The following is a 57,671-nucleotide window of genomic DNA, read 5'->3' as shown; positions in this document are numbered from 1 at the left end:
GATGATCTGTCGGGATGGCTTCTAGGAGGAGTATTATTCATTCGGTTCATGGCTCATCACCTATTGAATCAAAACATGCGGAAAATCTTTATGAATATTAAACAAGAGAAAAGACCTCTTGCTTTTACGATTTCATCTTTCATATGGTTCTTTGTCCCGCTCTCGATGGGAACCTTGGCGTTTGTCGCCAAAGCATCCGCCATATGGCCGGCTTCCAATGATGAAGTAGGTCTTCAAGTCGTCCAGCAGTTTGGCGGACAGCTTGGAATTGTTCTGTTAGTCGTAACCTTGCTGGTCATTTTGTTCTCTTCCTCGGCTGGTGATTTTGTTGATAAAACCTTTGTCCGAAAAGATATCTTCGTGAAGGCAGCGGTATTAGGAATGGCTGCGTTGATAGTAACTACGCTTCCAAAGCTTACGATCCTTGATGTCATGGTCTTTGCCTCTCTTGTTTGGGCTCCGGTGGTTCCAGCTATGTATTTAATGGAAACAAGCCTATTGGCCAGGTGGCCCGTAGCTTTCGTTTTTCTAGCCGGTGTAGGAGCAGAAACATACGGAATGTTTCATTTTAGCTTAGAATGGGGAATTTTGCTGTCTGCCATGGTATCTGTTTGTCTGTCTTTCTTATTCAGAGGATACCGCAGTAAAGAAAAAAAGCAATCAGCATAAAAGTCTTCCGCTTTTCTATTAAAGGGGGAATGTGTAAATGAGTGATTTACTTACAGTAAAAAATTTATCCACTCAATTTCAAACAGAACGGGGAATTGCTCATGCGGTTCGCTTTGTGAATTTCTCCATCAAATCAGGAGAGACAATGGGAATTGTAGGCGAAAGCGGCAGTGGCAAAAGTGTGACAGCTAAATCGATCATGAGGCTTGTTGAAGGCCAAAACGGAAAAGTTGTATCTGGGGAAATGATTTTTGAAAATATTGATCTAGCGAAACAAACGGAAAAACAAATGCAGAAAATCAGAGGCAATTCAGTGGCGATGATCTTCCAGGACCCAATGACCTCTTTGAACCCTTTAATTAAAGTGGGCGCCCAGATTGCAGAGGTGCTTCGTTTTCATAAAGGAATGGCCAGGCAGCAAGCGAAACAAGAAGCAATCAGGCTCATGACTCAGCTTTCCATCCCTTCACCGGAAAAGCGTTATCATCAGTATCCGCACGAGTTTAGCGGGGGAATGCTGCAACGGCTAATGATTGCCATTTCATTGGCATGCAAGCCGAAATTGCTTATTGCCGATGAGCCAACAACCGCGTTAGATGTAACAATACAAGCGCAAATTCTAAGGCTAATGAAAGAGCTTCAGAAGCAATACGGAATGGCCATTCTGATGATCACTCATGATTTAGGCGTTGTAGCCGAAATTTGTGACAAAGTATCGGTTATGTATGCAGGTGAAATTGTTGAAAGCACAAGTGTGGAAAATATTTTTGAGAAACCGCTGCATCCTTATACAAAAGCGTTAATGGATTCAAGACCGAAGCTTGGTCATAGGGAGAAAACACTTAAATCCATCGAAGGCTCACCGCCTGATCTGGCAAAGGAGATTAATGGATGTCCTTTTGCTCCCCGCTGTGCTGTCAAAACAGAAATATGTGTGACAGAAAAACCTGCATTGAAACAACTCGCTCCTTCTCATTGGGCAGCATGTCATATGGCCGAAGTGGCAGTAAAGGAAGGAGGTGAGCGTCTTGACAGCCTTGCTACAAGTTGAAGGGTTAAAAAAATATTTTCCCGCTGGAAAAACGAATTTCCTTGGGAAGCATACACAGCTGCTAAAAGCCGTGGATGATCTTTCTTTCACTATCCGGGAAGGTGAGATATTTGGACTTGTCGGTGAGAGCGGATGCGGCAAGTCAACAACGGGCAGGTGTATTTTAAAGATTGAAGAGGCAACCGGCGGCAGTGTCTATTTTATGGGGAAAAATATTACTAGCCTTAAAGGGAAAGAGCTTTTACAGATAAGACGAGAAATGCAAATGATTTTTCAGAATCCCTATTCTTCTTTGAACCCAAGACTGACAATCCGTCAGACGTTGCAGGAAGTGTTAAAGGTACACCGGATAGCAACAGGAGATCAAGCAAAAGACAGGATCGTAGAGCTGCTAGAACAGGTCGGACTACCGACGGATGCGATGGACCGTTATCCGCATGAATTCAGCGGCGGACAACTGCAGCGCATTGTGGTGGCAAGAGCATTGGCTGTAAATCCTAAGTTTATTTTTGCGGATGAACCGGTTTCTGCCCTGGATGTTTCCGTGCAAGCTCAGATTTTGAATTTGCTGGCGTCACTGCGTGAAAAGCTAGGCTTGACGATACTTTTTGTGGCCCATGATTTAAGCGTTGTGGAGCATATCAGTGATCGGGTCGGAGTGATGTATCTGGGACAGATGGTGGAAATGGCCCAGGTGGAAGACTTATATGAAGAGCCGCTACATCCTTATACGAAAGCCTTAATACACTCAATTCCCATCAATAACCCGAAAGAAAAGAAAGAAAGAATTACATTGGAAGGAGATATTCCAAGCCCTATTGATCCACCAACGGGCTGCCGCTTCGCTTCCAGATGTCCTCAATGCTTTGCTCGCTGTACAGAAGCAGCGCCGATTTTTAAAGAAGTACAGCCGGGACATTTCGTAGCGTGTCATTTATATGCTAGTAACGAGAAATAGACTGGAACTTCCGTCTGGCCGGGAGATCGAGGTAAGTAGCTGATGTAGTTGAATTGTTGGCGCTAGATAGACTGCCGAGATTTTCGAGTAATGAGAAGGATGAAAAAGCTGTCTAATTTTACAAAAAAAGCAAACGGGGGAGAGGGAATGAGCTCACTAAAAGACCTTCTAGTGGAATTTGATGCCATTCATGGTGTATCAGGGGATGAAGAACGTGTTGCACAAGCTCTACAGGCTCATTTAAAGCCGGTGACAGACGAACACTTTGAAGATGCACTTGGAAATCAGGTATTTATCAAAAAGGGAAGCAACCCAGATTTTAAGGTTATGCTTGCGACACATATGGATGAAATCGGCTATATTGTTCATAACATTGATAGTCAAGGTTTCGTTTATATTTTACCAGTCGGTTATCACGACAACCGAACAGCATTCAACCAAGTGCTAACGATTTATACAGAAAAGGGCCCTGTAACAGGAATAACCGGGGGAAAGCCTGCACACATTGTGACACCAGAAGAGGCAAAACTCGCCATTCCTATTGAGGAGTTATATATTGACGTTGGAACGACAAGTAAAGAAGAAACGTTAGCGCTCGGCGTGCAGATCGGTGATTATCTGACATTTCAAAGAACGGGACAATTTCTAAATGACGGTAAGATTTTCACGGGAAAGGCTGTTGATAATCGTGCAGCCTGCGCAGTGATGGTGGAAGCAATGAAACGACTGGCAGACAAAAATATCGTTCCCACCGTTTATGGAGTGGGGACTGTGCAGGAAGAAATGGGCATCCGTGGTTCCGTCCCGATCTCGAACCGGATCCAACCTGATATCGGTCTTGCCCTTGATGTCTGCCTTTCCGGAGGAACACCTGCTTTAACTGAAAAAGACGTTGCAGTTACGCTTGGTGGCGGTCCCGCGCTTATGCTATATGACTGGACACCGAGTACCGGACACGGAAATAATGTCCCAAAGAAACTAACTCGCAAATTAATTCAAGCGGCAGAAAAAAACAATATCCCTTATCAGCGGGAAGTTGTTCTGAATGGCGGAACAGATGCCTGGGCCATGAGCGTAGCAGGCAACGGAGCTTTAGCTAGCTGCATTTCTTTTCCATCCCGTAATATCCACTCAGCAACTGGTTGTGTACATATAGATGATTTGGAATATTCTGTACAGTTGATTGTAGCATTTATTGAAGCCTTGCAGGAAAAAATATAAAAAGATAGGGGGCTATTCCATGAGTCAGGATAACCGACTTATGGAACAGCCCCTATTAGTAGGTTTTTAAAAAACAAAAGAGGTTTCCATAGGAATCAAGTCCATATCATGGGCTCATTTTCTTTCATTTATATAACTAATTTAAATAATAGTTTTGCAGTAACTATTCAATGGATCATTTTATTCAACGATTCTATCTGCTAATCGTTTCTCTTTCCAAGACACTGTGATAAATAGTGCAACCGCTAGAATAATGGCTGAAAAGATGTAAGGGAAATGGATGTTGAAATCAAACAGAATCCCTCCTATTGTAGGCCCTACAATATTTCCTAAGCTTGTATAAGTGGAGTTCATTCCTGCTACAAAACCTTGTTCATTTCCCGCAGTCCTTGAAAGAAAAGTGGTGAGCGCCGGCCGGAGCAGGTCAAAGGCTAAAAAGATAATACAAGTGACCATCAAAACAAGCCAGAAGTTAGTGACGACAGTTGAAGCAATAGCAAAAATGGCTCCAGTTATGAGGCATAATTGAATAAGCTTCTTTTCACCTAATACATGAATCATTTTTCCGAATAAAAAGACTTGGAAAATCATGCCGAATATCGAACTGATAGTAATAATATAAGCAATGTCCTTAGGGGTAAAACCAAATTTGTGATCAGAAAACAAACTAAAAACTGTTTCGTAAACTGATAACCCAAATGCCAGGACAAATACAATAATAAATGCCACAAAGTAAAGAGGATTTAATGACTTCTTTAACTCTTTTACAAAACTTGCTTTCTTGTTTTTAGAGGAAACAGCGGATAATTGTTCTTTTGTCAATGGCTCCTTAAGAATAAATAAGGAAGAAATAGCAGCAAGAAAAGCGATTGCTGCGGCACAAAAGAAAGGAACTCGAATGCCATATTCAGCTATAAACCCTCCAATGCCAGGGCCGATGATGAAACCGGTACTGATAGCCGCTGATAAATAACCTAATGCTTTAGGGCGTTCCTCTAAAGAGGTAATGTCTGCAATATAGGCTGTCACTCCCGGCATAATAAATGCTGCGCTGATTCCTCCTAGTATTCTTGAAAGATATAGGACTAAAACGTGCTTTCCTAATCCAAAAAGCAGCTCAGAAAGACAAAAGATAAACAATCCAATAATGATGATTTTTTTTCTGCCGAACTGATCTACCCATCTTCCGGCCACCGGGGACATTAATAATTGAGAAAAGGAGAAAGCGGCAACCATGTAGCCCATTGTGGCACCAGACAAATTCATTTCATTCATAAAGGAAGGCATAATGGGAATAATTAAACCAACCCCTAAAAAAGCAACAAAAATATTGCTTAATAATATAAGAAGTACTATTTTTTGATTACGAATCATAAGTGAGTATGCACACCTCTGCTTTCACGGGAAAATTTTCTCACAAACTTTTATTGATTCTATCGCTCCAACGAGATCCCTCTCCAAAACACTTTCCATGAAGCTTCCAACCTGTCTTCAACTTTTTTTAAGCTGTTCGTATAAACAAGCTCCACCATAATCGCATCGATGATACCTATATAAGCAATCGTTGGTATCTGGGGGTCTGTTCCATAAATAACTTTTGCTTCAATCCATTCACTAAATTTCTTTTCAAGAGACTCTTTTACTTGCTGTTCAATATCTATAATGTTCTTCTCTATTTCTTTCAATAAGTGATCCGGGGGAAAGAAGGACATTCGAAGCCAAAATTTCATATATTCATCCTTCTGAAATAACTGTGTAACCATAATTAAAAAACCGTACAGATCCTTCTCCGGGTGATTGACCGCTTTTTCATTAAAGTATTGCAACTTTGAAGATAATTCTACTTCTTTTGCATCTTGAAGTAATTGTAAAAATAAATCGTCTTTACTCTTAAAATGAGCATAAATCGATTGTTTCTTTATCCCTGCTTCCTCAGCAATTTGCGATAGGGAAGCTCCCTCATAGCCATGGAGGGTAAAATACTTGAGTGCTGCTTCTTTGATTTTATTGCTTCTCACACACCATCACCTCTTTTTTAACGAACGTTCGTAAGTTAATTTACCAGAGAATGGACCGGCAAGCAAGCTAATTCTTTCATATACAAAATAAATGAAAGACAGCCTTTATTTTAATTGCAGAATGAAAGCAGCCTCTTTTTTAGGTGAATGGCCGTAATGGCAGAAAAATTTGATATAGTTGCTCTAAGGATTCCAGATTCAAAATAATACCAAAATGATAAAGGGAGGATGTATGAAGGGAGAACTTTTCTGCAAGCTGTCTCTGTCTTTTTTGAGTGTGTTAGTCTCTTCAACGCTTATCGCCTGCTCCAATGATGAATCTTCTATAAAAACTCAAGAGGAAAAACGCAAGGCACAAGAAACAGAGTCTTTTACACAAGCTAAGCTCTATCTTGTTAAAAAAGATGGAAGGTATGGCTTTATAAATCAGAAGGGACAATTGATGATTCCTTATCTGTATAAGTCAGCACAAAACTTTTCAGAAGGATTAGCGATGGTAAGCAAGGATGGAAAACATTATGGATATATAGATACAAGTGGTAAGGTGAAAATCCCTTTATACCTTCAAAACCGTGAAGGAGAGCTGCCATTATACGGCGGTTCAAATGATCAGCTGGATTTCAATATGGGAAAAGTCACCTATTATGATAAAAAGGCAGACAGCACGGGTATCTTAACTAACAAAGGACAAAATCTTCATTCTCCAAAATATAACTATGATTTTATAGAGGAAGGATATATATTTGCGACTGACAAGAAAACAAATCAACAAGTCGTCTTAGATAAAAACGGCAAAAAGGTGTTTACACCTAAGAGAGGCGAGGTCGTTAGGGATATTTATAAGGATTATTTTGCCGTTACCACTGTTAAAGAAGACGATGAACAGGAAGAGTTTGAGATAGTCGATTTAGTAGATAACCATAATAAGGTTATCGTCGACGCTACAGAAAAAAAGATTATACAATGGAAATATGGGAACGAAGGACTGATTCCGTACTATACTGATGACTTTTTTGAAGGCGAGGGATATGTAAATGACAATGGAGAAATTGTCATCAAAGCCCGGTTTGACAGTGCCAGCCCATTTTCAGAAGGGATGGCGGTTGTTGGATTAACACCAGAACAAGCAGAAGATCCCTACGTTAGGAGCGGTTATATTAATCAGACTGGAGAAATAGTTATTCCCGTCATTTATGATACAGCTACAGATTTTAATGAGGGAGTAGCTTTAGTATCCAAAGACAACAAATATTTTTTCATTAATAAAACAGGAAAGAAACTATTCAATCAATCATTTAGCGATGCGCGTAATTTTCAAAGTGGGTTGGCTCTCGTGAAGAAGGGAAACAAGCTGCAATATATAAATAAAAAAGGAAAAGTAGTTTGGGGAAATGTGATAACGAATGACAAGGATTTATTCGCAGATTTTATCAATGATGCGTTTTGAAGCATCTGGAAGAACGGCACCCTTTCAATGAAAAAAGTTTGAAAGAGCTACGGGACAATAAAGTAATTTAAAAAGCCAAACAAGCATAACCCCGTCCTGGATTTAGGACGGGGCAAAAATGTACTTGGTTAATTTTGGTGCAAGATACTTCGTTACACTAATAAAGTCATTTGAAAATCTAAGGCTGATTATGCTAATCCAAGTAATTAAAAATCGGTGTGGAAAACGGATTCTAATTGATTTTCTTGTATTTTGGCAGGCAGCCTTCTCATGATTGCATTACTAATCTTAATTTGAAAGGGATTGTCTAATTGCGCTACTTTTCCAATGCGCCATGAAAGATTGATAATCTTTTTTGTCTTTGGCATTCTTAAATTTTCAAATTCAAGAAATGCTTCTTCCCTACACTTCTTATACTTTAAAATTTTGCTTAGTATGATTGCATCTTCAATGGCTTGACCTGCTCCTTGACCAATATTAGGGGTAGTGGCGTGAGCTGCATCACCAATCAGCAGAATTTTATCCAAAGCAAAGCGATTGGTAGGCTTGAGATCAATGATGTCATTCCATATGAGTTTTTCGTCTCCTGTCCATTTGATTAACTCAGGTACAGGGAAATGATAATCTTGAAAGGCATGAGACAATTCATTCGTTGTAAAAGCTGACATGTCTTTGCTTTGAAAAGGTGCGTTGATACATGCAAACCAGTATATCTGATTATTTGTCAGAGGGGCCATGCCGAACCGTCCTTTCGACCCCCATGTTTCGGTAAATTCCCCGGGTATGACAAATTCTTTTGGAGGCTTCACCACAGCACGCCAACAAGTATAACCTGAATAACGCGGATTTATGGTTGAAAGGGATTTTTTCCGTACGACGGAATGGATCCCATCCGCTGCTATAAGTGCATCACCTTCTATGGCATTTCCATCTTCTAGACGCACTGTAACTCCCGTTTCATTTTAATATCCTCCGTTGTCCACTTTTTCTTGTTTTATTGGATAGTGATCTTCAAAAAAAATGATTGCACGGAACAATTTTATTATCTACGACAGTATTAATATGTTTATGTCGCAGTTCGTTGGAAATGAGAAGGTGACTAGTGATATTTACATAATAAAATATAGAACATTATCAAACTTGTGATACGGAATATAGAGAAGAAGAGCTACAAAAACAAGCATAACGATAGCTAAAACAAGGCTACAAAAAGCTAAAAGTTTCTTCTCAGATCTTTTAAACAAAGAGGTCATACTTAAGATAAGTACTGTCGGAATACCAACATAAAAGGCGATCATTAAGTCAAATGCTAGTGGAGAACGAGCATGGATGACTGGTGAAGCAGCTAATAATATACCTAAGGTCAACGAAGTATAACTAAGCCAGGAATATCTTTTATTGTTTTTCATAACTTGCCTCATCTTTCACTTATAAAAACATTAATTACACATTTTAACTCATTTAGAATTAATATACAAACAAGGTTCGTGTGGCTGTCGTTTATTCAGTTGGGGGTATGGCTACATACTGGATTTGGTTCAGGAAAAATTGGAAGGAAGAAAAAAACAGCAAAGCTCCCGGCCTTTTAAAAAGTGTTGGCAATTTGGTGAAAGAGCCTAACCTTAAAAATACAGCAGAAATCGACTTAATTGAAAATGCAGATTGTGTAGTTATCGATGGACCATTGACGAAAGTGACGCCTAAATAATGTGAAGATGACACAATTATTTAGAAGGGTGGTAAGGTGCTTAACGTGATAAGAAGTCAGCAGGTTCGGATGTCTGGATAGGATGTTATTTAAACAGAAGTATAGGGAAGAGGGTGAGGCCCTCTTCAAGACGCTGTAAACCTAATGAAATACATCATTTTTGTTATCAATATATAGTGATCCATCTTTTTGAACTTCAGCATAGAAGACATCGGAAATAGAATTGATACCAGCTGATTGTAGTTGTTGATCTAACCACTCCTCGTTAAGATTTAACTTTTCTAAATTCTTTTTATCAATTTCGCCATCAGAAATCACAGACATAGGAAGAGGGAAAAAATCGGTATTAGTTTTTGGGGTGTTCATGCCGCTCTCAATCAAAGTCTGCTTTGGTTCCTTTTTTATTACGGAGAGAGTGCCATCTGTTTCAAAAATTGCGTAATCAACATCAGAGGTGGAAAATACGTTCTTCTTTCGTAATAAAGTGTTTAAAGAATCTATATCTAGCCGCGCCTTGCGGAGAGTATTTTCCATAATTTTTCCTTTTCTAATAAGAATGATTGGTTGTCCTACAATAGCATAACGTGCATTTTTAGATTTTATATCTAGAAATCCGAGAAAGATGGTGAAAGCGCTCCAGCCTAACAAAGAGATCAGTCCGTTACGAATACTTAGTGAGTTATCAATAGCAAGAGAAGCCCCTATAGTACCGATTGAAATAGCAGATACAAAGTTAAAAAAGGTCATTTGGGAAATTTCTTTTCTTCCAATAAGCCTTGTTAAAACTAATAAAGTAATAAAAGAAATAGAAAGCCTTAGAACTAGTTCTGGAACCGACATAGTTAAACTCCTTTCATTCATTATGGAAAGTAAATTACTACGTATTGTTCCAAACTTTTAAAATTTGATGTATCTTCTATTGATTTTTTTGAAAAATATAGAAATGATCAGTATGCCGTAGTTCGTTAAAATATAACAGATTAATAAATACCCCAATGGAAAATAAGGGCGCCAAAATATGAAGGCAGCGGGCAGCTGTTCTGTTATTTGGTGCCCTCTTTTACTTTATAGGAGGAAAGGGATATGAATGCATAACAATTAAAATTAAACTAAGGGGCAGTTTAATTGGAGAGGGAATGATAATTTTTAGAGGTTATTTTTGTCTTAATATCGAAACAAGGATTAGGGGAGTAGTCTTTTTATTGGAGGATATGTAATGAACATAAAAACAAAAAGGTTATTAATACGTAAATTTACATTCGATGATTGGCAAGCTGTCTATGAATATACTTCTGAGGTTAATGTAATGAAATACATACCAGAAGGTGTTTTGACTAAAGAAGATGTAAAAGAATTTATAAATAAAAACAAGGATGATGCGGCTGAGAAATTTGCTGTTGTATTAATAGACGAGAATATTGTTATTGGACACATCGTTTTTTTAAAGTATTTTGGTGAGCATACTTATGAGATTGGGTGGGTGTTTAACCCAAAATATCACAATAGAGGATATGCTTCTGAAGCAGCACGAGCGGTTTTAAAATTTGGTTTTGAAAAAATGAAGTTACATAGGATTATCGCAACGTGTCAACCAGAGAATATTCCATCATATCGAGTTATGGAGAAGATTGGAATGAGAAGGGAAGGATATTTTAAAAAATGTATCCCAAAGGAAAATGAATGGTGGGATGAGTATTATTACGCTATTCTAGAGGAAGAGTGGAAAATAGATAGTGTAAAGTTGTAAGGAATTGTTTAGCTATTTAAAAAGATGGAATGAATTTGGTTTTTCATTTCATCTTTTATTTTTTTACAGTAAAATAAGAATATTTCGAGAGCTGTTAACTGTAAAAAAGGTAGGAAATTTAATGGGAGGGAAGGCAATGGAGAAATTAGAATATGAATGGGTAAAACAAACAAGAAACATTTTATTAGACCAGTGTAAAGAATTAACGGAAGAAGAGCTTATCAAGGAACTTGACCTTGGTTTTCAAAGTATAAAAGATTCCTTCTTTCATATAGCGGGATGTTATCATGCTTGGTTAGGTTCTTTTGTGCTTTCAGCGACAACTACCCCACTTTACTCAAGAAAAGAAATTAATCAAATGCAACTAGAAGATATTAAACGTTATTTTCAACAAGCGGATGCATATGTAGAACAAGTATTTGAAAAATCTATTGAAGAGTTGAATACAGTTATCGAAAAGAAGCTTCCTTGGAGAACGGAAAGTGGATTTGTGAGAAAAACCCCCCACCAATTATTGGTTCATTCAATTACACACGAATTTCATCACAAAGGGCAAATTGTAGCAATGTTACGTCTGCTTGGCCACGTCCCTCAGAACACGGATATACTGGGATTGCCTGGTTTAGATTAGGGGGCTATGCTGCTTATTTAACTGCTGAAATTAAACCACGTTAATAATCACCTATCAAAACGATAATTAAGCAATTACTGTCTTTTTAAGAACAAAAGCAGATAGCTCTATTGTTTCGATATAAAGAAGGAACGAAATTCAATTTAACATGAGAAGAACATGATTTGATCAATCTTTTTTTCAAAACATGTTCTTTTTTGTTCATTTATCAAAATTAATAACATTGTTTCAATTAAACTTTATTCGAAAGCTACATCAGACGAGCACCTCAGTTATTTTAATAATTAATATTTTATTAATCCTCTTATTTGATCTGCCTAGACAAGCTTTCCATATTCTTCATAAGCTATAGTATAACACAATGAAGGGAGGAATAAATTTGTCAAATTGTCAAAGACTTGCAGATATTATCGGCGGTGAAGTAATTCAATCGACCCCTGCTTGTGTAATTATGCGTCTGCGAGATATTAGAGCAACTATTTTAGGCCGCAGGACCCTTTCTCCAGTAGCTCTTCCATTTATGTTATCTTTTGAAAATAATGGTCTTAACCTAGGGGAAACTGTGCTCCTCCAAAGAGAAGTTAATCCAATGCTCGATGCATTACGAAGAAGAGGACTGATCGTAACAGCGTTTCATAACCACTGGCTGTTTGAAGAACCACGGCTAATGTATATGCATTGGGAGAATGTTGGAATGGACCCCTTTGAGTTTGCTAGAGAAAGCTTTGAGGCTGCAAAAGAAGCCGGCCTTAAATTTTTTTGATAGTTTATGAGGAGCTGTTTCTTTCGACTTGCGAAACAGATAAAGTAACTTGAATACATTAAGAGCATGTTTTGAAAGAAGATTGTTCAAAACATGCTCTTTTTTTTCACTTATCGAGATGATCAGTAGTAATTTCATTTATTTAAGAAACTTTTATGCTATTCATTCTTTTCTCACATTTAGCTGTTATAAATGATGGTGTATACTCACATTTTTTCACATGATCTATCATAGAATCTTTAACTGTGATTTGTGAATAAAAAGGTCTTCAGCATAAGTGATTTGAAGATAGTTCTGATTGTTATTTAATAAAGAGTGGTGGGATAAAATGTTACCGATAGAAAGGCAACAACAAATTTTAACGTGGTTAGAAAAAGAAGAGACACTGCGCGTTTCAGATATCAGCAAAAGATTAGAAGTGTCCGAAATGACGGTTTACCGAGACTTAAAACCTTTAATTGATCAACAGAAAGTGTTTAAAACATCTAATGGAATTACTCTTATTGCCAACAGCTATGTTTCTTCTAATACTTGTTCTTATTGCTATAAGGATGCAAATACAAGACTATCTGTTCAATTAATTAAAAAGAATCAGCACGTGGAGAAAGCTTGTTGTCCTCATTGTGGACTTCTTCGGTTTCAAGATATAGAAAATGACGTCTCTCAAATTATTTGTCATGATTTTTTAAAAGATACAACGATAAGTGCTAAAACAGCAAGCTTTCTTTTGAATGCAGATATTAATTTGAATTGTTGCCAGCCGCAAGTTATTGCCTTTGAATCTACCAAACAAGCTAAACAGTTCCAATTAGGGTTTGGCGGACAAATATATCGTTTTAGAGAAGCTATTCAAGCTATAACTAGTGAAATGCATGACAAAGGCTGCTGCCATTTAAAACAGTAGAAAAATAGATATTTGATGGGGGTTTAGAGGTGAAAAAAAGCAACTACAATCGTTTATGGAGATGGCACTTTTATGCAGCCTTATTTATCGCACCGCTATTAATCACATTGACCTTAAGCGGTATTGGTTATCTATTTTATACAAATGTGGAAAATAGTGCTTACGACCATCTATTCTTTGGGAAGAGCGATAAAACCGAACAATTATCAATTGATGAAGGCATTGAGAACGCAGTAGAGCAATATAAAGGCTATTCTGTTTCAAAGATTATGGTATTAGAGGAACCGTATACTACACGCTTAACAATGACAAATAAAGCCGGCGACCAAAAATATGTATTTTTAGATGATAATTATCAAATGGTTGGCAGTTAAAACGCGGCATATACCTATTCAAATGTTATGAGATCAATACATAGTTCGCTTTTTGTAGGTGGAACCATTGTAAATTATTTAGTTGAATTAGCTGCCTGTTGGGCAATCTTCTTAATGTTTTCTGGTATGTACATGACATTTAAGGGACGGGCATTGAAGAAGAAACAGAATCCAACGAAGAGACAAAAAAATAAAAAATGGCATGCGTTCGCAGGAACAATTATTACCATTCCAATGATTGTGATTATTTTTACCGGCTTGCCTTGGTCAGCATTTATGGGGAATTTTATATACTCGATAGCTCAAGAGTATCCTTCTATCGGGACTCCCATTTTACAACAACAGCCGCCGGCTTCAGATATGAGTGAGATTCCATGGGCTACTCGTAAAAATGAGGCGCCCGCATCAAGTGAACCCCATGCACATCATGATATGGCGAATATGATGGATAGGCCAAATAAAAGCAATATGTTAAGTGTTCAACAATTGATGAATAAGATTGAGGGCTCCCATATTTTAAAACCATATTCAATTGTTTACCCAATGAGTGAAGCCGGGGTATATACAGTATCTAAGGGGAGTAATACTGGTGTAACCGGTTTGGATGTTAGCCCGTATGATGAAATGACAACTTACTTCGATCAATATAGTGGACAATTGATTTCAAAAGTGAGCTATCAGGATTATGGCATTTTAGCCAAATGGTTTACATGGGGGATCCCGCTACATGAAGGTCACTTATTTGGCTGGCCAAATAAACTGATTAACTTAGCTGTTTGTCTAACCTTCCTATTCGTCATTTTTTGGGGAATTAAAACGTGGCTATCTCGCAAAAAAGAGGGGAAACTCTCAGCTCCACCAAAAATATCAAGTGGTCTGTCGATTGGTTTTATCATCTTTATGGTAACTTTAGGTTTGATCATGCCTCTATTTGGTATTTCCTTAATTATCGTAGGTATTATTGAATGGATCATTCACCTTAAGCGGAAAAACATAAGCATTGTAAATTAATTGAATATGTTACGAGCGTGTGTGGATCAGTCTTTTTTTCACTTATCAAAGTTATTAGTCGTAACTGGATCGATCATTATTCCAAAGCGACAAGAGCTCGTATTTTATTCAGACAAAAACTGGACAGAACGGGCACCATCTTAGGCACCTTTTTATTTTCCCGTTGAGGGTAAGACAGGCCATTGAGCTAATGAAAGGTTTATCCCTTGGTATTTTCTCTCCTAACACGATTCCGGATACAACCCACCCGCTTTGTTAGTTTTTTGAATGTACTCAAAGAAAAGAACATGCAAGGCCAATTCGAAATGAATACTTTCCGAAGATTGAAAGCATCATCTGGTATAACGCATTAGAATGTCAGAGAAGCGGCATAAGACTATGGGAGTTGAAAAATTTAAGCGGGGGGCACCTCAAAGGGGGAGCGGGTGCATGATTCTTAATGAACAGCTGGGAGGAAGAGTAGTTGAATATCCTCCTCCACCAGCTGTTAGGTTACCGGTTGCTGATTATCATTGCCGCGGCGTGGCTAACCCTGTATTTGATGATGATTAAAAGCTTTAGGCAAATTGATTATGACGGTCGTTCCTTCACCGAGTTGACTATTAATTTCTATGGTACCGTTATGGTTTTCTATAATTCGTCTACACATCATAAGGCCTAAACCTGTCCCTTTTTCTTTTGTTGTGTAGAAAGGCTCAAATAGTCTTTTCTGTCTCTCTTGCGAAATGCCGCTCCCTTTATCGATAATTTCTATTGAGACACTCTCACCATGCATATTCTTAAGGGAAATAACTATTTCTTGCGTGGCAGGGTCAGTAGTGGCTTCAATCGCGTTTTGTATCAAGTTCATTAGTACCTGTGTTATCTGATTAGGATCGCATTGAATAGTAAATGTCTGATCGAAATGAATGGATTTAATAAGATGTATACCTTTTAAAGTAGCTTGAGGCTTCATAAATTCTACAACATGAGAGACCAAAGCCTTGATGTCCACTTCCCTAGTCTTCATGTTTTCTTTCGGTTTAGCTATAAAGATGAATTCGTTTACAATGGCATTAATTCTATTTAATTCTCTAAGAACAATGTCTATATAACTATCTATTGTTTTATCACTTGAAAGTTCCTTAATCATTTGAGCAAAACCGGTTACACACGTTAAAGGATTTCGAATTTCATGGGCAACCCCAGCTGCTAATTCACCAATTAACGAAAGCTTTTCTAGCTCTTGAATCTTGAGGGTGTTCTTTCGGTGCTCTGTAATCTCGATGGCTGTCCCATTTACTTCAATGACTCGTGAATTAATAATTACTGGAGTTAATGAAGTAAGATAATAGAATCCATTGAGGTTTCCTTCATAATTAATAATGCTGCCATTCCAAGCTTTTTCATAATAAGATTGTTTCTCATCTGCATGACTTTCAGGTAAGAAGTCATGCAAGGTTTTACCAACAATTATCGAGGGGGGAATCTCTATTTTTTTTAGAAAGTCACCTTCTGCAAATGTATGGATAAACTCATTGTTTTTCTTTATAAATTTAAATACAAATCCATTATGCTTCGGAATAAGATTTCGATAATCGATATAATTATCAAGAATGTTCTGAATAGTTCCAGTGTCATTATGAGTCATATTTGCATCCTCCGATTATTATGATGGTTAGTAAATACATTTTATGGGGTTTTTGTAATTTTTTTATTATACACTAGTTTGGGCTGTGTTTCTTTATAGTGTTAAACTTAAAGATAGAAAATCTCTAAAGATTGACAAAGGTCTTTTTTTTTATTGCTTGAAAAGGGAAGAAAATAGGTAAAGACTCAACGGTTTGACAGAGCTTTTAGTATTGATTATGTTGAAACGCCAGATGGGGATCCTGCCCACTAAAGATTTGTTCTCAAAAGGCTCCCTCGCAAGTTCCTGAAAATAGTTAGGGGAGAATACAAGAATTTTTGTAAGTAGGGTTACTGCCAGGTTTTAGTATACATTCTAAGTTTCTACGATATAATGACTCTACTCAGTTGTTTTAACGATAATCTGGAGACTAGCAAAGACATAGGGGGGACGAAGATGGAAATTAAATATGAGCTGACAAAAGATGATTACCTAGCGTTTAATCTTCATTACGTTAAGCATTCTAAAACTATAAAGCAGTCTTTATTCAGGCAACAATTTTTTGTGCCAATTATTTCCTTAATCCTGCCTTTTATTTTTCCTTTGGTTGCAGGAGAGTTTTCGGTTGGATTCTCCATTGTCTTTATGCTCGTCTCAGTCGTATGGATGATATTTTATCCAAAATATTTCTACTGGCATGTTATGAGCCATATAAACAAAAGCTTTAACGAGGGCAATAATGAGAATTTGTTAGGGGAGCATACATTTACATTTAATGATGCGGGGTTTATAGAAACGAACAGAGCAGGAGAAAGCCAGGTTAGTTGGTCCAGTATAGAAAAAGTAGAAGAGAATGACCAATATTTCTTTCTCTTCTTTAGTACTATGAGTGCCTATATTCTACCGAAACGTTCATTCTTGAATGAAACGGATCAGAAAAACTTTCAGCGTAGGATGGATCAACGAATTTCTTCAGCCGCTAGTAAGTAAGAGCTTAAATAGACTCCTTGTTATCCGTGGTTTTACTCTATAGAAAGAGTCATTATTTTGATTAAAGAATAATCAAAATAATGACTCTTTTTTAATGTTCCTGTTCCACTAATCTTGTTAAAATATTTAGTCCTTCTTTTAATTCTTCTAATGACGCATAGGCATAGGAAAGACGGATATGATGTAAGTCTCTTGTTTCATATATATATCCTGGGTTAATCAGCACATGCTGACTCAACAAATTTAGAAATAATGCCTTATTTACGATAGGTTTATGGAACCTGATCCATATGTAGAAGCCACCCTCAGATTTTTTCCACGTAGCTATTTTTTGAAATCGCTGCTCTAAAATTCCTTCTACAAATGCCGCCCGCTTTTTCAATTGTTCTCGAAGTTGAACCAAATGCCTTTCGTATAAACCAGTTGCTATCCAATGGGCAACGATTTCTTGGGAAAAGGCGCTTGAGCCGTAATCCGTTTGCATTTTAATATCAGCTAATCGTTTAATAACAGGAGAAGGGGCAACTACCCAACCAATCCGCAATCCCGCACTGAGCGTTTTGGATACACTGCCGATATAAAGCACTTGACCGGACGTGTCAAACGACTTTATGGCAGGCGAAGTGGAGTCGAATAATAATTCATGATAGACATCATCTTCAATAATCGGGATTTGCAGTTCTTTGCATGCATGATATAGTGTTTGTTTTTCCTTCATCGACCAATTGTGTCCGGTCGGATTGTGCAAGGTCGGCACACAGTAAAATAAAGATTGTCTTTTTCTTTTGAGTGTCCTTAATTTGTCTGCTAAATGGTCATCCCTTGAAACTGCAGTCATGCGCATGCCTGCAGATTGAAAGAGATGAATGGAATTTAGATACGATGGCTGCTCCTGAAAAACAATGGAGCCTGCTTCTAATAAACCAACAGCGATTAATTGAAGAGCTTGAAGGGCGCCTGAAACAATTAAAATGTTCTCCGGCGCTGTTTGAATACCTCGTTTTTTTAAGTAGCTACATAGAATGACGCGAAGCTTTTCGCTTCCTTGAGGAGAGGAATAACCGATGGCTTTTGGATTGAGCGAGATTTCTTTTAACGACTGTTCCATTTGTTTTGTTGGAAGTAAGTCGGGGGATAACTCACCTGTTCCAAGGCGGATGACATGATCCATCTGCTCATGCTCATTGATAAGCTGAATCGTATGGTAATTTGGTTTGTGAATACTGGATTCAATATGCTGCTGCCAGTTCGGCTGAGATCTATTCACAAGCACATTCCACGAATTATTGGCCACAAAGACGCCCGACCCTTTTTTCGATTCAAGAAAACCATCTGCCCTTAAGTCATCAAGCGCAAGTTGAACAGTGCTCCGATTGACGTTAAATTGCATTGCCAGCTGGCGTTGCGTGGGAATTTTTGTGCCAACTGTCCAATCCCCTCGTTCAATCTGAATCTTTATCCAATCTACAATTTGCTCTTGGATGGTTAAATGAGAATGACGGTTGGGTTTCCAATTCATTGAATTCCCTCCTAAATTGGGTGGATAAAAAACCATCCAATTGGCTGTTTTCTTTTAGTTGTATCATAGTACGATAGTAATTGGAAGGGAGTTGATGACATGGATGCCATTATCCACGGGATCATTTTAGCCTTTGGTCTTATTTTGCCTTTAGGCGTGCAAAATGTATTTGTATTTTCGCAAGGAGCCACACAGCCAAAACTGTTTCAAGCACTGCCGGCGGCTATTACAGCTGCATTGTGCGATACACTTTTAATTATCTTAGCCGTGTTTGGTCTATCCGTGATTGTTTTACAATTTGAATGGCTACGGGTTAGTCTCATGATCGTCGGAATTTTATTTTTGCTTTACATGGGGTACGCTATTTGGCGGTCTGCGCCAATGGATACGGAAGAGAATAAAGCATTATCAATCCGGCGGCAAATTATTTTCGCTTTATCTGTTTCTTTACTAAATCCTCATGCTATTTTAGACACAGTGGGAGTGATCGGGACAAGTGCATTAAGATATGTTGGCACAGAGCAAGTTTTTTTTACAATCGCCTGTGTGACAGTGTCTTGGATTTGGTTTTTTGGATTGACGATTGCAGGTGCGATTATGAAAAAGCTTGATGGTACAGGAGGGTTAATGAATATATTCAACAAATGCTCTGGTCTATTTATCTGGGGAACTGCCGTTTATCTGTTGATTGGATTGATATGACAAACAGCAAACAATAACAATATTATGTCTAGTGAAGACTCTTCTTTTATCGTTTGTCACAATGAGAATACTAGTTAGAATTTGAACGATATATATGGATACATAGAAAGAGGCTATCTCATCTTCTTGTCGATCATGAACCATAAATATAAGAGCCATTTGATTTATCAAAAAGCGAGGAAGCCTGCAAAAAATGCAGGCTTTTTTTATGGTGGTGCCTGTTTTATTGTACTGAATGGTAAAACAGGCAGGTTCAGGACTTTTAATTTGCAAATTCTATCTTTACAAATGGTTTTTCCGAGAGTATAGTAGCTATTATCAATTTAATGTTTACATTAAATCATACCTAATATCGCTTAATTCTTGAGGAAGTGGGGGACCCATTTTTGTGCATAGCACTTGGGGTGAATCCTTCGTTAGAAGGTAGGGCTACTTTCAAGGCCCGAGTCCGACAGCTAACCCCATCAGCGTTTTGAAAGGAGGTTTGCTTTGTGTTGTGTAAAGAACACTAAGTAGGGCTTCTTAGTGTTTTTTTGTTGCCCTGCTTTCAACATTAGTCCATTGCCCTTTAAGAAAAATTTAGGATTGAGAAGTGAAGAAGATACTATCGTGAACAGCAAATCCAATCATTTTATGGATCCCCCTAAGATCTTAGCAGGCGGATTTGCTCTTGTTATTTTGTTAGGAGCTTATCTTTTGACGTTGCCAGCGGCGACAAAAAACGGAGAGGGCCTATCCTTTTTAGATGCCCTTTTTACATCCACGTCTGCCACGTGTGTAACGGGCCTGGTTGTTGTTGATACAGGCACCACGTTTTCCACCTTTGGCCAGCTTGTTATTTTGGGCCTCATCCAAATTGGGGGGCTAGGCTTTATGTCGGTTGCAACGCTGTTTGCTTTTTTGGTGAAAAGAAAAATTTCCTTGAAAGAACGATTGATTTTACGGGAAGCTTTTAATTCCCCGGCCATTGAAGGGATTGTTAAACTCGTAAGGCGGGTTTTGCTTTTCACACTTGCCTGTGAGTTTATCGGGGGGATATTGCTTACCATTCGTTTCTCTTTTGATATGCCGATAGGGAAAGCGATGTATTATGGATTTTTTCATGCTATTTCCAATTTTAATAATGCAGGATTCGACCTTATGGGTGAATTTAGAAGTTTAACCGGCTATGTAGATGATCCAATCGTTGTATTAGTGATCTGCTCGTTAATCATTATGGGAGGCATCGGGTTTGTCGTCATGAACGAATTGTATGACTACCGGAAGAGAAAACACTTATCTCTACACACAAAAATTGTTCTGGTGACAACCTTCTTGCTAGTTGGAGTAGGAACGGTTTTAATTTTCTTGTTGGAATTTCACAATACAAAAACATTGAAGCCTTTATCGTGGACGGGGAAGTTTTTAGGCGCTTTGTATCAATCAGTAACAGCGCGTACAGCGGGATCGAACACACTAAATATTGCTGATTTGACAGATACATCTTTGTTCTTGATTATCTTTTTAATGTTTATTGGTGCTTCTCCTGGTTCTACAGGTGGAGGGATTAAGACAACGACTTTTGCTACGCTGGTTGGAGCGGTCATGTCCCAGATTAAAGGGAAGGAAGAGGTTGTTTTTTTCGAAAGACGAATTGATTATAAATTAATCTATAAGTCTCTTACGATTATATTAAGCAGCCTATCAGTTGTTGTTATTGTAACAATGATTTTAACGATTACGGAAACAGGCAAGGGATTTTTGATGATTGTTTTTGAAGCTACGTCAGCTTTTGCCACAACAGGGCTATCGATGGGATTAACACCGGATTTAACTCCTATCGGCAAGGTGGTCATCATACTCGCCATGTTTACAGGAAGGTTAGGCCCTTTAACGTTAGCAGTAGCACTTACGCTGAACCGTCAGCCTGATCGGTTCCGTTATACAGAAGAAAAAATAATGATTGGATAAGTTTATGCCATTATGCAGGAGGATTTACGGATCGTGATTAGAGAATTAATCAGCCAATGCTTTTCACGTATTGGTTCAGCACACATTCACCTTGTTTTAGATAAGAGAGAGTTTGCTCCAGGAGAAAAAGTGACTGGATACTTCTCTCTTGAAGGCGGGTGGTTTGAACAGGAAATTAAGAGGCTTGAATGTGATTTAGTCGTCACAGACAGCAAGACGCAAACAGAGCAACTGGTTGAAGGGGCTGTGACAAGACTGATGTCAAAATCAATTGTCTCCAAAGAATCAGATCAAATCCCATTCACGTTCCTGTTGCCAGCTGAATTAGATTCTTCATCTGATAGCCGCTCATATCGTTTTCACACGAGAGTCGTTTTTAGCAATGGAGCCAAAAGCATGGAACACGATGAAATTAAAATTTTGAGATAAAGGCATTAACAGTGACGAAAACAAGGCATCCCTGAGTGTTCAGGAAGATGCCTTGTTTTGCTTTTGGCAAAATCATGAAATGGTTAAAAAGGGAAGTAGATAAGAGGGAGGTGACTCATCATAAAATTGTTTCAGTTCCTAATTATGTCTTTTGCGTATTCTTTCATAATTTTGTCAGAGGATGAATTATCGGCAAGGGAGATGGTTTGGATAAAAAAAGATCCAATCAATCAAGAATGTTAAAAATGAACGTTCTATAATGGATTAAAAGGATAAAAAATTTTACAACAAGCAATAGCGCAGCAAAAGCTTTAGCAAATAACTTTTTTATTTTATTTTTATATAGATCACATTCAAATTTAAAAAAAGATGGATTATTAAGCGGCATGTTTACAAAAGAATATGACCGTCGGCTTAATAAGTCGTGTTAAAAAGCATCTCGTTTCATTTTTAAAATATCTCAATATTAGTAGTATACTTAACAAATGAGATAAAATGATATAACTTCCTATAATTTATATTATGTTAACTAAAATAAAACGTAAATAACATGGTCTAACTAATCTTCTCCCCTTTAGTCCTCCTAATAATTATTATCTCGCAAATTTTACATAATCCTTGTATACTTCTACTTCGCGCATGACTGTCTCACTAACTGCCGATCTTTCACCTTAGCTTGGCGCTACATATATCACAGAAATATAAACGTATATGAAATACACTGCGGGAATGAGTGAAATAATTATGCCGAGTAATCTAGTTTCTAACTTATACTGCAAAACTAAGCCAATAATCCAAACTAGTAACCAGATCAGTATGCGATAATCATTTGTGGGCTCATCCGTGTCTGCTATTCCGCTAATTAAAAAGCCTATAAAACTAGAAAAAGCAACAAATAATCCGGTCACAACATTCATGATAATCCATACAATTCGACTCATTTAAGTTCGACCTCTTTCTTTGCAGCGTTTTAATACGAACCTCCGAAATAGTCACGCAGAAAATGCGCTCTGGGGGTATGTGTTTGTTTGACAATCCTTTGAGGTGTTTTTGGATGAACTTCTGCTGCTCCTTGAATTTAGAGAACATTAAACATCATGGATACATGTTTTGGGGAATTTTTGTATTTATCCTTTGAGAGAAAACGTTGAATCGTTAAAGTAGACAAAGAATTATTAGTTTACATAATTACAGAGACTATTCTATTTTCTAACGCATACTAAAAGCCAATCTACTTCTGTAAGTATGTAAGTGGAATTATTTGCTGCCCAGGTTGTTTACAGCCATTTGAATACTCCGGGTCTAGGTAAAGAAACAAGAGTGCCTCCTCCCTCTTGTTTCACTCGTTTTCTCTTAAAGACATAATAAGTCCGATCAAGAAAATGAGCGGAAACAAATACCATATGATCAATGCTGCCAACAATGATAGTAATGGATAATACTATGACAATCGCCGCTTTATACCACCTTCCTTTCTTGTCGTACTATCATTTTTTAACCTATATACCTACATAAATGCATATAAAGGCGATCCTGAATAGCGGATCGCCTCCTTCCTTTATTTCATAAGATTTTTTGACGGTTCTTGGTAGACGGGTTCTGTTTCAGAATGGATTAAATGATTGGTCCCTAGACTGATAATTATGGCTACAATGACATTGACCGCTACCGCAATGGCTCCTGTGTTGATATCGTTAAGGACCGGAGGAATAGACGGGAAGAAATCAACCAGCTTAGCGGATGTAACCGTTGCATATAAAACGATGGCAACTCCCGTAATGATTCCTGCCATGGCACCGAACTTATTCATGGCACGCTGGTTGAAAAAGCTGAATAACAATGCCGGAACAAGTTGGGCAATTAAACTGTAAGACATAATATTCAATATTGCTAAAGCATTGCCGCCTGTAATCGTGAAAACGAACGCAATGACGATAATGACTAAAACGAAGACTTTGGAAACAATCAACTGCTGACGATCAGAAGATTTGGGGGCTATCAATTTATAAAATCCCGTCATTAATCCAATGGAAGCAGACATTAACATCACAGAGACTGGAACTAAGGCTGTGAGCAAGCCAGCCGCTCCGACAATGCCCACCACCCATGGATCAAATGTTTGAAGAGTTAAACGCAATAAAGATAAATCTCCATCCGCTCCTTGTAACCCCGGGATCTGTATGATAGCTGCAAAGCCGATGAAAAATGCGAATAACAGGAGCAAGGTATATAAAGGCAAGGTGATCGCATTTCTTTTCAATGACTTCTCTCCCTTGGCGGATAAAACAACGGAAAAGGAATTCGGCAATAGATAAAAACTGAAGGCATTTAGGATCACCGTAGACACGAACCAGGAAATGCTCAACCCTTCAGTTGATAAAACGAGGCTTTCAGGTTTGACTGCTTCTACCGCTTTGAATAGAGGCTGAATTCCACCAAAGTAATGGAAAGGAATATATAGTCCAAGAAAAACGATAACAAACAAAATCATGATGTCTTTAAGAACGGCAGTCCAGGCGGATCCGTGAATTCCTGAAATAACGACATATATAGTAGCAATGACAGCTCCTATCGTACTTGCTGCAAGCGGACTAATACTTCCATAAGACGCTTCTGAGACGATGATTCCCAGACCTTTGAGCTGGATGACGATGTAGGGAATCAACGCGATCGTTCCGATAAAGCTCACTACCAGACCTAATATGGGACTGTTAAATTTTGAAGCAAAATAGTCAGGCTGAGAGATGATGTTATGCTGTTTAGCATAGCGCCAAATGTTCGGAACGATCCAATACGAAACGACGTAAGCCAGACAAATATAGGCAGGGACATAGAATGCGGCTGCACCTTTTGAATACGCCCATCCGCTGCCACCCAGAAAGGTAAAAGTTGTATATACCTCACCAGCGATCAGCAGGAAAACAAAAAGGGTACCGAACCCTTTGTTTCCAACGGCAAATTCATCTACATTCATTTTCTTCCCATGTGTGGCTCGAATACCGAGAAAGAGAGCAATCGCAGCGAAGGCGAATATGATAATCAATGCGATGTTCATTATTCTTCGCCTCCCTGGTTAGCAGGATCATACTTATAGACGATAGCCAGGATAGCTGATGACAAAATCATCCATAATACGATCCAAAACAGCAGGAATGGCAATCCCAATACATACGGTTCAATTTTATTGACAAATGGCAGCAAGAAGCATATTCCGATGAAAGGCACAATGAGCAATAGTTTAATCATAATTCCACTCCTCCTATTGATAGTGCGCTGTCCATAGGAGCTTTTAGTCTATAGAAGTATTTCCTTCTTTCTCTGTTCGGAACATGGTTGTCGCTCCATTTTCCCCTTGATGGTCTTTGGCTGATGACAAGTCCTGTTATTAGCTGTTTTGCCCAATCTGTTGGGTATCGAGCCTTTAATTATGAACGTGCAGTTGCCTTTGTCCGCTCAAAAACAATTTCACCATCTATCATCGTTAGTTCGACCTGAATATCTTTCAGATTTTCCTCGGATTCTTTCAAGATGCTGCGGTCTAAGACAACCAAATCAGCCAGTTTACCCGCTTCTAAGCTGCCTTTGATGGTTTCTTCAAAGCTGGCGTATGCGCCGTTATAGGTATACATACGAATCGCCTCTAGCAAATTTATTTTTTGAGCCTCTTCGAACGAAGTGCCGTTTTTCATGCAGCGGTTAACGGCTGTATAGATGCCGATAAATGGATTACAGGTCGTAATCGGAGCATCGGATCCAGCGGCAGCTACAATTCCTGCGTCGATAAAATCACGGGCTGGATACATGTAATTCACACGGCTTCCATAGTTATGTAGATAACTTTCTCCAAATTCATACGGGAATGGCGGATTCGGCACAGGGATTATATTTAACTTTTTCATTCGCTCTTGCAGATCAGGGCTTGCAATGCCCGCATGTTCGATGCGATGCCGATGATTTTCCCGGGGAACTTCTTGCAGCGCCTTTTCCACAACATTTAAGTACATCTCAATGGCGCGGTCTCCCTGAGCATGAACAGTTATTTGATAGCCTCGCTTATGGGCTTCTCCTAATACTTCATAGATCTCATCTTCCGAGTAATACAGTATGCCATGGTCTTGTTTATTGCTCGTGTACCCTTCCCTAGTCGCAATTGTTGGCCCTGTACTGCTGCCGTCTGTGAAAAGCTTGGCCGGACCGATTTTGAAAAACTCATTTCCCGTACCTGTGATGACACCGGCCTCCATCATATTCAAGGTGAATTGTTTACAGTCATTCAACGTGCCGATCATGGCATAGACACGGATTTTTAGGTCACCGCTGTGGGAGGCAAGCTGGAGGAGTCGATAGCTTTCCTGATTAAAGGTTCCTGCTTCATGTACGCTTGTTATTCCAGCCTCTATAAAATGCTGCTGAGCGATAGAAATAGCTTGCTGGATTTCTTGTGGAGTGTATCTGGCGGTTTCATTCATTTTCATATAAGCGGTTTCGATAAGGCGTCCTGTAAGGTTGCCATCCGTATCTTTTTCTATGCTGCCACCTTGGGGATTGATTGTATGTGCATCTATATTGGCTAACTGAAGGGCATAGCTGTTGGCGACACCGATATGGCCACACGTTCTGGTGATCACGACCGGGTGTTCCGTGGAAATGGAGTCGAGTTCTTCTAGAGTCGGGTAGCGTTTTTCGTCTATCGTTCTTTCGTTGAAGCCCCAGGCCCGCACCCACTGGCCCTTTGGTGTATTAGCGGCTCTTTTCTTTAACGCAGTCAATAAGGCATCCATTGACTGCATGTCTGGCTCTTTGCAGCTTAAGTTCAATTGGAAAACGCCGTACAGGATGAGATGTAAGTGAGCATCAATGATACCGGGAAGCAATGACTTTCCATTCAAATCAATTACTCGTGTTCCTTCGCTTGCAAATGCTTGCAACTCTTCATTAGAACCAACAGCCAAAATTTTATTTCCCTTGATTGCGATGGCTTGTTGAATAGAATCCTTTTCATCTACAGTCATGACCTCACCGTTCAAAAAAACGATATCTGCCTTCATCGAATCCCTCCTATTTTTGAAACATTCTATCAATTATTGGTAATTTGAAAAATATAGCATGAAATGATAGGAAAGATAATACCCAAAAGGTAAGGTTGTTTCTCCTATTAATTGGACAATTTGTTAATGAGGAGAATGAATCTAAACATTAGAATACACGCTGAAGCTAACACCTATTATTTTGGATGAACTCACCATAAATACTACAATATAGTTATCTTTGTATAATTTAATTAGTGGAAAATGAAAAAAATCACGGGTTTATACAGGGATATTATTTTATTAATATATTTATTAAATCGGATTATAGACGATAACTTGACAGAAGCTAGATGAAAAAGAAAGAGCCTATATTAATTTATGATAGGCTCTTTCAATCCTTTTAAATTAAGTTTTCATGCATCATTATCAACCCTCTTATCTGATAATGTTCACTTGCTTCAATGCTTCAATAGCAATATTTTTAGCTTCTGTACCTGATCCGCTGAGGTTAACGGCAAATACCCAAGTTTCTTTTTTTGTCTCTATGAAGCCCACATACCAGCCCAATCCCATGTCCGAAAGCCTTGTTCCTGTTTTCCCATGAAGCGTGTAATGGTCCTGCTCATCCTGTATCATGATTCGTTTAACTGTTTTTTGGTTTTTTTTCTTCAATGGCAGTTTTTCTTCTACAAGGTCTTCTATAAATTCAGCTTGCTCCATTGCTGAAATCTTCAATGTGCTATCAAGCCAGAATCTATCAATACCTCCTGATAGATTCTTGTTTCCATATCCGATTCGGTTAATGTTTTCTTGCATCTTCATTTCACCGATATCTCTCGCCAAGTCCTGATAAAACCAGATAGCTGACTCTCGCATGGCTGAAGCTAACGAGTGGTCCCGATTCCAGCTTTCAAATTCTCTGATCACTCCATCCCAGCGCTTTACTTCATATTCGTCCCTTACAGCGCCTGTTTCTAGTCCGATTAAAGCGTTAGGCACCTTAAAGGTGGATTCAGGTGTCAGTCTTTTTGTACTTCTTTTACTGTTATACACGTAAGTATGGTTGTTTTTTAAGTTCTTAAGTACCATTGTGCCGTCTTTGCCATTAAACAATTCTTCAATTTCCAGCTTCTTTGTTTTTTGAACTTCCGCATTCGCTGCTTTTGATGCACCTGTGAAAACCAACATGGCGGAGACGAAAAAGAGTATGGCTAGATGAATAAACTTTCTAATTGGCCTTTTCTTAGAGTCGTACATTTTCAATGTGATTTCCTCCTTTTTTACTGAAGTTACATGCCCCTTCTGGTAATTTATACTATAGGGAAATCTTCTTTCATGGTAGAGGCTAAAAATGTCATCTGTGCCCATACAGATGGCGAAGATGGAGGGCTTTATAGAGATGAAATACGAAGAGATTATAAATGAAATTCAGAGTAGAGTAGCCGATGGCCGGCTTAAGCCTGGTGAGAAGTTGCCCTCTATTCGTTCACTTTCAGAAGAGTTTAGCTGTAGCATTAACACAATTATTAAAGCCTACAATGAACTAGAAAAAGCGCATAAAATTTATTCAGTTCCCAAAAGTGGTTATTTTCTTGTAGGCAGCCAGAACTTGGCGTCTAATCCTCCGCAGGAATTCATTGATTTCTCATCCGCTGGTCCTGATAAATGGCAGATGCCTTACCGCGATTATCAGCACTGTATTAACCAGGCCATTGAACTATACAAGGAAGAAATGTTTCAATACGCAGAACCTCTTGGCCTACCGTCACTGCGCTATCAGCTTTCCAGGCAGCTGCAAGAGCTGCAAGTTTTCACGCCCCCGGAAAGAATTTGTGTGGTCTCTGGCTCCCAGCAGGCTCTTGATATTCTTGTAGCTCTCCCCTTTCCAAATGGAAAAGAGGAAATCTGTGTGGAGCAGCCGACCCATTTCAGCTTTATTGATTCTATTTGCTCCCGTGGCTTACAGGCAATTGGAATAGAGATGACAAGGGATGGTATTGATCTAGCATATTTAGAAAAAGTATTCAAAGAAAGGCCAATTAAATTTTTCTATACCGTCTCTAGATTTCAAAATCCTACTGGATACAGCTATACGAACAAGGAAAAAAAGAAAATTGTGGAATTGGCACAAAGATATGATGTATTCATCATTGAGGATGATTACATGGGAGATCTTGACACAAGAAAAAAGGCTGATCCTATGTTTGCGTATGATCCGTCCGGTAGAGTTATTTATACAAAAAGTTTTTCAAAAGTCCTATTACCCGGCTTGAGACTGGGAGCAGCCGTCCTGCCAGATGCCCTTCTAGGATTATTTGCGAAAGCTAAATTTGCTGCGGATGTTCATACCCCTGTACTGACCCAAGGTGCATTAGAAATTTATCTTCAAAGCGGGATGTATAATGCTCACATTGAGGGGCTTAGGAAAGTCTATAAAAGAAAAGGAAAGATACTTAAACAAGCGTTTCGTAACTATCTTCCAAACGAGGTAGTATTCACTGGTGCTGACTCCGGTTTTTATTCTACCATTCAATTGCCTTCTCATATGAAAGCAGCACACCTCGTCCATGGCCTCAAGAAAAAGAATGTGCTTGTCCAAGATGCGACCGGAATGTATCTCCCCTTGTATAAAAAGGAGAATGTCATCCGCTTAAGTGTTTCTCAAGTAGAGGATAAAAAGATTGAGGACGGGATTAGGAAGATTGGAGAGGAAATAGGTTTGCTTGTAAGTTCAGGTAAAAGCTAGCTTTAATCACTTTCGTCGAACATAGGCGTACGTAGTGTTGATAAACTAGAAAGAAAAAAGATTGCTTAACAGCAATCTTTTTTCTTTCCTCATTTGACCGCAATCCAAATTTCTGAGTAATAATCTGGACTTGTTGGATTTCCAGCTGAATAGACTTCTAATTCTGGCGCACCCGCATGCTCATAGCCGCTGGAGGGAAACCATTCCGAGAAAATTTGCTTCCAAGCATTTTGCATGGAATGAGGCATAGGGCCATGCACTTCGAATATCGCCCATTTGGCTGCCGGGATTTCCATGCTCAAAAAGTTGCCAGGCTTATCAGATGCATGGCCTTCACAAGCAGCAGCAATCCAGTATTCCATGCTGTCAGGCTTTGTATTGCGCTTATCTACACATATACCAAGAATCCCTTTAATATCGCCGTCATTTAATTCAAGAAGTTTGTCAGCCGTTCCGTCATTGTTCGCTTTATCCCACATCTTTGGAATGGCGATAAGATTTTTTCCATCCTCTAAAGATAACTCCTTCTTTACCCCTGTCACGTGGAAACTTTCTTTTTTTACAATTGAATATTGCATGGGTTCTGCTCCTTTCAGACTCACCTGAATTGTCAGGCGGTTATAAGATTTCAGCTTTCCTCTAAAGTTTCTTGCTTCAGTTGGCGTCATGCCATGCTGCCTGCGAAAAGCTTTAGCAAAGGATTCGGGAGTTTCATATCCATACTTGTAGGCCAGATCAATGACCTTGCTGTCAGTTTGGGTCAGCTCCTGTGCCGCCAGTGTCAAGCGTCTGCCTCTGATATACTCTCCAACTGCCATATCCGTCAAAATGGCGAATGTGCGCTGGAAATGATAAGCGGACGCATTCGCTTCTTCTGCCACCCTTTCGATTGAAAGGTCACTATCGAGCAAATGCTCTTCAATATAATCGATTGCCTTCTGCAGCGATACGATCCATGCCATAATGTCCATCACTCCCTTGCTTCCATCTTATACATTTCAGAAACTCTTTTCCGGTCATTTCATGCTTTGTTGTGACAGGGGTGTTATGTAGAAAAAGCAAAAGGCATAAGGAGGCCAATTCCTCTATACCTTTTCTGTTAGCATGTTACTGCCGAAAAACATTCTTTTTATGCCATCTAAAATAGGGTTTATTTTCTTCGTAGCGAGCAATTTTCATTTTAGGGTGAAGCCTATAATTATCGTAATCTATTTCGGGTATTTGCGGTGAAATATGCAGACGCCCCCGGCCATCAAAGGCAATATAGCCTTTGTCGTATAAAGCATCATGATTGCAACATAAAAGCACGCCATTAAACGGATCTAGCCGCTCTATATCAGTGCTGTCTTTCCATGGTTTCGAATGGCTTGCTCGTAATAATGCAGGAAGTTCGATGCCACAAAGTGCACACTTATGCTCCCATAATGGTAATAATTCACGTTTGAACTTTTGCTGACCTAAACGAATTTTCGCTTTTGCTTCTGCTTCCGTTTCAGCAATCATCGGTACAATCGTATTGCGCTCTGTTTGACGAACGATGCCCATGGCTAATTCAAGCTGTTCGAGTTCTACTTCGTAAATATTAAGGTCGCTAATAAGTTCTAACAATTTAATGGCTAACTCTTCATTGCATGGATATAAGTACCCTTGATTTCCGTTGCCATCTTGTTGGAAAGGTGAATATTTAAGCGGCAGCAGAGGACGCAATGCATCGAAACTCGTACGTATGTTTAAAGGTACTTCTAATTCATGATAATGAAGCGGCACTAAATAGCCGTTTTCTCCCCATTGCTCAAAACTTTGCATAGCAACTGGTTTGGTCGCTTCTTGACAATTTGATGAGGCAACACTGATCGCAACGATCTCTCCTTTTACGTAATGAAAGACTCTGTCACCCTCTTTCACTTCAGTCATACGCAACCATGAATGCGGGGTATTGCCTCCTTTATCTTTTTGAGGAGACCAAATAATACCTTGCTCTTTTTCTTCTTGATAAGTGTGGCCTTGCATGACAATAAAGCTATTCATACGATATCCTCAATTCTATAGGTAAATTAAAAAATTCATTTACATTCGATTATACATCATTTCTCCTTTTACTTTCTAACTGTTCTCTTTCAGGCACCTTCTATTCTTTAGTTTTGTGCAGACCAAAAAGCTCATAAGTCTCTCCGGACGACTCATGGGGAAAGTAACGGCCAAAAGTATCGTGTCATTTATGCTTAACGGAGTAAATTTTATCTCTCCGATCGCCTTAAGACTCTCGATAATAATAGATTTTTCCATTGTCCTCTCGCATGTTAATACGGCCGATGGATTCTAGATAAGTCACATTTGTAATGGTTTGAACGAAAGCGGACATCGCCCGGTCTTGAGGCAGTCTATTTCCATAAATATCTTGGGGTAGAAGATTTTTATCAGGAAATGGGTGATAATCCGAAGGAGGAGTATCATAAATAATTATTTTCAAAGCAAAAAGCTGTGGCAATGGATGGCCACAGCTTTTCGTTATTTACTGCCCGGGAAGACAGCTTGCTCTGTACGAATATCTACTAATGTAGGGGAAGGCGTATTGAATGCTTCCTGAAGAACATCGTCTAAGTTCGAATCTGATTCGATACGAAAACCTTTCCAGCCACAGGCTTCAGCTATTTTAACAAAATCCGGGTTGGTCAGCTCCACGCCTACCTCCTCCTCACCGGCTGCTTTCAGTTTATCTCTTTCCATTTGCAGGGCATGATTATTCATTACAATGACAGTAATGTCGAGCTCATAGCGTGTAGCTGTTAAGAGATCGGCCAGCGTCATTTCCAGTCCGCCATCCCCAACAACAGCTACTACTTGTTTCTCCGGCTTCTCAAGCTTCGCGGCCATAGCAGCTGGAAGGCCGAAGCCCATAGTTCGCCAATACCCTGAAAAGAGAACAGTCTGGTCTTTTTGCCGTAGGTTACGGTTCATCCAGACAGTGACATTTCCTGTATCGAGTGTAAGAATAGCATCTGCATCTACTGTCTGTTCGATCGCCCGGACAATGGTCGAAGGATAAACTGGAGAGCCGGAAGTATGACTTTCCTGTTCATTTTGACGAGCCCACTTTTCTTTAGCTTCACGGCAGCGAGCTAACCAGTCGGCAGAATGTGAAAATCCTTGAAGGCTCTTTATTAACAGTGGGACAACTTCCTCTGTTTTACCAGTAATTCCGAGCTCCACGGGGATGCCTTTTTCCACTTTATCAAAATTCTTATCGATTTGAATAATCCGCGCATCAGTTGGCACATATCCTTCAGGCCACCATGTAGTGCCGGCAAGCAGTACAACATCCGCTTCTTTGAATACTTCTGGCGCATAAGGATTTCCACCTTCGCCGATCCCCTGCAAAAGGTTCGGAGAGGATTCGTTCAATAACCCTTTGCCGCCCAGGCTAACAAGAATACCTGCCCCCCACTGTTCAGCGAGTTGTTCAATTGCCTCTGGATCGGTGGATGCACCAGCACCTGCAAGGATCATTGGGCGCTTGGCTGTTTTCATGATGGCCGCTGCCTGATCCAAGCTTTCCTGAGTGAAAGTGTCCCCTCCTTCTATCACAGCCGGCAGTTGTCTTGGTTTAACAACAGTCGTTTTGTCTAAAAGATCTTTTGGAACAGAAAGGTGGCTCACAGCTCGCTGGCCCATAGAGGTTTGCACTGCTTTTTGTAAAAGTTCAATAATTGCATCCTGGTTCGCTAAGTTTGCAGAGTAAGAGGCAAATGGCTTCACCAGCTCCTGCTGATTTACATATTGCTTATAAGCTGTCCCGATCTTATTAGTGGGGGCTTGTCCGGTAATAGCAAGAACGGGTACCTGATCAGCATAGGCGTCTCCTAACCCATTCAATAGGTTAGCGACTCCCGGACCCATTGTAGAGATACAGACACCCAGATTGCCTGTTAACTTTGCTTCTGCTGATGCCATAAAGGCTGCTGTTGATTCATGCTTGACTGCGATGAATTTAATTCTATCCTGCTTGGCCATTGCATCAATAAGGCCAAAAATAGCATCCCCAACTACTCCATAAATCCGCTTGACGCCGAATAAAGATAACTGGTCAAGGATCAATTCGGCTACTGTTCGTGTCGTCTTTTCCATAAAGCATCAACCCCCAGTTTTATTTTTAGTTTCCTTATTACATTGATTCTTTCACTAAAGCTTCATAACTAAACTTATATTTCAAAGAAGCTTGTTTTTTTGTCTGCCGGTTTGCCTTAATTGAAAATAATCCCTCCTCTTGTTATTCTTAGTACTGTACCTGAAATGGAGAAGCCATTTATATTTCATATAAAGGAGACATGCCTAATGAATTTTGTGACATTAAACAACGGCTTAAAGATGCCCCAGCTTGGATTTGGTGTTTGGCAAGTGGAAGACGATCAAGCAACTGTTGCTGTAGCCAAAGCGATTGAAGTGGGTTACAGATCGATCGACACAGCAATGGTTTATCAAAACGAGACGGGTGTCGGAAAAGCGATTCAACAATCTTCCGTACCTCGTGAAGAGCTGTTTATAACGACAAAGGTATGGAATAGCGATCAAGGCTATGAGAATACACTCCGCGCTTTTGAGGAGAGTTTGGAACGATTGGGTCTTGAGTATGTTGATTTGTATTTGATCCATTGGCCGACTCCAAAATATGATGAGTACGTAGATACATACAAAGCGCTGGAAAAGCTTTATCATGACGGCCGTGTAAAAGCAATCGGGGTTTGTAATTTTGACATTGAGCATTTGGAACGCCTTCTAAAAGAGTGCGACGTAAAGCCTGTCCTTAACCAAGTGGAGTGTCACCCATATCTTGCACAAACCGAAATGAAAGAATTTTGTGCGAAGCATGATATTTTTGTGGAAGCATGGAGTCCGCTAGAGCAAGGCGGCGAGGTGCTGAAGGATGCTGTTATTCAGCAAATTGCTGAAGCACATGGCAAATCACCAGCTCAAGTTGTGCTGCGCTGGCATATACAAAATAATACAATAGTAATTCCTAAATCCGTCACTCCTTCCCGGATAGAGGAAAACTTCCATGTATTTGACTTTGAATTGTCTCCAGATGAAATGAGAGAGATCAGTGGATTGAACCGCAACCGTCGCAAAGGGCCAGCACCAAGCGAAATGAATATCCGTTAAAATAAGCTGTGGCGCTAAAAGGATCTTCCTTTTAGCGCCTTATGTATTTTTTCTCCCTTTATCCTTTGACACGCCTTTCCCTTTCTAAAAAATGCCGCATAAAATCAATAGAAACAGACAACCTACAAAGTGAAGCTTCCATTAGCGGGCAGCTTCTCCGCTAATGGGCAGCGAAACCAATCGGTCATGAATCTAAGGAGGGTGTAAAATGACAAAGAGAATTGCTGTGGAACAGTCGCTTACAAATGTTACTCAGGCACTCCAGGCCAAAGGATATGATGTGGTTGATTTAAAAGCCGCTGGAGATTTAAAAAACTGCGCAGCTTGTGTAATAACAGGAATCGATTCTAATGTGATGGGTATTCATGATACCTTAACAGAAGCACCTGTTATCGAAGCCAACGGTTTATCCGCTGACGAAGTGTGCCAGGAGATAGAAGAAAGAATACAGTAAAATAAGGTACGAATGTTTTCAAATTTGGCGCTTTCGGGTATAATGAAACTAAATCATCAAATAATAAAAAATGCCGTCCCCAATGCTGGTAACATTGAGAACGGCCATGCAATAGCAGGTTCCCTCTAAGGGGATCAGCGCTTACACAGGCCAAAGCCGCCCGAGTCCGCTAAGCTCAAGGGCGGTTTTAGTCTTTTTTGTTTGACAGAATTAGCACAACCAATCCCGCGAACGAGATCATTAAAGTTAACGCCTCATAGACTGTCATACGGCAACACCTCCCTCCTTGTAAATTAAACACTTGGAGGAGTGCGCCGACCACCCTTGAGAAACCTATTCTATTGCCTCCGTTATTATAGCATATTGCTGCAGCATTAAAATACAGTTTGGTTAAAACAGTCTTACATACCCACATATCAAGGTAAATAAAAGAATCTTCTTTTAAATAAAGGAGGGAAAACATGCTAGGGGATAAATGATTGGGCTTCCAGAAAAAGAACATGGAGGTGAAATCCACTGTAGAAGCCCTTTTTAGTATGTGCATGAGATTATTTAAAGGCAGAAATCTAAAAAAATTAAGAGAAAGATAGTAAACATTACATGGTTGCTCATTGCTGCGAGCAAGTAATAATAAGGGAAAAACGAACGCTCCATAATCGGTATGGAGCGTTCGTTTTTGTGAATGAAGTGGAAAGTGCCCCTTACATTAATCCGATAATATTTCCAGCAGAGTCAATGTCCATATTCAATGCAGCCGGCTGTTTAGGCAGTCCGGGCATTGTCATAATGTCACCAGTCAAACAGACGAGGAACCCGGCTCCTAATTTGGGGACAATCTCCCTTACTGTAATAGTGAATCCCTCTGGACGTCCCGTTAACCTTGGTTCATCAGTAAATGAATATTGTGTCTTTGCCATACATATCGGCAGTGTATCCCAGCCATTTTGCTCAATATCAACAAGCTGTTTCAGGGCTTTGTCAGTAAATTGTACATCTTTTCCACCATACACTTCTCTCACAATCGTTCGTATTTTGTCGGTGACTTTATCATTCATATCGTAGAGAGGTGTGAAGTGAGCTGGTTTGTCCAATTGTTTCAGAACAAGGCCTGCCAGCTCCAATCCGCCTTGTCCCCCTTTTTCCCATACATCCGCTATCGCTGCAGCAATATTATTTGCTTGACACCAGTTAAGAATTTCGTTGATTTCCTCCTGTGTATCAGAAATAAAACGATTGACTGCAACAACTGGCTCGATCCCAAAGCGGCGAATGGTATCAATGTGCTTCTCTAAATTTGGAATGCCTGCTCGTACGGCTTTCACATCTTCCTCCTTTAATTGCTGCTTCGGAACGCCGCCGTGCATTTTTAAAGCCCGCACGGTTGCCACAATCACAACCGCATCCGGTGAGAATTTTCCTTGCCGGCATTTAATATGCATAAATTTCTCTGCCCCTAAGTCTGCACCAAATCCCGCTTCGGTCACAACAATATTAGCCAGCTGCCGTGCAGTGTTAGTCGCTGTAAGAGAGTTGCAGCCGTGGGCAATATTCGCAAAAGGCCCGCCATGAATAAGAGCTGGTGTCCCCTCAATTGTTTGAACGAGGTTCGGTTTAAATGCTTCTTTAAGCAAGACAGTCAGCGCGCCCTCTACACCCAAATTCCGAACTGTCACAGGTTTCTTGTCATATGTATAACCGATAACGATGCGTGCCAGCCGCTCCTTCAGGTCTGCCAAATCAGTTGCCAAGCAAAAAATCGCCATGATCTCAGAAGCAACCGTAATATCAAAACCATCCTCCCGCGGCACTCCATGAGTGGGTCCGCCTAACCCGATTGTCACGTTGCGCAGTGCCCGATCGTTCAGATCAAGTACTCGTTTCCATGTAATTCTCCGCGGATCGATTTGCTGTGCGTTTCCCTGGTGAAGATGATTGTCGATCAGAGCACTAAGAGCATTGTTAGCTGCTGTAATCGCGTGAAGATCGCCGTTAAAATGAAGGTTAATCTCCTCCATTGGCAGCACTTGCGAATACCCACCGCCAGTCGCTCCCCCTTTGATTCCCATGACCGGGCCAAGAGAAGGTTCACGGAGAGCGATCATTGCTTTCTCCCCTAAGTGAGACAAAGAATCTGCCAACCCCACTGTAACTGTTGACTTCCCTTCTCCTGCTGGTGTGGGACTAATCGCTGTCACTAAAACGACTTTTCCATTTTGCGTTCTTTTCGGCAATTTAGAAACATCTATTTTTGCTTTATATCTTCCATAGGGTTCAATTGCTTCATCTGGGATGCCTGCATTTTGGGCAATGTCCTCGATGGGATGCATTTTAGCTTTCATGGCAATTTCAAGATCTGTTGATGGAGTTTGAATATTTGTCATGCCTCTCCCTACTTTCTTTTTCTTTATTATAATCTGAAAATACAAAAAACAGTATCAGTTTAACTATACCATTGCCCCAGCCATTTTATGTATGTAGTGAACAAAAGAATCGAGCATAAGTATGGAATTAGTTTATTATTTCAAAATATTTTTCTTTTTATATAATTACCATAGATTTTTTTTACAATTAATTGAAAAACAACCTGCACTCCCCTAATTTTCCACAAGGAGAATGAACATTTTGTGACATGGGCGAATAACAATTGTTTTTTTAGGTTAACGGTACTAATATAAAAGCAGATGAAGCAGTCAGGAAATATGTGTTGAACTTATTGAAATTTCTTGTGAATTTTTTCACATTTTGTTCACAATCTGTAATTCTGCGATGCTTTCAAATTTCTACAGGAAAGGGGTTACATTTATGAAATTCAAATGGGTCGTATTATCTGTACTTTTTACTATTGCTACTGTGCTTGCCGGTTGCGATAATCGATTACTGGTCTTAGACCCTAAAGGACCTCAAGCTGAAACACAAGCTAAAGACATTCTGTTATCGATTGGAATTATGTCGATCATTGTCATTGTTGTTTTCGCTCTATTAGCATTTATGTTAATCAAATATCGTGCTTCAAAACAACCTGAAAATTATGAGCCGCCTCACATTGAAGGGAATGCTATTGTTGAAGCCATTTGTGTAGGGATTCCGATTATAATCGTTGCGTTTCTCTCCTTTGTCTCTGTTCAAAGTAACTATAAAGTGGAGGCAAAGCCGGAAGGATACGGAAATAAAGAACCGTTAGTTGTTTATGCTTCCTCCTCTAACTGGAAGTGGCATTTCAGCTATCCGGAAGAAGGCATTGAGACAGTTAATTATCTGTATGTTCCTACAGACCGTCCGCTTGAATTTAAACTTTACTCTTACGGACCAATCACTAGCTTCTGGATTCCACAACTTGGAGGCCAAAAGTATGCAATGAGTGATATGATTACCACCTTGCACCTAGCGGCTGACGTGCCAGGAGAATATATGGGTCGAAATGCAAACTTCAGCGGTAAAGGCTTTGCTGAAAATACATTTGATGTCAAAGCCATGCCTCAAGATGAATTCGATGATTGGGTAAAAGAAGTAAAGGAAACAGCTAAGCCTCTTACAGAAGAAAAATTTAATGATTTACTAGAGCCGGGGCACCTTGGAAAATCTACTTTTACTGGCACTCACTTAGGTTTTTCACCGCCTCCTGAACATCACCATAGCTCCTCTGATGAATCTGAAAAATCGGATGAACATTCAGAGCATGAAAACATGGATGATATGGATATGTCTTCAGAGCATGAAGGCATGCACCACTAAGGTTAGTAATCATTTAATCAATCAACTAAGCCTTATACGATAAGCAATTTATTCCTGAAAGGAGTCACAAACGTATGGATTTCTTTAGTCGATTTGCCATACCGCATGCAAGTCCTGCGATTTATGCCTCAATGGTTGCCATTGTTCTTACAAGTGTTGCGATCGTTGCCGGCTTAACTTATTTTAAAAAATGGGGATATCTGTGGCGCGAATGGTTAACAACAGTAGATCATAAACGAATCGGTATTATGTATCTGCTTTCCGCTTTACTGATGTTATTCCGCGGCGGCGTAGATGCGATCATGATGCGTGCCCAGCTGGCTACTCCTGAAAGCAAGCTGCTGGATGCTCAGCATTATAATGAAATATTCACAACACACGGGGTCGTTATGATCCTCTTTATGGCGATGCCATTCATTATCGGTTTCATGAACTTTGTTGTACCATTACAAATTGGAGCGCGTGACGTAGCGTTTCCACGTTTGAATGCTGTAAGTTTCTGGTTATTCTTTATGGGTGCAATGTTATTTAACATCTCTTTCGTTGTCGGGGGTTCTCCTGACGCTGGATGGACTTCATATTTCCCGCTGGCAGGCAACGAATTTAGTGAATCTGTCGGAACGAACTATTATATGATTGCGATCCAGATTGCTGGTATAGGGACATTGATGACAGGGATTAACTTTATGACGACAATCCTAAAAATGAGAGCTCCTGGCATGACTCTAATGAAAATGCCAATGTTCACATGGTCTTCTCTTATCACTAATGCGATTATTGTTTTTGCTTTCCCTGTATTAACCGTATTACTTGCAATGGGAACAATGGACCGTTTAATTGGAACACAGTTTTTTACAACAGAAAACGGCGGAATGGATATGCTCTGGGCGAACTTCTTCTGGGTATGGGGACATCCTGAAGTATACATTTTGATTCTGCCAGCTTTCGGTATTTATAGTCAGGTTATTTCAACCTTTGCTCGCCGTAATCTATACGGCTACAAATCAATGGTTTGGTCAATGGTTATTATCTCCCTTCTTTCGTTCTTAGTTTGGGCTCACCATTTCTTTACTATGGGTCAGGGAGCACTAACCAACAGTATTTTCTCGATTACAACGATGGCGATTGCCGTTCCAACCGGTGTGAAAATCTTTAACTGGTTGCTCACCCTCTGGAAAGGGAAAATCGTTGTTACGACTCCAATGCTTTATTCGATGCTTTTCATTCCGCTTTTCACAATCGGTGGGGTGACTGGTGTAATGCTTGGAATGTCAGCCGCAGACTATCAGTACCATAATACAATGTTCTTAGTGGCTCACTTCCATATGGTTATCATTCCTGGTGTTGTGTTTGCGATGCTTGCGGGCCTCACTTTCTATTGGCCAAAAATGTTTGGCTTCATGCTGAATGAACGAATCGGAAAATTAACAGCATGGATTATTGCTATCAGTACTCTTGTTGCGTTTATGCCAATGTTCTTCACTGGCTTAGACGGACAAGCGCGCCGTATGTACACATATTCAGAATCAACTGGATTTGGACCATTAAACATGATTTCCTTTGTTGGAGCGCTAGGACTTGCCATAGGCTTTGTCTTACTCGTTTATAACGTCTACTACAGCACACGTTATGCTTCAAGAGATATCAGTTCGGATCCTTGGGATGCACGTACACTTGAATGGGCAACTCATACTCCGGTTCCTGAATATAACTTTGCGGTTGTGCCACAAGTGAATTCAGAGGAACCTTTATGGGATGCTAAGAAAAACGGCCACGAGTTATTTAAAGGTGAATACAAAGAAATTCATATGCCAAATAACAGCGGCGTACCGTTTATCATGAGTGCGATCTTCTTTGTATGGGGCTTCTCATTTGTATTCTCTCTATGGATTCCATTAATCCTAGCAACAATCGGCATTTTTGCTTGCATGACTCACCGTTCATTTGAAAAAGATCACGGACGTCACATTTCGGTTAAAGAAGTGAAAGAAACTGAAGAAAAATTGCGAGGTGCTTAATCAATGAAAATAGATCACTCGCTTCCTCTGGAATATAGTACAGAAGAAAATCGGTTGAAAATTTTAGGCTTTTGGATTTTCCTGGGTGCCGAAATCATGCTTTTTGCAACGCTTTTCGCTGGTTATTTTACATTAGCGAATCGTACAGGCAACGGTCCTACTGGAGCTGAGATTTTTGAAATCACTCCAGTATTGATTGAAACCTTCTTGCTTTTGACAAGTAGCTTTACCATTGGCCTTGGCATTCATGCGATGCGTCTTGGTAAGAAAAAAGCGATGTTAACATTCTTTGCTGTAACATTAATTTTAGGTCTAGGATTCCTAGGAGTCGAAATTTACGATTTTGTCGTATATGTACATGAAGGGGCAGCCTTACAAACTAGTGCATTTACCTCCATGTTATTAACAACACTGGGAACACACGGAGCGCACGTTACACTTGGGTTCTTCTGGGGATTATTTATCATCCTGCAAGTTAGAAAGCGCGGGTTAACGCCGGAAACAGCTAATAAATCTTTCATTTTCTCTCTTTACTGGCATTTTCTAGATGTAGTTTGGATTTTCATCTTCAGCTTCATCTACATGAAAGGAATGATGTAATATGAAAGAATTATTCCCGGCAAAACAAGTAATGGGCTTTGTGTTTTCACTGATCTTGACGGCAGTGGCTCTCTTGGTTTACTTCATGGATATGTCATTTGCTAGCGGAATGACGGTTCTTCTTATCACAGCATTTGTTCAAGCAGGCCTTCAGCTCGTTGTATTCATGCATGCTGGCGAAACTGAGGATAGAGCCTCCATTTATACAAACATCTATTACGGATTAATCATCGCTCTTGTTACTTTATTTGGAACATTGCTAGCTATGGTTTGGGATATGTAATTGCCCTATTAAAAGAGGCTGTCTCAGAGGTCGATGCGTCGGCTTCTGCAGGCAGCCTCTTTTACGTTAGACAGACACAAAAGACTCCCTCCCTTCTATTACAGGGAAAAAGCGAAGAGAAAATTTTCTCTTCGCTTTTTTGTGCAAGAGAGACGAATGGTTTGTACAGCCTGTACTTAATCTTCGACAAACACCTCATTTACATGATGTGATTATAGAAAATCCCGTTTCTGGGTTCGTACGATCTGTGTCCAAAGCCATCACCCCATTGGAGTTTTCGTTCCTTGCCTTATTATCATGTCCGTTATTTTCAAAGGTATTCGCTGTAGAAAAAAATTCCTTCCGTATGAGTTTGCTCATTTATTCATCTTATATAAATAAGCCATTGAGACAAAATAAGAACAGCACAGTTCATCCTGTGCCAATAAATACTTCGGAGGGATGGATCATGGGAAAAAGAAACAAATCTAAGCGTTTTGTACAGCAAGGTAAAGATTCTGTTACTCAGCATGCTGAGCGTTTCCCGTATCGTACGACATACTCTGAAGCCGAAGAAAAACGATTTTCTACTGAAAATACGGCAGATAATCCCGATGTGACGCTTGGAGGAGTATAATGGGCAGAAATCCTTCGAAAAACAAGGTGAACCAATCTGGACAGCCTAAGCCGCTCAGCGGATCACACAAAGTGAAAAACAGAAATCACTCTAGACAGAATAAAAACAGTGGGCATGGAATGTAATGATGGCTGTAATTAAGCTGCCGTAACAAATGCAAAGCCTCCATACACACTATGGACTCGATATGTCAAAGTCCCAGTGCTGTATGGAGGCTCTTTTATAACGATAGGGCTTCATTATTTAAACCAGCCTTTTTCTTTCGAGTGAGAAATGGCTTCAATCCGATTTTTCACGTGAAGCTTATCGAATATTGTGGAAATATAATTTCTCACTGTGCCATTTTTGATAAGAAGCTCATCTGCAATTTCTTTTGTGTTTTTCCCTTCTGCCACAAGCGCTAGCACTTCTTTTTCACGCTCAGTTAAAGGGTTTTCTTCACTATAGAAATCATCCATTAACTCCGGTGCATAAATACGCATTCCTGCCATGATGCTGCGAATGGAGCTGGCCAGTTCTTCACTCGGGCTGTCTTTTAATAAATAGCCGCTGACCTTGGCTTTTAAAGCCCTTTGAAAGTAGCCGGTACGGGCGAATGTCGTTAAGATAATGACTTTGCATCCGAATCCTTGCAATTCCTCAGCTGCTTCCAGCCCGCTTTTTCCTGGCATTTCAATATCCATAATACATATGTCCGGCTTCATTTGTTGAACAAGAGCAATCGCCTCTTCGCCATTTGATGCTTTACCGACTACTTCTATGTCCTCTTCAAGGCTAAGAAGGGAGCCTAACGCTCCAAGCAGCATCCGTTGGTCTTCTGCGATGACGATTCGAATCATGTTCATCTCTCCTTCTCTCTTTGTTTTACATCATTCGGAACAGTGATAATTAACGTGGTCCCTTCATTCGAAGAAATATCCAAATATCCATTAACAAATTCCAAGCGTTCCTTCATTCCTAAAAGGCCGTTCCCTCTTTCAAATGCTGTATCAGTTATGACTCCCTTTCCATTATCTTTTACGGTAATGGAGATATCTTTTTCCGATTGCTCCATTCTCACTTCACACTCGGTTGCATGACTGTGTTTCACCACATTCGTCACGGCTTCTTTTAAGCACATGCTTAAAATGTTCTCCAAGAATAAAGAAACATTTACTAACTTCGGCTCTTCTTCACCAATGAATTTAATCTGGGCCGCTTGCAAAATTTGTTTTACGAGGACAATTTCATCCTTCAAGCGAATGCCGCGCATGGAAGAGACCATCTTTCTCACTTCATTTAAGGCCGTTCGCGCCGTTTGTTGTACATCCTTTAATTCATTCCTTGCTTGCTCCGGGTCCTTGGCAATAAGCCTTCCTGCCAGATCACTCTTCAAGCCGATGAGCGACAGCCTTTGTCCTAAAGTATCGTGAAGATCACGGGCGATTCTTTGTCGCTCTTCCATTTTCACAAGTTCAGAAATACGATCATTCGCATCTTTCAACTGCTCTTCTAACTGTTCCTGCTTTTTTCGATTATAAATATTAAACGGCAGCAAGATGACGCTAATCCAAACAATAATAATAAAGGGCAGCTGCTTAAGAAATAACTGACTTTGAAGAACAAGGTGATAGTTGAAAGAAACAATCGTGCTAATTAAATGGATAATATAGAGAACAATAAAAGCAATTCGGTTTTTAATATTGCCGTTATAATAAGCGATATAAAAAGCAAAATACACAAATTGGAACAAAATGGTCATCGTCACAGAGATGCCAATGAGAATACACATCCATAAATAGACCGGCCACTTCTTTGATAGGAAGGCGAAACGGTAAGAAATGAAAAATAAAACCGTCAGCGTAATCCCCGTAAAGATGCTGGCTGTCGAGGATGACTGAAAAATAAAATAAAAGGGCAACAAGCTCAGGACGCTCCATATATATGGAGAAATCCCGGAACTTTTCTGAAAGGGCCAATACCTTCTCCGCATGATAAAAACCTCGTTTATATGTTAAAATCAATCTTTCTTATTAGTATAAAACAATACGAACAGCTAGTGAATCATTCATCTGATGAAAAACCATGCTTTCACTCTACCGGACAATGAGCGAAACCATGGTTTTATTTATACTTTTTAATTAAATTTTAATGCTCTTTTTTCCTTCCTGCGAGCGGCCACTTTTTTGGCAGCGCGGAAGGTGACGAATTTTTCACTTTGCTCATCCCATAAACGGAATTTAAGGGAGCCTAAACTCGTTGCTAACGTAATCGTTGGCACATTTTGTAAAGGCGGCGTTTGATTGTGCGCCGCTTCTAGCTGATAGTTAGGTACTCTTGGACTTAAATGATGAACGTGGTGGAAGCCAATATTCCCTGTCAGCCACTGCAACGGCTTAGGAAGTTTGTAAAAAGAGCTGCCTTCTACGGCGGCTTTTACATAATTCCAATGCTCGTCTTCTTTAAAGTAAGAATCTTCAAAGGTATGTTGCACATAAAAGAGCCAAACGCCACATGAGCCAGCAATGAGAAAAATGGGACCTTCCACCAGTAGGAAAGCTTCCCAGCCGACTGCCCAAATAAGCAGAGAAACAATAGCAACAATGGCTATATTCGTTATATACGTATTTAAGCGCTCATTCCAGCGAGCCTCTTTTCGGTTAAAACGATTTTCAATCAAAAATACATAAATGGGACCTAAAATAAACATAACAAATGGATTACGGTACAGTCGGTAAGATAATCGCTGCCAAAAGGACGCTTCCATATACTCATTAACAGTCATGACCCAAATGTCCCCTGTTCCCCGTTTATCAAGATTTCCGCTTGTTGCATGGTGAACGGAATGGTTGTGCTGCCATTGGTTATATGGGAAAAAAGTTAAAATCCCTGTAATGGTTCCGACAATTTTATTGGCTTTTCTGCTTTTAAAGAAAGAGTGATGGCAACAGTCATGAAAAATGATAAATATTCTTGTCATGAACCCTGCCCCAACGGCAGCTAGGACAAGTGTCAGTACATAAGAGATGGCCAGGCTTTCATAGGCAAGATACCAGATAAGGCAAAAAGGAACAATGGTATTTACTAATTGCCTTATACTAGCAGCTGTATTTGATTTTTCGTAAGGAGCTACTTGTTTACGCAGCCATTTTGAATTTTCTTTATTCATATAGTCTTCCCTTTCCCTTTTTTCTTATAATACATTCATTATAAGAAAGAAAGAGGAAAAGCGGCAGTAGCACCCGTCATATGAAGGTATATGACAAGTGTCATATACAAGATGTTATTTTAAATAATTGTGTCCAGCAAGAACCAGATAATCATGATAAATTGGATCATAAACTTGGCTATTGTACCGCTTAAAAAACCGATAAATGTTGCAAAGCCTATAGTAACTGCTTTTTTTGCATCCTTTTGGATGAGCATCTCTGTTACTACTACTGCTGCAAATGGAACGAGTACAATACCGAATGGCGGGATCACAAATGAACCTATGATAACAGCAAGAGCAGCGATCCTCTCCCCCCATTTGGATCCTCCATATTTTTTTACAAAATAGCTATTAGCCAAGATATCAGCAACGATAATTAAAATGGTAAACATGGCCATCGCCAGCCAAAAGATGACTGATAATTCATCGTTATTGATGCCAAAGTGATAAAGCAAAAAGCCCCCCCATAAAAATAAAATGGACGGGATAATCGGAAAAACTAGACCTGCAAAGCTGGTAATAAATAAAATGGTGATACCAATCCAGGCAGCAACCTCCATCAGAATCACTTCCCCTTTCTTGCTTCCCGAAGTTTATGAATCGATCGGGTTAGCTCTCTATAAATAGCAACAATTTCATCCATTTTCATTCTGACCAGACCGCTTGATGAAGGAGCAACGAAGTCATGTACTCCTGGAACGATAGATACAGATTGCATTCCCCAAGGTACCTTTTTCTTCCCGCTATACTGCTGATACACTCCCTTGCCGACGAAGCAAACGATTCTTGGTTTGAAAACGGAAATTTTCTCCTTTAATGCTATTCTTCCTTTATTATATTCTTCTTTCGTAATTTCTTCCGCATTTCTTGTCGGACGTGCGACAATATTGGTTAGGCCGTACCCTATATTTAATAAAGAAGCATCCTCTTCCGGATGAAATTTCTTTTCTGTTAAGCCTGATCTATGTAGGATGGTCCAAAATCGATTGTTAGGATTGGCGAAATGATGGCCTGTTTCACCGGACCGAAGACTCGGATTAAACCCCACAAACAAAATATCCAGATTTTCTTTTATATGGTCTTTTATAGGTTCCAATTTCTCACTTCCTTTTCTGTCATACACACTTTATGTAGTCAGTTACAATTTTCTATTCCTTTATTATACGTTAAATGGAGACTATCGTTTCAAATAAGAAGAGCCGGGCGTATGAACGCCCGGCTCCTTACTATCCGCGCAACAACGGCATAGTGCAGCATCGGAAAGATCCGCCCGACTTAATAATTTCAGTGATATCCACTTCGATTACCTTATATCCTCGCTCGGCCAGCTGTTGATTGACTCTTTTATTAACCGGTAGACTGAACACTTTTTTGTTGCCGATAGAGAGCACATTCGTTCCAAGGGTAAATTGCTCTTCTTCTGATACTTCAATCAAACGAAACCGGGATTCCAAGAGTTGTCTTTCCTGTTCTCCAAGTGCTTTTGGAAAGACCAAAGCCTCTTCAGGAGACAAAATATTAAAAACACAATCTAAGTGCAAATACTTTTCATCAAAAGGAATCGGAACGATTTCATAGTCAGGCAGCTGCGACTGAAGCTCAGTGATGGCTTGTTCGTTTGTGCGGCTGCTGATCCCGGCGTAAACTGTCCGGCCGTTGACAATGATATCTCCTCCTTCAACCGGGCCGCTAGACAATTGGAAATGAGGGAGGCCCTCCTGCTGGAGCCAATTCTTTAGCACGGCTTCTTCACCTTGACGGATATCAGTCGCCATGCCGGCTATAAATACCTGACCTCCAATTGTGAAGCCGATATCGCGCGTGAATACCTGCTCAGGATAGTCGGCCTGCGGTTGAAGCTCTATGACTTCTACCCCGTGTTCCTGAAGCAAGCGTGAAAAGCGCTGATGTTGTTTTAATGCCCGTTTTACCTGGATATTCTCTTCTTTAAATTGCTCTTGCGTTTCATTAATCACTTCTTTGATAGCCATATACCGTGGCTGGCAAAGAAGTACTTTGTGAAGTCTTTCGTATTCACTGCCACAGGTGACAGGTTCGCTTTGTCTAGATGCTAATGTCATGATCTTCCTCCTGAGAACCTAATTTATATGTTCTCTATTCCCCAAAAAGAGGACGGAGTAAACTAGTCATTAACAAAGCCCTGTTAGCTGAACTTTTTGTTCCGATTATACTTTCTTCCCCGCCTGTGGGAATAACAATCATTACAAATCCGATATTGAAAATTAGCAGGGAGTTTTTCCCCGCATTTCTTGCATGCTTTGTTCCTACTGGTTTCCCCGGCCTGTAAATGCTTATGAACTTCATCGCTGATTGTTTGGCGAAGCCGTTCCCAGTACACCGCTTCCGTTTGCCGTCCCAATCGGTATAAAAATAAGAGGTGCAAGCCGATCGCTTTATAAGAGAGCTCCAAGTCCTCAAGCGACCCTCTTTTAATAATCGGTTCGGGAAGCTCTCTGCCGTTAACGATTGACTGCATCGTAGTTACCCATTGTTTCGTCATTCCCACTTCCTTTGTGGAAAATGGAAGATGTAAAAAGCCGTACAGATCAGTCATTGGCAGGCGGGCTTCTATTTCGCTCCCCTGTATGATTTCATATAAATAACGCTCTTGAGCAAGTGCAGATTTTTTTGTCCCTTTTGGGCTCTTGAACTGCTGCCATAGTTCAAAAAAAGTGCCGAGGTCCCGATAGTATCGTTGAAAACGTTCGAATACAGCTGCTGTCGGCGCAATCGCAAACGTTCTTACGGGCTCATCTTCTTTTTCGAGCAGATAGGTCATCTTCTGAATATCAGCAGTAAAAGCTACTTTTCCAGTAGGATAGATTCCTTTCCTTCCTGCACGTCCGGCAATTTGCTTTACTTCCTGTGAAGTAAGCGTTCTTCTTCGCGTCCCGTCGAATTTCTCATTCTTTAAGAAGACAATGCGCCGGATGGGCAGGTTCAATCCCATGCCAATGGCGTCTGTAGACACAATGACAGATGTTTTCCCCTCGATAAACTGCTTCATTTGCTTTTTTCTCGTTTCCGGCGGCATGCTGCCATAGATCATGCTCACAGAAAAGCGATTCTTCTTCAGTTTCGCTGCCGTTTCCAACACTTCTTTTCTTGAAAAGCAAACGAGTGCATCCCCTTTGGCTGTATCGGATAATTTAAATGGAACAGGTTCTACTTGAAGAGGGATATCACGGCTATATTCAAATAAATCATATTCGTTATCCCCGAGAAGCTGAATAAGCATTTCTTTCATATTCCTGCTGGCAATAATGTGTACTTCAGCAGCACGGGCACCTGTAATAGCCTTATACCAGGAAAAGCCGCGATCTTTATCAGCAATCATTTGTGCCTCGTCGATGACAACAATGTCATACGGATCATTTTCGTGAAACATTTCCACCGTGCAGGAGGAGTGTCGTGCATCGGGTTGTACTTTCTCTTCTTCTCCGGTTTTCAAGGAGCACGGAATGCCTTCTTTATTTAACTTTTCGTATACCTCAAGCGCTAAAAGGCGGAGCGGTGCAAGATAAAGGCCGCTTTTCGCCTGCTTCATCCTCTGCAACGCCCGGTGAGTTTTGCCTGTGTTGGTTTCACCGATATGGAGAATATAGTGCACGTTTCTTTCAGCAGGCGGGCGATACGCCTGGCCAAAAATCTCTTCAATCTGTCTTTGCTCCTCTTCTTGCCTGCGCTTTATTTCAGCCAGTCTTTCCTCTTTTCTTCTTTCTCTCTCTGCTCGTTGCTGCTGATACAACTTTCTTTGCACTGCCTCCTCATATGGCGAAGAAGAAATAACTAACAGATGGTCCAATAACTCCTCCGTTAATTCTTCAAATAACTCCCATACGACTCCCGAAATCAGATGATCCACTAAGTCATGAAGACTGTCTGTTGTTAGTGGGTTATCGTTTATTTGTTGGTATTTTTCCTTTACCTGTTCAGGAAGGCTGTCTAAAATCTCCTGCAAGGCAGCATCGAATATATAATTGGCCGCATACTGCTCATATACGGAGTAATAAGTTTCATATTCGAATTCCCAGTGCCGCGTCTGCTCTATGTGTCCAGTTAATTCGGTGAAAAAATCTCCCACCGTTTCGTAGTCTTCTGGATCAAACTCCCCATCTACTATTAATTCCTCTTCCAGAGCAGCCGGATCTATAGGGTGGAATCTTGTTTGTTCCTGCATATTTTTCTGAAGACGACTAGCTACGGAGTGTCTGAAGGATAAGTATAGTAATTTCTTCTTTTCTTTTATAATCTTAGCTGCCTCTGCTTCAATGAGCGAATAAATTTTTTCTCGTTCTTTTGCCCGGTGTTCTTTTTCCTGATCAGCAAGAAAATGCAGACGTGCTTTTTCATATAAGGCTTGCCAGGCTCCTGGGGAAAGATTTTTATACTTTTCATCAAGCCATTTCTCTGTATCAAATGGGTGATAGTTTCTAATCTCATTACGGAATAACTGATTGATCAATTTCCGAGCCACGTCTTTTGTAACGAACCCCCGTTCTCTTAAGAAAGTTCGTTTTTCTTTACTGGTTAATTCATTAGAGGCTTTATTCAGCCATACATTTAACCACAATTGCTGAATGTACCGTTCTCGATCTTTCATATATTCTTCGAAAAAAGGCATCTTTTCCTGCCTGCCAAGATAAGTAAAGAGATCTTCATGAACTTTTTGTTTTGTATGGGAAATAGCCTGTAAATAGACATCAGAAAAATAATTCATGATCGTTTCCTTTCATGTTGTTTATTTTAAGAAATAGAGGCGATAAAAGGAGGAAGAAAATCGTTCTTATTGGCAAATCTCAAACGTTGGGGTATAATCTAGGAGAAAACACATATTTTTAAAGAGACCGCTTCGATGCTGGACACATCGAAACGGCTATGCAATAGCAGGTCCCTTTTAGGAGATCAGCATCTAACATGCTAAAACCGCCGGAGCCGGGTAAACTCAAGGGCGGTTTTAGTCTTTTTTATGAAATGACAAAATTGACACGACTAATCCCGCAAAAGCTATTGCAAACATAAGTGTTTCAAACGTTGTCACACGGCATCACCTCCCTCCTTGTCCATTGGAGGAGTGTGCCGACCACCCTTGAGAAGCCTATTCTATTGCTAGTTTAATTATAACACAACGATAAGAAGAACACACGTTCTTGTGTGGCATTTTTTAAAAATTCTTGAATAAATTATCAATTTATTACCTTGTATTCATACCGAACATATCTATTTTATCCTAGAGTGAAAATATCTCCTTTTCATACTTAGTATGAAGCACGCACGTAAAATTTAACCATTGAAAAAAGCTCCGACAATGACAAGTTGCCGGAGCTTTTTCATTTATTCTTTTCTCCCCTCACTTAATTGATCCAGCATACTTACTGTATTAATTAAATGGTTGTTAAATATTTGACGGGCAATACGAAGCAAATCGATAATCATTGGGTCTCTCAATGAATAAACCACGCGATTGCCATCCTTTGTGCCGTATACAATATTTTTGCTACGCAGCACACTTAATTGCTGCGAGACAGAGGAGCCTTCAGAGCCGATCGCCGCCTGAATTTCATTCACGTTTTTATCTCCCTCCGCTAACAGCTCTAAAATGCGTATACGCAACGGATGGGAAAGAGCTTTAAAGAAATCAGCTTTAAATTGTTGTAGATCTGTATTCATTTCTTTTCTCCATTCTTTTAAGCTAAAAGACTTTTGTCTGGCTTTTTCTCTTTTTCATTGCTATTAGAAAGTTCCAGGCATTCATGAAAAGCGTATTGCTTACAGCCGAGGCATTTATTTTTGTTTAGCTTAGTAAGGGCGAAGTCTATCGCTTCTCCGGTATGAGAAAAGACATGTTCTTTTCCAATTAAGTCAAATAGCTTTGTCCGCTTTATAACGTCTGTTGGCTGGTGCTGCATACCTGAGAGTAAAATGAGCCCACCCTGTTTATGGAAATCCTTCACTATGCTAGCTAATATCGCTTCCCCAGTTATATCCATATATGGAACCTTGCTCATTCTCAATATTAACACATTCGGCCGGTAATGGATGGCTTCCGCGATTGTTTGATCAAACAACTGAGCGGCTCCAAAAAAAAGCGGTCCTTCCACGGTGCACAAGCTAATTTGCGGACAGCCACTTTTTTCTTCATCTAGCAATGGCCGTACCTTTTTATCTGCCGGATCAGGAAGCACTTGATTAACTTTAAAGGAGGTGCTCATCCGTCTGATAAAGAGGATGAAGGACATAAGCAGCCCTGCTTCTACAGCAATTGTTAGGTTAGCAAACACTGTAAGAAAAAACGTAGTAAGTAAAATAAATGAATCGCTCGTTTTGGTCAGTAATATGCGCGAGAATGCTTTGCGTTCACTCATATTCCAGGCAACAACCATCAAAATAGGTGCCATGCTTGCTAAAGGGACAGCAGAAGCGTAAGGGGCAAAAAGCACGAGTACGAACAGTACAACTAACCCATGAATAATACCTGAAACAGGGGATACTGCCCCGTTTTTAATATTAGTTGCTGTTCTGGCAATGGCTCCAGTAGCTGCAATCCCGCCAAATAAAGGAGTAATCATGTTAGCAATCCCCTGACCCACCAATTCACGGTTGCTGTTATGCTTTGTTCCAGTCATCTCGTCAGCCACAACCGCTGATAACAAAGATTCAATCGCTCCAAGAATAGCAATAGTAAAAGTTGGACCGATCAGCAGCTGAATCTTTTCCAGTGTAAACTGCGGCATATGGAAATGAGGCAAGGAATTAGGAATCTCACCAAATGTAGAAGCAATGGTCTCTACGTGACCTGGGAAAAGATAAGTAGCTATAACACTTGAAGCCAGAAGGCCGATTAAGGGGCCTGGAATTTTGGGTGAAAATTTAGGTGTCACAACGATAAAGAAGAAACAAATCAATGCAGTTGCTACACTATATACATTGATAGTATTCAGATGAATAACCATTTCTTTCATGTTGGAAAAGAAGTCTTCATGCTTTTCAATATCGCTCAATCCTAAAAAATTAGCAACCTGTCCGGTAAAAATAATAAAGGCAATACCTGAAGTGAAGCCGATAATCACTGGACGCGGAATAAATTGTATCAACGCCCCCAATTTAAGCATGCCCATTAGAACCAACAGGACTCCCGCCATAAATCCGGCAATCAGCAGATTTTCATAGCCATAAGCCATAACAATCCCGAGCAGGACAGGCACAAAGGCACCTGTTGGTCCGCCAATTTGATATTTGGAACCGCCAAAAATAGAAATAAGAATCCCAGCAATGATGGTCGTATAAAGACCGTACTCAGGCTTTACTCCGGAAGCAATAGCAAAAGCCATGCCAAGTGGCAGTGCGATGACTCCAACGATAACGCCTGCGAGTAAATCTTTCCGGAGATGATGAATGGAATAATTATTCAAAGAGCCCAATAGCTTGCTCACCGTCATCCCTTCTTTTCTTGTTAATCAATATATTCAAATATTTGAATATATTGATATTATATAACAAAAATATATATTTACAACGATAAAAAAGACTCCGTGTAAAGTGACGACAAAAAATTAAAAATCACAACTACAAATAGTTTCGGCTTTGAAGTAAAGTTCCACTATAAAAAATGGAACCGTTAAAAATGAAGTTCAACTTTTTAAAAGAGTATAATCAAAATCTTCGTACCGAAAAGAAGATATATTCTATTTTATTTAAAGAAAAACATAGAGAAAGTTATCAGAAACAATAATAATGAATTATAAAGAGATAAAAATTTATTGAAAAACGATAAATATCGTATTAAACTTATATTACCGATAAACCATTGAGGTGTTTTCATTGAATGAGGAATAACGCTATTTTTAAAGGTCGTTGTTTTGTTTTATATGTCACAAGCGATACATTCCCTCTATCCCAAAATGCGTTGTACCCTGGATTAGCAATAATCGGGTTTATAATTACCTTTGCTGCGGTTCTTCAGAATTTGTTAAAAAGTGCACTCAATATAAAAGCAGAAAATGATTTAACGGTCTGAGGTAAGAAGGATGGCGATTATCACTTATATCGATAGATGCCAGCGAAAAGAAAATAGACTGTCAGCCCGGAGATATAGGGTTGGAATAGATACGGAGGAACAAAGGGAATTTTATAAGCTGCACCCTATATTTGAAAAAATCAATTTTGAAATGATTAGAGTTACGCAGGTAATAAGGGAGCGTACAAACTTAACTTTAGGTGGGATGGTATGTCATCATGGTTATTAATTGGAGTTTTTGGAGTGTTACTTTTTATATTGTTTAAAGGCCCAATAATAGAAAAGACAGGAGAAAACAACAAGCTTGTACATAAATTAAAAAACGCTACATGGTTTCAAAATCACTGGTTAGCTGGTCTCTTCTTATTCTTTATGAATGGATTTCTATTTTCTTTTGCCTGTCTGGGTCTTTATGTGCTGATGTATTTGTTTATTCCTTTTGTTCATTTATTTGTGATGCTTTCAGTGGTAATCGTAAGCCTTTATTTATGGATATTAGTGAATAAGGCTTGGCAAGGAACGGCAGGAAACCGTTTGAAGATGGGGGCTGTCGGAAGCAGTTTTTATGTTTTTTTGATTTTGATATTTATTTATTGGTTCGTAACGCTAACACCTTCTTACCCGGGAGAAGATACTTTTATGGGAGCTGTTGGATTAATTTTTGCTATCATAGTTTCAACTGTAGCATTTATTACTGGTTTTGTTATCACGGGATTTTCTAAAAAAAAGGTTCCCGCTTAAACAAACGGTAAAACTAAAATATAAATTTGTTAGACAAGAATCCGTTTTAGGTAAATTTCACCGAAACGGATTCTTCTTTATTTATTAGTTGATCACTGCAGGCGGACGCTTTCCGCGGGCGGTCCGTGAGCCTCCTCGTCGCGTGCGCTCTTGCGGGGTCTCACCAGGATACGCTTTTCCCGCTGGAGCCGCCTTCCGTTACAATCAACGATTAAAAATCAACATTCACATTTAACAGAGCCTATTTATTATAAAATATAGCTGTTTAATTTTTAACGAAAGATCCTTCACTGCATTTTCTGATTCGTTCTCAATGATCCCCTTTAGAATAAGCCATTAGATAATGAGGGTTGAATAAATAATAAACTTCGCGACTCCATATATTTCATCATTTTTTAAAAATGTCATGATTATATTTTTATATCATGATAGCATTCGAAGTGTATCAAATATTTCAATATAGAAAGGAAAATGAAACGATGAATATGAATGTCGAAGTGCTTCCAAACTATCGCCTTGCCTATGTGCGTCAAGTGGGTCCCTATGGCCCTGCCAACATTCAAGCAATGGAAAAGTTAAAAAAATGGGCTAAAAAGAAAAATTTGCTCGTTGGATCAGCCATTATACTCGGAATTCCGCAAGATAACCCCGAAACAACCCTTCCTGAAAACTGCCGATATGATGCGTGTATTGTCATTTCAAAAGATTATCAACTAGATGACTCCATTTACGAAGGTGAACTTTCTGGTGGACAATACGTTGTATTCAAAGTCAAACACACAACCGAAAGTGTCCAAAAAGCATGGGCTGAAATGTTTCCAGCTCTACAGAATAACGGATATCAAGTTGACGACAAACCGATTTTTGAAAGATATAGCGGTGATATGATTAACAACGATTATTGTGAAATATGCGTACCGGTAAAATCATTATAGTTTAATTTAAATGAAGGTGTTAGGCCACAAATGAATCCACTGCGGCCTAACACCCTATCTTTATTGTTGATGCATCAACTTTGCTATCACTCTACCATTACATATAACTTTACAATACTTACACCCTTTCAAGCACGACCGCAATTCCCTGTCCCCCACCGATACAAAGCGAGGCAAGGCCGTATTTGGCTCCGCGTTTTTGCATTTCTAGGGCAAGCGAGTATGTGATCCGTGTGCCGCTGGCGCCAACCGGATGGCCAAGCGCAATGGCCCCGCCATTGACATTCACTTTTTGCGGGTCCAGCTCTAGTTGTTTCATCACAGCCAGCGATTGCGCGGCAAATGCTTCATTTAATTCAATGACATCCATATCATTCCATGTCAAATGGGCCTTTTTAAGAGCGGCTTCACTTGCTGGCACAGGACCAATTCCCATTATGTTCGGATCAACTCCAGTTATCCCCCATGAAACGATACGCGCGAGCGGCCTGATGTCCGAGCGTCTCGATAAAAATGCTTCCGAAGCGAGAACCACCGCGGCTGCTCCGTCGTTAATCCCGCTTGAACTGCCCGCTGTCACTGTTCCCTCTTTAATGAAAGCTGGTTTTAGCTTGCTGAGGCTCCCCAGATCTGTATCCGGGCGGATATGCTCATCCTTGGAAACCGTTTTTTCTCGTTTCTTTTTATCTGTAAGAAGAACAGGAACAATTTCTTCATTAAATCGTCCTGCTGCTTGTGCCTTTGCTGCTTTTTGATGTGACTGCAAAGCGAACGCATCTTGCTCTTTGCGACTGATCTCGTATTTTTGTGCCAGGTTTTCAGCTGTAATGCCCATCCCACAGCCGATGTATTGGTCTGTGAGTGTTAACCACAGCATATCATCCAGCGGTGGCGGTCCGGATGGCGAACCGAAACGGGTATGGCGCAGTACATGTGGAGCCTGACTCATATTTTCTGTTCCGCCCGCGAGTGCAGTACTAGCATCGCCTAATAGAATCGTTTGTGCCGCCGATACGATAGCCTGCAGCCCCGAACCACATAGCCTGTTTACTGTTAAAGCTGGTGTTCGTTCAGGTACTCCGCTCTTTAGAGAAATATGACGTGCCAAATAAGAAGCCGCTTTCGTTGTGTGTATGACATTTCCAAATACTACGTCTTCAATTTCCTCCGGCAATAGAGAACTTCTTTCCATGGCGGCTTTTGCTGCTGTTACTCCAAGGTCAATGTCAGATACCCCTTTTAACTCCCCGCCGAAAGCGCCAAATGGTGTTCTTGCCCCACTAACTAAATAAACAGACTCCATTGTGTGATCCCCCCATCCTGGATTTCTCTTTTACTATAACATATTATGAATGATGATTCACTTTTTGTTGAATCAGCGAGAAAGGCTGAAAAAATTTGAAACTAATAGTTATATTTAACGTAATTCCTTACTACATAGCTGGATAGGAGAGATGAAAAGAGTGAGCATACATAAAAAGTCCGATATAGTCATCATTGTGGCACATGAAATCTATGGGGTAAATCGCCATATGAGAGATTTTTGCGAGTTATTGACAGAAAGAGGGTTTGACGTGATTTGCCCCAATTTGCTTGAACGGGAAGCCCCTTTTGATTATGAAGAAGAAGCTGCTGCCTATCGACATTTCATCGAGAATGTAGGCTTTGTTAGAGCGACACGTACCATGAAACGTTTATTGATAGATATGGAGAAAAAATATAAGAAAGTCTTCCTTATTGGGTTTAGTGTGGGAGCAACAGTTGCCTGGTTGTGCAGCGAAGAAAAATCAGTTGATGGAATAATAGGTTATTATGGCTCCCGGATTAGAGATTATTTGTCCATCTCACCGCAGTGCCCTGTCTTGCTATTTTTCCCACAGGAAGAGTCTTCGTTTAGTGTAGATGAGTTAATTAAACATCTGCGTACAGGCTCTATTCAAGTTCATCAATTGAACGGTCAGCATGGATTTAGTGATCCTTATTCTCCAAGATACGATACAAAGTCAGCGCAAACAGCATTTAACGAGGTAATAAAGTTTATTGGCTGAGTCACTCAATGAAAACGTCCACCAACATTTAAGGTGGACGTTTTCACTTTATTGGATAATCTGCGCTCACCTGCTTGTTCTTCATCAAAGTCATGTTTCTTTTCGACAGGTATACTATGCTTCGTCTGTGTAGAAGAGTCAATTTCCTTTCCTGGTAAGGTGTATAAACAGCAAATGGCTGGTAGTCAAATGAGTATTTTAATAAAGATTGGGCTATTCACCTATTTTACAACCATTCATACAATAAAATAAAAATGGCAGGAGGCAACTTTTATGTCAAAAAAAATAGAAGCTAAGACTAACGATTCACGAGCCAAGTGGCAATTTTATGAGGGGTTAGGTCTTCTTCTTGTCCTATCTTCTATGCTTCTTCTGTTATTTA

56 protein-coding genes, 1 pseudogene and 1 riboswitch (2 of these 58 only partly in view) are annotated in these 57,671 nt (G+C 39.9%); of the genes and pseudogenes, 30 read left to right on the top strand and 27 right to left on the bottom strand.

The features are described from left to right. From MKZ02_RS14340 to MKZ02_RS14325, 4 genes are all read left to right on the top strand, one after another. Positions 1-669, top strand: partial view of a hypothetical protein gene (locus MKZ02_RS14340; protein ID WP_340854171.1) — the 3' portion only. The gene continues 600 nt to the left of window position 1, outside the view; the window shows 669 of its 1,269 coding nt (coding positions 601-1,269); its start codon lies off the left edge, out of view; the stop codon is at positions 667-669. A 37-nt stretch (positions 670-706) separates the two neighbouring features. Further along, positions 707-1,720, top strand: a complete 1,014-nt coding sequence (locus MKZ02_RS14335) for an ABC transporter ATP-binding protein (RefSeq protein WP_340854169.1) — start codon at positions 707-709, stop codon at positions 1,718-1,720. Continuing rightward, complete coding sequence (locus MKZ02_RS14330; RefSeq protein WP_340854167.1) at positions 1,698-2,678, top strand: ABC transporter ATP-binding protein; 981 nt, start codon at positions 1,698-1,700, stop codon at positions 2,676-2,678. The genes MKZ02_RS14335 and MKZ02_RS14330 overlap by 23 nt, the downstream gene beginning before the upstream one ends. Positions 2,679-2,825: 147 nt before the next feature. After that, on the top strand, positions 2,826-3,899 hold the full coding sequence (locus MKZ02_RS14325; protein WP_340854166.1) for a M42 family metallopeptidase: 1,074 nt from the start codon (positions 2,826-2,828) through the stop codon (positions 3,897-3,899). A 180-nt stretch (positions 3,900-4,079) separates the two neighbouring features. On the opposite strand, the gene MKZ02_RS14320 is transcribed toward MKZ02_RS14325, so the two are convergent. Together MKZ02_RS14320 and MKZ02_RS14315 are read right to left on the bottom strand one after the other, a co-directional pair. Beyond that, the gene (locus MKZ02_RS14320; RefSeq protein WP_340854164.1) at positions 4,080-5,273 is read right to left on the bottom strand and encodes an MFS transporter; all 1,194 of its coding nucleotides are present in this window, start codon (positions 5,271-5,273) and stop codon (positions 4,080-4,082) included. Positions 5,274-5,332: 59 nt separating this feature from the next. Continuing rightward, on the bottom strand, positions 5,333-5,917 hold the full coding sequence (locus MKZ02_RS14315) for a TetR/AcrR family transcriptional regulator (protein WP_340854163.1): 585 nt from the start codon (positions 5,915-5,917) through the stop codon (positions 5,333-5,335). Between the two features lie 232 nt (positions 5,918-6,149). Between MKZ02_RS14315 and MKZ02_RS14310 the strand changes: the two genes are divergently transcribed. Next, the gene (locus MKZ02_RS14310) at positions 6,150-7,364 is read left to right on the top strand and encodes a WG repeat-containing protein (protein ID WP_340854162.1); all 1,215 of its coding nucleotides are present in this window, start codon (positions 6,150-6,152) and stop codon (positions 7,362-7,364) included. Positions 7,365-7,570: 206 nt separating this feature from the next. Here MKZ02_RS14310 and MKZ02_RS14305 read toward each other — a convergent pair whose 3' ends face one another. Next, positions 7,571-8,308 carry an FAD-dependent monooxygenase gene (locus MKZ02_RS14305; protein ID WP_340854161.1) on the bottom strand — a complete coding sequence of 246 codons (738 nt, stop codon included), beginning with the start codon at positions 8,306-8,308 and terminating at the stop codon, positions 7,571-7,573. A 165-nt stretch (positions 8,309-8,473) separates the two neighbouring features. Further along, the gene (locus tag MKZ02_RS14300) at positions 8,474-8,773 is read right to left on the bottom strand and encodes a hypothetical protein (RefSeq protein WP_120031224.1); all 300 of its coding nucleotides are present in this window, start codon (positions 8,771-8,773) and stop codon (positions 8,474-8,476) included. Positions 8,774-8,880: 107 nt separating this feature from the next. Between MKZ02_RS14300 and MKZ02_RS14295 the strand changes: the two genes are divergently transcribed. After that, positions 8,881-9,072 carry a hypothetical protein gene (locus MKZ02_RS14295; RefSeq protein ID WP_120031226.1) on the top strand — a complete coding sequence of 64 codons (192 nt, stop codon included), beginning with the start codon at positions 8,881-8,883 and terminating at the stop codon, positions 9,070-9,072. A 141-nt stretch (positions 9,073-9,213) separates the two neighbouring features. On the opposite strand, the gene MKZ02_RS14290 is transcribed toward MKZ02_RS14295, so the two are convergent. Then, the gene (locus MKZ02_RS14290) at positions 9,214-9,912 is read right to left on the bottom strand and encodes a DUF421 domain-containing protein (RefSeq protein ID WP_340854160.1); all 699 of its coding nucleotides are present in this window, start codon (positions 9,910-9,912) and stop codon (positions 9,214-9,216) included. Positions 9,913-10,288: 376 nt separating this feature from the next. On the opposite strand from MKZ02_RS14290, the gene MKZ02_RS14285 reads away from it, so the two are divergent. From MKZ02_RS14285 to MKZ02_RS14260, 6 genes and pseudogenes are all read left to right on the top strand, one after another. Next, complete coding sequence (locus tag MKZ02_RS14285; protein WP_340854159.1) at positions 10,289-10,819, top strand: GNAT family N-acetyltransferase; 531 nt, start codon at positions 10,289-10,291, stop codon at positions 10,817-10,819. 136 nt (positions 10,820-10,955) lie between these two features. Continuing rightward, the gene (locus tag MKZ02_RS14280; RefSeq protein ID WP_340854158.1) at positions 10,956-11,450 is read left to right on the top strand and encodes a DinB family protein; all 495 of its coding nucleotides are present in this window, start codon (positions 10,956-10,958) and stop codon (positions 11,448-11,450) included. 379 nt (positions 11,451-11,829) lie between these two features. Then, complete coding sequence (locus MKZ02_RS14275) at positions 11,830-12,213, top strand: DUF1259 domain-containing protein (protein ID WP_340854157.1); 384 nt, start codon at positions 11,830-11,832, stop codon at positions 12,211-12,213. Between the two features lie 328 nt (positions 12,214-12,541). After that, positions 12,542-13,117 (top strand): DeoR family transcriptional regulator, encoded by a 576-nt coding sequence (locus MKZ02_RS14270; RefSeq protein WP_340854156.1) that lies wholly within the window; start codon positions 12,542-12,544, stop codon positions 13,115-13,117. A 29-nt stretch (positions 13,118-13,146) separates the two neighbouring features. Further along, positions 13,147-14,502: pseudogene (locus MKZ02_RS14265) on the top strand (PepSY-associated TM helix domain-containing protein). 429 nt (positions 14,503-14,931) lie between these two features. Next, entirely contained in the window at positions 14,932-15,054 is a 123-nt protein-coding gene (locus tag MKZ02_RS14260; protein ID WP_340854155.1) for a hypothetical protein, read from the top strand. Here the strand turns inward: MKZ02_RS14260 and MKZ02_RS14255 are convergent. Beyond that, a complete protein-coding gene (locus MKZ02_RS14255) occupies positions 15,029-16,132 on the bottom strand; it encodes an ATP-binding protein (protein ID WP_340854154.1) in 1,104 nt (367 codons plus the stop codon). The genes MKZ02_RS14260 and MKZ02_RS14255 overlap by 26 nt on opposite strands. A 435-nt stretch (positions 16,133-16,567) precedes the next feature. On the opposite strand from MKZ02_RS14255, the gene MKZ02_RS14250 reads away from it, so the two are divergent. After that, the gene (locus MKZ02_RS14250) at positions 16,568-17,101 is read left to right on the top strand and encodes a YcxB family protein (RefSeq protein WP_340854153.1); all 534 of its coding nucleotides are present in this window, start codon (positions 16,568-16,570) and stop codon (positions 17,099-17,101) included. 91 nt (positions 17,102-17,192) lie between these two features. On the opposite strand, the gene MKZ02_RS14245 is transcribed toward MKZ02_RS14250, so the two are convergent. Further along, the gene (locus tag MKZ02_RS14245) at positions 17,193-18,620 is read right to left on the bottom strand and encodes an aminotransferase-like domain-containing protein (RefSeq protein ID WP_120031236.1); all 1,428 of its coding nucleotides are present in this window, start codon (positions 18,618-18,620) and stop codon (positions 17,193-17,195) included. Positions 18,621-18,719: 99 nt separating this feature from the next. Between MKZ02_RS14245 and MKZ02_RS14240 the strand changes: the two genes are divergently transcribed. The 3 genes from MKZ02_RS14240 to MKZ02_RS14230 all read left to right on the top strand — a co-directional run bounded on the left by MKZ02_RS14240 (position 18,720) and on the right by MKZ02_RS14230 (position 21,701). Then, positions 18,720-19,322, top strand: coding sequence for a LysE/ArgO family amino acid transporter (locus MKZ02_RS14240; protein ID WP_340854152.1), 603 nt, complete (start codon positions 18,720-18,722; stop codon positions 19,320-19,322). 343 nt (positions 19,323-19,665) lie between these two features. After that, a riboswitch (cyclic di-AMP (ydaO/yuaA leader) is annotated at positions 19,666-19,806 on the top strand. Between the two features lie 149 nt (positions 19,807-19,955). Further along, positions 19,956-21,272: a TrkH family potassium uptake protein gene (locus MKZ02_RS14235; protein WP_340856407.1), complete on the top strand. Its 1,317-nt coding sequence runs from the start codon at positions 19,956-19,958 to the stop codon at positions 21,270-21,272. Between the two features lie 33 nt (positions 21,273-21,305). Continuing rightward, entirely contained in the window at positions 21,306-21,701 is a 396-nt protein-coding gene (locus MKZ02_RS14230; RefSeq protein ID WP_259455530.1) for a sporulation protein, read from the top strand. Positions 21,702-23,259: 1,558 nt separating this feature from the next. Here the strand turns inward: MKZ02_RS14230 and MKZ02_RS14225 are convergent. From MKZ02_RS14225 to blaOXA, 4 genes are all read right to left on the bottom strand, one after another. Further along, complete coding sequence (locus MKZ02_RS14225; RefSeq protein WP_340854150.1) at positions 23,260-24,756, bottom strand: sodium:solute symporter family protein; 1,497 nt, start codon at positions 24,754-24,756, stop codon at positions 23,260-23,262. Continuing rightward, the gene (locus MKZ02_RS14220) at positions 24,756-24,947 is read right to left on the bottom strand and encodes a DUF3311 domain-containing protein (protein WP_120031247.1); all 192 of its coding nucleotides are present in this window, start codon (positions 24,945-24,947) and stop codon (positions 24,756-24,758) included. Before MKZ02_RS14220 ends, MKZ02_RS14225 begins: the two co-directional genes overlap by 1 nt. Positions 24,948-25,126: 179 nt before the next feature. After that, positions 25,127-26,749, bottom strand: coding sequence for an amidohydrolase (locus MKZ02_RS14215; protein ID WP_340854149.1), 1,623 nt, complete (start codon positions 26,747-26,749; stop codon positions 25,127-25,129). Between the two features lie 417 nt (positions 26,750-27,166). Continuing rightward, a complete protein-coding gene (gene blaOXA / locus MKZ02_RS14210) occupies positions 27,167-27,964 on the bottom strand; it encodes a class D beta-lactamase (protein ID WP_340856406.1) in 798 nt (265 codons plus the stop codon). 166 nt (positions 27,965-28,130) lie between these two features. On the opposite strand from blaOXA, the gene MKZ02_RS14205 reads away from it, so the two are divergent. Further along, positions 28,131-29,477, top strand: a complete 1,347-nt coding sequence (locus tag MKZ02_RS14205) for an aminotransferase-like domain-containing protein (RefSeq protein ID WP_445324338.1) — start codon at positions 28,131-28,133, stop codon at positions 29,475-29,477. An 89-nt stretch (positions 29,478-29,566) separates the two neighbouring features. Here MKZ02_RS14205 and MKZ02_RS14200 read toward each other — a convergent pair whose 3' ends face one another. From MKZ02_RS14200 to MKZ02_RS14185, 4 genes are all read right to left on the bottom strand, one after another. Continuing rightward, entirely contained in the window at positions 29,567-30,439 is an 873-nt protein-coding gene (locus tag MKZ02_RS14200; RefSeq protein ID WP_120037735.1) for an AraC family transcriptional regulator, read from the bottom strand. A 145-nt stretch (positions 30,440-30,584) separates the two neighbouring features. Further along, positions 30,585-31,505 carry an HNH endonuclease gene (locus MKZ02_RS14195; protein ID WP_120031252.1) on the bottom strand — a complete coding sequence of 307 codons (921 nt, stop codon included), beginning with the start codon at positions 31,503-31,505 and terminating at the stop codon, positions 30,585-30,587. 226 nt (positions 31,506-31,731) lie between these two features. Beyond that, the gene (locus MKZ02_RS14190) at positions 31,732-31,965 is read right to left on the bottom strand and encodes a hypothetical protein (protein WP_120031254.1); all 234 of its coding nucleotides are present in this window, start codon (positions 31,963-31,965) and stop codon (positions 31,732-31,734) included. Positions 31,966-31,985: 20 nt separating this feature from the next. Further along, positions 31,986-33,602, bottom strand: coding sequence for a thiamine pyrophosphate-binding protein (locus MKZ02_RS14185; protein WP_120031256.1), 1,617 nt, complete (start codon positions 33,600-33,602; stop codon positions 31,986-31,988). A gap of 207 nt (positions 33,603-33,809) precedes the next feature. On the opposite strand from MKZ02_RS14185, the gene MKZ02_RS14180 reads away from it, so the two are divergent. After that, positions 33,810-34,634 (top strand): aldo/keto reductase, encoded by an 825-nt coding sequence (locus MKZ02_RS14180; protein WP_120031258.1) that lies wholly within the window; start codon positions 33,810-33,812, stop codon positions 34,632-34,634. A 208-nt stretch (positions 34,635-34,842) separates the two neighbouring features. Then, positions 34,843-35,088, top strand: a complete 246-nt coding sequence (locus MKZ02_RS14175; protein WP_120031261.1) for a YkuS family protein — start codon at positions 34,843-34,845, stop codon at positions 35,086-35,088. Positions 35,089-35,275: 187 nt separating this feature from the next. Here MKZ02_RS14175 and MKZ02_RS24015 read toward each other — a convergent pair whose 3' ends face one another. Both MKZ02_RS24015 and MKZ02_RS14170 read right to left on the bottom strand, forming a co-directional pair. Continuing rightward, positions 35,276-35,356 (bottom strand): putative holin-like toxin, encoded by an 81-nt coding sequence (locus MKZ02_RS24015; RefSeq protein ID WP_406908788.1) that lies wholly within the window; start codon positions 35,354-35,356, stop codon positions 35,276-35,278. Between the two features lie 433 nt (positions 35,357-35,789). After that, entirely contained in the window at positions 35,790-37,469 is a 1,680-nt protein-coding gene (locus MKZ02_RS14170) for a formate--tetrahydrofolate ligase (protein ID WP_340854143.1), read from the bottom strand. Between the two features lie 421 nt (positions 37,470-37,890). Here MKZ02_RS14170 and qoxA point away from each other — a divergent pair, with 421 nt between their 5' ends. From qoxA to MKZ02_RS14140, 6 genes are all read left to right on the top strand, one after another. Then, the gene (gene qoxA, locus MKZ02_RS14165) at positions 37,891-38,820 is read left to right on the top strand and encodes a cytochrome aa3 quinol oxidase subunit II (RefSeq protein ID WP_120031263.1); all 930 of its coding nucleotides are present in this window, start codon (positions 37,891-37,893) and stop codon (positions 38,818-38,820) included. A gap of 74 nt (positions 38,821-38,894) precedes the next feature. Then, positions 38,895-40,838, top strand: a complete 1,944-nt coding sequence (qoxB, locus tag MKZ02_RS14160; protein WP_340854141.1) for a cytochrome aa3 quinol oxidase subunit I — start codon at positions 38,895-38,897, stop codon at positions 40,836-40,838. A gap of 3 nt (positions 40,839-40,841) precedes the next feature. Beyond that, complete coding sequence (gene qoxC, locus MKZ02_RS14155; RefSeq protein ID WP_120031265.1) at positions 40,842-41,438, top strand: cytochrome aa3 quinol oxidase subunit III; 597 nt, start codon at positions 40,842-40,844, stop codon at positions 41,436-41,438. A 1-nt stretch (position 41,439) separates the two neighbouring features. Next, entirely contained in the window at positions 41,440-41,721 is a 282-nt protein-coding gene (gene qoxD, locus MKZ02_RS14150; protein ID WP_120031267.1) for a cytochrome aa3 quinol oxidase subunit IV, read from the top strand. Between the two features lie 448 nt (positions 41,722-42,169). Then, positions 42,170-42,337 (top strand): hypothetical protein, encoded by a 168-nt coding sequence (locus MKZ02_RS14145; protein ID WP_182916931.1) that lies wholly within the window; start codon positions 42,170-42,172, stop codon positions 42,335-42,337. After that, positions 42,337-42,462, top strand: coding sequence for a small acid-soluble spore protein P (locus MKZ02_RS14140; RefSeq protein WP_340854137.1), 126 nt, complete (start codon positions 42,337-42,339; stop codon positions 42,460-42,462). The genes MKZ02_RS14145 and MKZ02_RS14140 overlap by 1 nt, the downstream gene beginning before the upstream one ends. 114 nt (positions 42,463-42,576) lie before the next feature. Here MKZ02_RS14140 and MKZ02_RS14135 read toward each other — a convergent pair whose 3' ends face one another. From MKZ02_RS14135 to MKZ02_RS14095, 9 genes are all read right to left on the bottom strand, one after another. Then, complete coding sequence (locus tag MKZ02_RS14135) at positions 42,577-43,176, bottom strand: response regulator transcription factor (RefSeq protein WP_120031271.1); 600 nt, start codon at positions 43,174-43,176, stop codon at positions 42,577-42,579. Between the two features lie 2 nt (positions 43,177-43,178). Continuing rightward, complete coding sequence (locus MKZ02_RS14130) at positions 43,179-44,309, bottom strand: sensor histidine kinase (protein ID WP_120031273.1); 1,131 nt, start codon at positions 44,307-44,309, stop codon at positions 43,179-43,181. 144 nt (positions 44,310-44,453) lie between these two features. After that, entirely contained in the window at positions 44,454-45,485 is a 1,032-nt protein-coding gene (locus tag MKZ02_RS14125; protein WP_340854134.1) for a fatty acid desaturase, read from the bottom strand. A 119-nt stretch (positions 45,486-45,604) separates the two neighbouring features. Further along, positions 45,605-46,087: a DUF456 domain-containing protein gene (locus MKZ02_RS14120; RefSeq protein ID WP_120031278.1), complete on the bottom strand. Its 483-nt coding sequence runs from the start codon at positions 46,085-46,087 to the stop codon at positions 45,605-45,607. A 5-nt stretch (positions 46,088-46,092) separates the two neighbouring features. Then, entirely contained in the window at positions 46,093-46,623 is a 531-nt protein-coding gene (mug, locus tag MKZ02_RS14115; RefSeq protein WP_340854131.1) for a G/U mismatch-specific DNA glycosylase, read from the bottom strand. 130 nt (positions 46,624-46,753) lie between these two features. Beyond that, positions 46,754-47,608: a dimethylarginine dimethylaminohydrolase family protein gene (locus MKZ02_RS14110; RefSeq protein ID WP_340854129.1), complete on the bottom strand. Its 855-nt coding sequence runs from the start codon at positions 47,606-47,608 to the stop codon at positions 46,754-46,756. Between the two features lie 83 nt (positions 47,609-47,691). Continuing rightward, complete coding sequence (locus MKZ02_RS14105; protein WP_340854127.1) at positions 47,692-50,268, bottom strand: DEAD/DEAH box helicase; 2,577 nt, start codon at positions 50,266-50,268, stop codon at positions 47,692-47,694. 614 nt (positions 50,269-50,882) lie between these two features. After that, complete coding sequence (locus MKZ02_RS14100; protein ID WP_120031286.1) at positions 50,883-51,218, bottom strand: ArsR/SmtB family transcription factor; 336 nt, start codon at positions 51,216-51,218, stop codon at positions 50,883-50,885. A gap of 17 nt (positions 51,219-51,235) precedes the next feature. Then, positions 51,236-52,981, bottom strand: coding sequence for a SulP family inorganic anion transporter (locus MKZ02_RS14095; protein ID WP_340854126.1), 1,746 nt, complete (start codon positions 52,979-52,981; stop codon positions 51,236-51,238). Between the two features lie 392 nt (positions 52,982-53,373). On the opposite strand from MKZ02_RS14095, the gene MKZ02_RS14090 reads away from it, so the two are divergent. The 3 genes from MKZ02_RS14090 (at position 53,374) to MKZ02_RS14080 (ending at position 55,241) form a co-directional block, all read left to right on the top strand. Continuing rightward, positions 53,374-53,565 carry a DUF2975 domain-containing protein gene (locus MKZ02_RS14090; protein WP_120031290.1) on the top strand — a complete coding sequence of 64 codons (192 nt, stop codon included), beginning with the start codon at positions 53,374-53,376 and terminating at the stop codon, positions 53,563-53,565. Between the two features lie 210 nt (positions 53,566-53,775). Beyond that, the gene (locus MKZ02_RS14085) at positions 53,776-54,306 is read left to right on the top strand and encodes a hypothetical protein (RefSeq protein ID WP_340854123.1); all 531 of its coding nucleotides are present in this window, start codon (positions 53,776-53,778) and stop codon (positions 54,304-54,306) included. 479 nt (positions 54,307-54,785) lie between these two features. Continuing rightward, the gene (locus MKZ02_RS14080) at positions 54,786-55,241 is read left to right on the top strand and encodes an AraC family transcriptional regulator (protein ID WP_120031296.1); all 456 of its coding nucleotides are present in this window, start codon (positions 54,786-54,788) and stop codon (positions 55,239-55,241) included. Positions 55,242-55,359: 118 nt separating this feature from the next. On the opposite strand, the gene MKZ02_RS14075 is transcribed toward MKZ02_RS14080, so the two are convergent. After that, the gene (locus tag MKZ02_RS14075; RefSeq protein WP_340854116.1) at positions 55,360-56,544 is read right to left on the bottom strand and encodes an acetyl-CoA C-acetyltransferase; all 1,185 of its coding nucleotides are present in this window, start codon (positions 56,542-56,544) and stop codon (positions 55,360-55,362) included. Between the two features lie 151 nt (positions 56,545-56,695). Between MKZ02_RS14075 and MKZ02_RS14070 the strand changes: the two genes are divergently transcribed. After that, positions 56,696-57,289, top strand: a complete 594-nt coding sequence (locus MKZ02_RS14070; RefSeq protein WP_406908709.1) for a dienelactone hydrolase family protein — start codon at positions 56,696-56,698, stop codon at positions 57,287-57,289. A gap of 273 nt (positions 57,290-57,562) precedes the next feature. Further along, a protein-coding gene (locus MKZ02_RS14065; RefSeq protein WP_340854112.1) for a hypothetical protein crosses the window boundary here: on the top strand, positions 57,563-57,671 show its beginning. The gene runs 983 nt beyond the window's last position; only the first 109 of its 1,092 coding nucleotides appear in the window; the start codon lies at positions 57,563-57,565; its stop codon lies off the right edge, out of view.

Source organism: Pseudobacillus sp. FSL P4-0506 (genome assembly GCF_038003025.1).
Taxonomy (GTDB): domain Bacteria; phylum Bacillota; class Bacilli; order Bacillales; family Domibacillaceae; genus Pseudobacillus.
Note: the sequence above shows the minus strand (reverse complement) of the source record. Positions and strands in the feature narration are given on the sequence as shown.

Bases quoted from the DNA above. Each gene is read 5' to 3' on its own strand.
- MKZ02_RS14335 (WP_340854169.1), top strand. From the start codon at position 707: ATGAGTGATTTACTTACAGTAAAAAATTTATCCACTCAATTTCAAACA.
- MKZ02_RS14325 (WP_340854166.1), top strand. From the start codon at position 2,826: ATGAGCTCACTAAAAGACCTTCTAGTGGAATTTGATGCCATTCATGGT.
- MKZ02_RS14320 (WP_340854164.1), bottom strand. From the start codon at position 5,273: ATGATTCGTAATCAAAAAATAGTACTTCTTATATTATTAAGCAATATT.
- MKZ02_RS14310 (WP_340854162.1), top strand. From the start codon at position 6,150: ATGAAGGGAGAACTTTTCTGCAAGCTGTCTCTGTCTTTTTTGAGTGTG.
- MKZ02_RS14300 (WP_120031224.1), bottom strand. From the start codon at position 8,773: ATGAAAAACAATAAAAGATATTCCTGGCTTAGTTATACTTCGTTGACC.
- MKZ02_RS14295 (WP_120031226.1), top strand. From the start codon at position 8,881: ATGGCTACATACTGGATTTGGTTCAGGAAAAATTGGAAGGAAGAAAAA.
- MKZ02_RS14290 (WP_340854160.1), bottom strand. From the start codon at position 9,912: ATGTCGGTTCCAGAACTAGTTCTAAGGCTTTCTATTTCTTTTATTACT.
- MKZ02_RS14285 (WP_340854159.1), top strand. From the start codon at position 10,289: ATGAACATAAAAACAAAAAGGTTATTAATACGTAAATTTACATTCGAT.
- MKZ02_RS14280 (WP_340854158.1), top strand. From the start codon at position 10,956: ATGGAGAAATTAGAATATGAATGGGTAAAACAAACAAGAAACATTTTA.
- MKZ02_RS14270 (WP_340854156.1), top strand. From the start codon at position 12,542: ATGTTACCGATAGAAAGGCAACAACAAATTTTAACGTGGTTAGAAAAA.
- MKZ02_RS14260 (WP_340854155.1), top strand. From the start codon at position 14,932: ATGATTCTTAATGAACAGCTGGGAGGAAGAGTAGTTGAATATCCTCCT.
- MKZ02_RS14255 (WP_340854154.1), bottom strand. From the start codon at position 16,132: ATGACTCATAATGACACTGGAACTATTCAGAACATTCTTGATAATTAT.
- MKZ02_RS14250 (WP_340854153.1), top strand. From the start codon at position 16,568: ATGGAAATTAAATATGAGCTGACAAAAGATGATTACCTAGCGTTTAAT.
- MKZ02_RS14245 (WP_120031236.1), bottom strand. From the start codon at position 18,620: ATGAATTGGAAACCCAACCGTCATTCTCATTTAACCATCCAAGAGCAA.
- MKZ02_RS14240 (WP_340854152.1), top strand. From the start codon at position 18,720: ATGGATGCCATTATCCACGGGATCATTTTAGCCTTTGGTCTTATTTTG.
- MKZ02_RS14235 (WP_340856407.1), top strand. From the start codon at position 19,956: ATGGATCCCCCTAAGATCTTAGCAGGCGGATTTGCTCTTGTTATTTTG.
- MKZ02_RS14225 (WP_340854150.1), bottom strand. From the start codon at position 24,756: ATGAACATCGCATTGATTATCATATTCGCCTTCGCTGCGATTGCTCTC.
- MKZ02_RS14220 (WP_120031247.1), bottom strand. From the start codon at position 24,947: ATGATTAAACTATTGCTCATTGTGCCTTTCATCGGAATATGCTTCTTG.
- MKZ02_RS14215 (WP_340854149.1), bottom strand. From the start codon at position 26,749: ATGAAGGCAGATATCGTTTTTTTGAACGGTGAGGTCATGACTGTAGAT.
- MKZ02_RS14205 (WP_445324338.1), top strand. From the start codon at position 28,131: ATGAAATACGAAGAGATTATAAATGAAATTCAGAGTAGAGTAGCCGAT.
- MKZ02_RS14200 (WP_120037735.1), bottom strand. From the start codon at position 30,439: ATGGCATGGATCGTATCGCTGCAGAAGGCAATCGATTATATTGAAGAG.
- MKZ02_RS14195 (WP_120031252.1), bottom strand. From the start codon at position 31,505: ATGAATAGCTTTATTGTCATGCAAGGCCACACTTATCAAGAAGAAAAA.
- MKZ02_RS14185 (WP_120031256.1), bottom strand. From the start codon at position 33,602: ATGGAAAAGACGACACGAACAGTAGCCGAATTGATCCTTGACCAGTTA.
- MKZ02_RS14180 (WP_120031258.1), top strand. From the start codon at position 33,810: ATGAATTTTGTGACATTAAACAACGGCTTAAAGATGCCCCAGCTTGGA.
- MKZ02_RS14175 (WP_120031261.1), top strand. From the start codon at position 34,843: ATGACAAAGAGAATTGCTGTGGAACAGTCGCTTACAAATGTTACTCAG.
- MKZ02_RS24015 (WP_406908788.1), bottom strand. From the start codon at position 35,356: ATGACAGTCTATGAGGCGTTAACTTTAATGATCTCGTTCGCGGGATTG.
- MKZ02_RS14170 (WP_340854143.1), bottom strand. From the start codon at position 37,469: ATGACAAATATTCAAACTCCATCAACAGATCTTGAAATTGCCATGAAA.
- qoxA (WP_120031263.1), top strand. From the start codon at position 37,891: ATGAAATTCAAATGGGTCGTATTATCTGTACTTTTTACTATTGCTACT.
- qoxB (WP_340854141.1), top strand. From the start codon at position 38,895: ATGGATTTCTTTAGTCGATTTGCCATACCGCATGCAAGTCCTGCGATT.
- qoxC (WP_120031265.1), top strand. From the start codon at position 40,842: ATGAAAATAGATCACTCGCTTCCTCTGGAATATAGTACAGAAGAAAAT.
- qoxD (WP_120031267.1), top strand. From the start codon at position 41,440: ATGAAAGAATTATTCCCGGCAAAACAAGTAATGGGCTTTGTGTTTTCA.
- MKZ02_RS14145 (WP_182916931.1), top strand. From the start codon at position 42,170: ATGGGAAAAAGAAACAAATCTAAGCGTTTTGTACAGCAAGGTAAAGAT.
- MKZ02_RS14140 (WP_340854137.1), top strand. From the start codon at position 42,337: ATGGGCAGAAATCCTTCGAAAAACAAGGTGAACCAATCTGGACAGCCT.
- MKZ02_RS14135 (WP_120031271.1), bottom strand. From the start codon at position 43,176: ATGATTCGAATCGTCATCGCAGAAGACCAACGGATGCTGCTTGGAGCG.
- MKZ02_RS14130 (WP_120031273.1), bottom strand. From the start codon at position 44,309: ATGCGGAGAAGGTATTGGCCCTTTCAGAAAAGTTCCGGGATTTCTCCA.
- MKZ02_RS14125 (WP_340854134.1), bottom strand. From the start codon at position 45,485: ATGAATAAAGAAAATTCAAAATGGCTGCGTAAACAAGTAGCTCCTTAC.
- MKZ02_RS14120 (WP_120031278.1), bottom strand. From the start codon at position 46,087: ATGGAGGTTGCTGCCTGGATTGGTATCACCATTTTATTTATTACCAGC.
- MKZ02_RS14110 (WP_340854129.1), bottom strand. From the start codon at position 47,608: ATGACATTAGCATCTAGACAAAGCGAACCTGTCACCTGTGGCAGTGAA.
- MKZ02_RS14105 (WP_340854127.1), bottom strand. From the start codon at position 50,268: ATGAATTATTTTTCTGATGTCTATTTACAGGCTATTTCCCATACAAAA.
- MKZ02_RS14100 (WP_120031286.1), bottom strand. From the start codon at position 51,218: ATGAATACAGATCTACAACAATTTAAAGCTGATTTCTTTAAAGCTCTT.
- MKZ02_RS14090 (WP_120031290.1), top strand. From the start codon at position 53,374: ATGAGGAATAACGCTATTTTTAAAGGTCGTTGTTTTGTTTTATATGTC.
- MKZ02_RS14085 (WP_340854123.1), top strand. From the start codon at position 53,776: ATGTCATCATGGTTATTAATTGGAGTTTTTGGAGTGTTACTTTTTATA.
- MKZ02_RS14080 (WP_120031296.1), top strand. From the start codon at position 54,786: ATGAATATGAATGTCGAAGTGCTTCCAAACTATCGCCTTGCCTATGTG.
- MKZ02_RS14075 (WP_340854116.1), bottom strand. From the start codon at position 56,544: ATGGAGTCTGTTTATTTAGTTAGTGGGGCAAGAACACCATTTGGCGCT.
- MKZ02_RS14070 (WP_406908709.1), top strand. From the start codon at position 56,696: ATGAAAAGAGTGAGCATACATAAAAAGTCCGATATAGTCATCATTGTG.